Source organism: Mesorhizobium sp. M7A.F.Ca.MR.176.00.0.0, from assembly GCF_004023165.1.
Taxonomy (GTDB): domain Bacteria; phylum Pseudomonadota; class Alphaproteobacteria; order Rhizobiales; family Rhizobiaceae; genus Mesorhizobium.
Genome location: NZ_RZTC01000013.1, coordinates 15800 through 57556 on the forward strand (window position 1 = coordinate 15800; position 41757 = coordinate 57556).

Here is a 41757-nt window from a genome sequence, read left to right on the forward strand (position 1 = left end):
CTTGGAATCCGGGAATATGCCGACGGCTTGAATTTCGTTGCGGTGGCGGTCGGCGTCTTTGGCGTCGCCGAGATCCTGCGCAACCTCGAAAACGAGGATGAGCGCTCCGTGATGATCCGCAAGGTCACGGGCCTTATGCCGACCCGCGAGGACTTTCGGCGCATGGCAGCGCCCATCGTGCGCGGAACGATCATCGGTTCGGCGCTCGGCATCCTGCCGGGAGGCGGCGCGATCCTGGCAGCTTTTGCGTCCTACACGGTCGAAAAACGCGTCTCGAAAAACCCGCAGGAGTTCGGCAAGGGCGCCATCGAAGGCGTCGCCGGACCGGAATCGGCCAACAATGCCGGTGCGCAGACCTCCTTCATCCCGATGCTGACGCTCGGCATTCCAGCCAACCCGGTCATGGCGCTGATGATCGGCGCCATGATCATCCAGGGCATCGTGCCCGGCCCCAATGTCGCTACCGAACAGCCGGCGCTGTTCTGGGGTATAATCGCCTCGATGTGGATCGGCAATCTGATGCTGATCGTCCTCAACCTGCCGCTGATCGGGCTTTGGGTGAAGCTGCTGACGATCCCCTATTACGTGCTTTTCCCGATCATCATGGCGTTCTGCTCGATCGGCGTCTACAGCGTCAACAGCAACGTCTACGACCTCTATGCCGTCGCCTTCTTCGGCTTCCTCGGCTATCTCCTGACCAAGCTGCGCTGCGAACCGGCGCCGCTGCTGCTCGGCTTCGTGCTCGGCCCGCTGCTCGAGGAAAACCTGCGCCGCGCCATGATCCTCTCGCGCGGCGACCCGAGCACCTTCGTGACCAGACCGATCAGCGCCGGCCTGCTGCTCATCGCGCTCGCCGTGCTCGTCATCGTCTTCCTGCCGGCGGTCAAGAAAAAGCGCGAAGAGGTGTTTGTGGAGGAGAGTTGAATTACGCCGTCGCTCCGCTTCGGTCCTGAATCTCTTCGACAGGGTCGAGCGGTGCGATCGGCACCAGCGGTGCCGGCACATCGGTCGTCTTGACCTCGGCCTTGCAGATGTCGGCGATGACGCAGGCCGGGCAATCCGGCTTGCGCGCCTTGCAGACGTAGCGGCCATGCAGGATCAGCCAGTGATGTGCATGGCGCATATATTCGTCCGGAATGATCTTCAACAATCCTTGCTCGACCTGTTCCGGCGTCTTGCCGGGCGCCAGCCCGAGCCGGTTGCCGATGCGGAAAATATGCGTGTCGACAGCCATCGTGTGCTGGCCGAAGGCCATGTTGAGCACGACATTGGCAGTCTTGCGCCCGACCCCGGGCAGCTTGACCAATTCATCGCGACTGTCGGGTACCTCGCCGCCATGGTCGCGGATCAGCGCCTGCGACAGAGCAATCACATTCTTCGCCTTGTTGCGCCACAGCCCGATGGTGCGGATATATTCGCCGACCCTTGCCTCCCCCAGCGGCAGCATCTTGTGAGGCGTATCGGCGGCCTTGAACAGCGCCCGCGTCGCCTTGTTGACGCCGGCATCCGTCGCTTGCGCCGACAGCACCACCGCCACCAGCAGCGTGAAGGCGTTGACATGTTCGAGTTCGCCCTTCGGCTCGGGCCTCTGGACGGAAAAGCGCCGGAATATCTCGTGCACTTCGGCCGGGCTGTAGCGCGAGGTGCGCCGCACCGGCCGCGGGCGTGGCTTGGCGTTCGACCCATCGCGCCGTGCGGGCAACAGCTCTTTTTTGGACATGGAAGAATCTTTGGACTTGGGGCTCGCCATTTCCCTCCTATAATATCCCGCCATGAGCGACACAAACGCCTCGTTTCAGGCCGACGAGCCATTCTTTCAGGCGCTACTGACCCCGCACCGGTCGCTGGGCCGGACGGGCTTCTTCATCCTGATGGGCGCGCTGCTGTTCGGCTGGCTGGTGACAGGCGCGTTTTTCCTGTCGCGCGGCGCCTGGCCGGTGTTCGGCTTCTTCGGCCTCGACGTGGTCGCCGTCTACATCGCCTTTCGCATCAACTATCGTGCCGCTCGCGCACGCGAGGAAGTCTCGGTCTCGCGCACCAGCCTCGACATCCGCAAGACCGCCCCCTCGGGGAAATCGGAAGCGCATCGCTTCAATCCGTTCTGGGCGCGGTTTTCGGTGGCCCGTCACGCCGAGATCGGCATCACAGGGATGACGGTGGAAGGCCAAGGGCAGAACGTGCCGATCGGATCGTTCCTGGACCCCGATTCCCGCGAGAGCTTTGCCACCGCCTTTTCGCGGGCGCTGGCGACCGCCAAGGCACGCTGAGCCTGCACGAGCGGTTCCTGGGCTCGAATTCCGTGTCCATCTGGGTATGCGCCGCAGGAAGGCAAGTTTCGGGTGGCGATCGACGCCCCGAGGGGCGATATTCCGGCTCAAGGAGACAGTTCCATGAGCACACACACCGCGGTCCTCAAAAAGGATATCACGCCTGAAGGCAGCGACTACGAGATCGTGCGCCGTGCCATCGAGAAGATCAGTCTCGACTATCGTGACCAGCCTTCCCTTGAAGAGCTGGCCGAGGAGGTCGGCGAGACGCCGACCGGCTTGCAAAAACTCTTCACCCGCTGGGCCGGCCTGTCGCCCAAAGCCTTCCTGCAGGCGGTGACGCTGGACCATGCGCGCAGGTTGCTCGATTCCGGCATGCCGCTGCTCGAGACCTCGTTCGAACTGGGCATGTCCGGCCCGGGCAGGCTGCATGACCTGTTCGTCACGCATGAGGCGATGTCGCCGGGCGACTACAAGACACGCGGCGCCGGGCTCGCCATCCGCTACGGCTTCCATTCCTCGCCGTTCGGCACCGCCCTGATCATGGCCACCGAGCGCGGGCTTGCAGGCCTGGCCTTCAGCGACCCCGGCGAGGAACGCGCCGCCTTCGCCGACATGTCCAGCCGCTGGCCGAACGCCGTCTACGTCGAGGACATGACTGCTACCGGTCCCTATGCCGCCCGTATCTTCGACCCAACGTTGTGGCGCCCCGACCAGCCGCTGCATGTCGTCATGATCGGCACCGACTTCCAGGTTCGCGTCTGGGAGGCGCTGCTCAAGATCCCGATGGGTAAGGCCCGCACCTATTCCTCGATCGCGGCCAGCATCGGCGCACCGTCCGCCAGCCGTGCGGTCGGTGCGGCCAACGGCGCCAATCCGCTCTCTTTCGTGGTGCCTTGTCACCGCGCCATCGGTAAATCAGGCGACCTCACCGGCTATCACTGGGGCCTGACCCGCAAGCGCGCCATTCTGGGCTGGGAAGCCGGGCAGGTATCGTAATATCGATTTTTCTCGAAATTTTGAAGAAAAACATAGGTATATCGGCGTTATTAAGTATAAGCGCAATTTCCACTGTGGTTTCCGCCTTTGCAACCGAGAGCAACCTCCGGTTCCTGTAATTGTTATTTTAAGCCGTTATTTTAGGTAACTCTAAATTAACCACGATAAAGTGATGATGCCCTCATATTAATCCGGACGATCCGGCTTGATAGGAGGTCCCGATGACATTGTTTCGCGCCGCCTGCGGCGCAGCTCTGCTGGTTGCCAGCATCGACGAGGCCGCGTTGGCCGCGACGCAGAATGTCATCTTCAATGGCACGATCGCGCCCACCTGCACGCTTGTCGTTGCCACCAACGGCACGATGACGGCCAGTCCCGATCTCCAGTCCCTCAGTTCCCACAACAGCGGCGGCTCGGCTGGGACCGTGACGCTGACGACGACCGGAGGTGTGTCGCTCAGCGTCGATCCGGTCACCACCATGACGGTGCCATCGGCAGACAGCACGTCGACGACCTGGACGCCGACCTACTCCGCCACCGGCGCGCATGCCATCGTCGAGACCGGCTCGGCAACCAGCATCACCACACCCGGCGCCGATCTCGTCTCGGTTCACCTCGCCGGAATCAAAGGCGGCAGCAATCGCTTCGCCAACGGCAATTATCAGGCAACGGTAACGCTGCGCTGCGAATGACGCGCAGCGAAGGAGGGGTCGTTGAAACATGTTCGAATCCTGGCGACGGCACTGGCCATCGGATTGGCGCCCATTGCCGTCAAGGCACAATCGATGTCGCCGATGCGTGGCGAGATCAACAGCTTCACCGACGTCTTCGCGGTCCGCATCTTCCCTGCCAATCCCTACGACAGGAAGATCCGGGTCGAAATCCACGTCTACGATCAGGATTTTCAGCCGGTAGATGCCAGAATCTCTCCAAATGTCTTCCAGCTGGCTTCCCAGGCTTCCCGTTCTGTCCTTGTGGTCGTGCCCTTTGATGGCGCCGGCGAGCGTAAAGTGCGTATCTGTACCGAAAGCATTCCCTTTCCCAATCAACAAACGCAGATAAGGGCACAGATATGCGGAAAGTTCTTCGGGCGCCGCAAGTCCTGACACTGGCGCTCGCGGCTGCTTGGGCGGGTGCCTCGCCGGCCGGGGCCGAGGACGTCTATAACCTCAACCAGAATGAGAGCGGCTTCAACCTGCCCGGTGTCACCTTGCCTCAGGGCCAGGACGAGGTCCGTGCCGCGGACGGCACCACATGCCGTTCCGCCGTCTCCGGCTCCGGGGCCTATGTCGATCTCGGCGTTATCAGAGGCAACAGCCAGTCCGACAATGATGTCGCCACTTACGGCCGGGTGGTGATCCCGATCGGGCGTACGCCGAAGCGCGTCGATTGCAGCCGCCTCTACGAGCTTGAGGTCGAGCGCCTGCATCTGGAACTGAAACTTCTCAAAATGGGCCTCGGCGCCGACGGCCAGACGGCCAGCGTAGCCGCCACCGCTCCCGCAGCCGCATCACCGGGGTGGGCCAACGAAGGCTGGAGCATCAGGACCGGAAATGGCGATGGCAAGAAAAAGAAGAAGCAGTAGCCGCGCGCTGTTTGCGATGGCTGCACTTGCCGGTTCCTGCCTTCCGGTGCAGGCAGCGATCATCGGCACCTGCACCATCATGGTCGGGGCGTCCGGAACGATGAAGGCCAATCCCGCCATCAACATACTGGGCTCTAAACAGGCAGGCGGATCGAGCGCCAGCGCCACCGTGGTGGCAAGTTCCCTGTTGTGCTCGATACTTAACTTGCTTGACTGCTATTCGGTTTCGGCGCCGGCGCCTGCCGCATTCTCCTCCGCACCGAGCGGCGGCGGTACCAACGTGACCTTCGCTTCAGTCTTCCGCCTCGATGGCTCGGGGGTCGATGTCAACGGAAGTGTGCCGCAGAGGGTTGCCAACGGCACCCACGCGATGCAGGTCGACCTCACCGCCACCAAGTCGAGCGGCATCTTTCCCGCCGGCAACTATCAGGGCACGGTCACCGTGCGCTGCGAATAGGCCACAACGCCTCAAATCGGACTGGACCATGCGCGTGGTCTGGCAAGCCGCGGCCATACAGGTTAGCTTCCACGCAATCGGAACGATCTGCGTCCGCCCGGACGCACGAAGACGCTCCGACATTTTGAATCTGCGTTGCCAGGAGGCCCTGCTTGATTATCGTCATCGGCTCGATCAACCTCGACCTTATCGCCAAGGTCGACCGCTTGCCGAGCCCCGGCGAGACGGTGGGCGGCTCGGCTTTCACCACCGCACCCGGGGGCAAGGGCGCCAACCAGGCACTGGCCGCCGCACGCGCCGGCGCCTCGGTGCGCATGGTCGGCGCCGTCGGCAGGGACAGCTTCGCAGCCGAGGCACTGGCATTGCTGCGCGACGGCAAGGTCGACCTGTCCGGCGTTGCCGAGACTCACGCCTCGACCGGCACGGCACTGATCATGGTCGCCGACGACGGCGAGAACATCATCGCCGTGGTGCCGGGCGCCAACGCTTCCGTGGTACCAGGCGATCTCTCCAAGGCCTTTCTGAAAAAAGGCGACGTCGTGCTGCTGCAAAACGAGATTCCGCTGGCCACCGTCGATGCCGCCCTCGACCAGGCAAGGGCGGCCGGCGCCATCACCGTGCTCAACACGGCGCCTTTCCAGGGGCAGGCAGCCGGCTTTCTCGGCAAGGCGGACTATGTCGTCGCGAACGAAACCGAGTTCGACCTCTATGGCGAAGCGCTGTCGCTGCAAGGCCGCGACCGGGCGGCCCGTATGCGCGACTTTGCCGGAAAGACCGGCCGCACCGTCGTCGTCACGCTCGGCGGCGACGGCGTGATGGCGGCAACGCCGAGCGAATTCCTCACCGTTCCGGCACGCAAGATCACCCCTGTCGACACGGTCGGCGCCGGTGATACGTTCTGCGGCTATTTCGCCGCCAGCCTGTCGTCGGGCCTCACGCTCGAACAGGCGCTGGCGCGCGCTGGCGCGGCCGGTTCGCTGGCCTGCCTGAAGCCTGGCGCCCAACCGGCGATCCCGCTCGCCAAAGACGTCGATCAGGCGCTGCAGGAAACCCATTAAAATGCTGCGTCCTCAAACGAAACATGCCGTGCAGCCGGCAAGCGACATCTGCCGCCTGTCCGCGGTCGAACTCGCCGGCGCGATCCGGGAGAGAGAGCTTTCCGTGCGCGAGGTGGTGGCGGCATTCCTCGATCGCATCGAGGCGGTCAATCCGCTGGTCAACGCCATCGTCTCCTTGCGCGATCGCGCCGATATCCTGCGCGACGCCGATGCGGCCGATGCCAGCCTGTCGCGGGCCGAAGCGGCAGGTCCGCTCTTCGGCATGCCGATCGCCATCAAGGATCTCGCCTCGACGACGGGCCTTCGGACCTCCTTCGGCTCGCCGATCTTCGCCGATTTCGTGCCGCAGGAAGACGATTTCTTCGTCGAGCGCATTCGCAATGCCGGCGCCATCATCATCGGAAAGACCAACGTCCCCGAATTCGGGCTCGGCTCCAACACCTACAACGCCGTGTTCGGGCCGACGCTGAACGCCTTCGATCCGGCCCTGACCGCCGGCGGCTCGAGCGGCGGCGCGGCGGTGGCCCTGGCGCTCGACATGGTGCCCGTCGCCGATGGCAGCGACTTCGGCGGCTCGCTGCGCAACCCGGCCGCCTGGAACAATGTTTTTGGCTTCCGCCCGTCGCAAGGACTTGTTCCCGGCGGACATGATTTAGAGATCTTTCATGCGCAGATGGGCGTCGACGGGCCGATGGGCCGCAACGTCCGTGACATGGCACTGCTGCTCGATGTGCAGGCCGGTTACCACCCGCACGCGCCATTGTCCTACGAGAAACCCGGCTCGTTCCTCGAAGGGCTTGGAATACCGGCAACTGCTGGCCGCATCGCCTGGCTCGGTGACCTCGGCGGTCATCTGCCGGTCGAACCCGGCATCCTCGGACTGTGCGAGGCAGCACTTGGCCGCTTTGCGGATGCATCCTTCCCTAGCGAACCCCTGCTGCCGGATTTCGATTTCGAAGCGCTGTGGCAGGCCTTCGTGACGCTGCGCCAGGCCAGCAGCGGCTGTGCGCTCAAGACCCACTATGACGATCCCGCGAAGCGCCGCCTGCTCAAGCCGGAAGCCATCTGGGAAGTGGAGAACGCCATGCGGCTGACGGCGCCGCAGATCCGCGCCGCCTCCGTGACCCGTACATCCTGGCATCGCACGCTGCTGTCGATCTTCGACCGCTATGATCTCGTCGCGCTGCCGACCGCGCAGGTCTTCCCCTTCGATGTCGATACGCATTGGCCGCGTGAGGTCGCCGGACGCGCAATGGACAGCTATCACCGCTGGATGCAGGTTTCCGCCTTCGCGACCTTGGGCGGCTGCCCGGCGGCCAACGTGCCGGTCGGCTTCGACGATAGAGGGCGGCCGATGGGCATGCAGCTGATCGGCCGGCCACGCGGCGATCTTGCCGTGCTGAAGGCGGCGGCCGCTTATGAGGCGACGCTGCCGTGGCAAGCCGGCGCCTGAGCCGGATCCACTGGCCTGGTCCCCACGCTTCGCGCACCGGCTTGCAACGCTATCGCTGCTATGCATGATTATCATCGGTTGCGCCGCATCGGCGGCATTCCTGGGGAAAAGTCATGTCGCTCGAACTCTACGCCGCCTATGTCCTGGCTTGCATCGTCATCATCCTGGTGCCCGGCCCAACGGTCACGCTGATCATCGCCAACAGCATTCGCCATGGCTCCCGCGCCGGCCTCGCCAATGTCGCCGGCACGCAGGCCGGGCTTGCCGTGATGATCGCCATCGTCGGCATCGGCCTCAACACGCTGATCGCAGGCATGGGCCACTGGTTCGAGTGGGTCAGGCTGATCGGCGCCGCCTATCTGATCTGGATGGGTGTGCAGATGTTCCGTTCCAAGGGCACGTTGAATCCCGATGGAACAGCGAGAAAGCCACGCGGCGGCTTCTTCCTGCAGGGCTTGCTGGTGGCGCTCAGCAATCCCAAGACGCTGATTTTCTTCGGCGCCTTCTTTCCGCAGTTCATTTCGCCGCAAGGCAATTATTCGCTGCAGATCGCCATCATGGGCCTGACCGCGATGATCTTCGCCGCTTTTTCTGATTCGACCTACGCGCTGGCCGCCGGCCGCGCCGGGCGCCTGCTGTCGGCCGGCCGCATCAAACTCCTGTCGAGGATCAGCGGCAGCTTCATGGTCGGCGGCGGTCTGTGGCTGGCGTTTTCTAAGGCGAAGTAACAGCTCGCCGAGAGCCGGGACGAAAAGAGTTGCAGCGCCTTGGAATGGCAACAGATTGAAAGTGTGCTCTCTCACCACCACATGAATATGTGTTGAGGGACTCATGTCTGTCTTTTGGACTTGGAATGGTTTGAAGAGGAACGCGCCTGGCGTGATACTCTTTATCGGTGCTTTGCGATTATGATCATGTCGGCGGCAAATAAATGGGCCAACGACGCCAGCCCGATCCGATCGGTCGACACATTCGAAGCAAACGTCGAAAGTGTCCAGTTGGACCATGGCCGCGGCATATATCTGGTTTCTATCGAGAACGGTTCGTCTGTCCTTATCGATGACGGTCGCCCGCATCTGATCGGCTCGCGCACAAGCATTGAACGCGTCACGCGCGACAATGGCTTCGTTTTCTACCGATTCGTGAATTGAACCATGGCGACAGCATTTTCTCTCAAAAACCGCCTGCTTCTGTTTCAGGCAGAATACCGCGATGCGGTTATTGGTGTCACTTTCTTCTGCACACTGCCTCTGGCGGCGCTGATCCCAATTGCGATGAAACAGGACAATCCGGTTGTGGCAACTCAGCGTGTGATGGGCACCGTCGAGTATGTCAGGTTAATGCCCATCAATCCGAAGATGGCCGCCGGGCGTGGGCTGTATTACACATACGACGTCCGCCTTGATGGCAGCAACGCGGTGACATCCATCGACGATGAAGTGGGGATGCCGCACCTCGTCGGTTCGGTCATCCCCATCGAGCGGCAACATCATAAGCGCGGCGGAGACACCTTTCGGTTTCTCAATCGGTGAAGACGCGTGCTCACAAGTTCAGTTCTGTTCTGACGATCAGTTAAGCCGCCCCAGCCTCTCCAGCAGCAATGCGAAAAATCCGTCATGGTCGATGTCGCGCATCACCATGGCGTTCTTTGGCCGCTTGGTGACGCCCCACCAGTCGATCACTGTCATGCCCATGGTCAGTTCCGAGGCGGTTTCCACGCTGACGTTGCAGTTGCGGCCCTTGAACAGGTCAGGCTTCAACAGATAGGCGATGACGCAGGGGTCGTGCAGCGGGCCGCCGTCGGTGCCGTATTTCTCCTCGTCGAAGCGCTCGAAGAATTCCAGCATCTCGGCGGTGGCGGTGCCGACCTTGGTGCCGAGCGCGCGGAAGGTTTGCGTGCGCTTGGCGGTGGTCAGCGCCTTATGGGTGACGTCGAGGGGCATCATCACGATCGGAATACCGGATTTGAACACGACATCGGCGGCCTGCGGATCGACATAGATGTTGAATTCGGCGGTCGGGGTGACATTGCCGCCCTCGAAGAAGCCGCCGCCCATCAGCACGATCTCCTTGATGCGCGGTGCGATGCGCGGCTCGCGGATCAGCGCCAGCGCAATGTTGGTGAGCGGGCCGAGCGCACAAAGCGTGATCGTGCCGCTTTCTTCGCTCATCAGCGTCTCGACGATGAAATCGACCGCGTACTGGTCCTGCAGTTTCATCGTCGGTTCTGGCAATTGCGGTCCGTTGAGACCGGTCTTGCCATGCACTTCCTCCGCGGTGACCAGTTCGCGCATCAGGGGCCGGATGGCGCCGGCATAGACCTTGATGTCCGGACGGCCAGCCAACTCGCAGATCTTGCGGGCATTCTTTTCGGTAAGCTTCAGCGGCACGTTTCCGGCAACGGCTGATATGCCGACGATCTCCAGTTCGGAGCTGCCGAGCGCCAGCAATATGGCGACGGCATCATCCTGACCGGGATCCGTGTCGATGATGATCTTGCGTGATTGGGGCATTTCAATTCCTTGTTTGGCGAGGTCGTGGGCTTGAACCGATCCGATCGAAACATCCAAATGACGCCGAAGCGGTCGCGAGCTGCCATGTCGAACCGCTCGACCGGGGAAGACAATCCCCGACCTGCGCGCTTCTCCTTGCATCTGCTCGCCGTTTCAAGCGCCATGTCGGTCATTCCTGTGAGTCCACGCCTGGTCTTTTTGGGCGGGTCTGTTGACGGCTTGAACTTGGTCGCGGGGCGGACCATATCAAGGCCATCGGGAAAAATGCCATCTGGGTTTTTCCACTTTATGTCGCTCTTGAGAGGACAGTGTAACATGAGCCGAATGACGCCCTTTTCCAGCCCGCTTCTCCTTGGTTTCGACGCCATGGAAAAGACCCTGGAACGCCTGGCGAAATCCGGCGACAGCTACCCTCCCTACAACATCGAACGCCTCAGCGGCGCCGACGGCAAGACCGAAAGGTTGCGCATTACATTGGCGGTCGCCGGTTTCGCCGAAAGCGATCTCGATGTCACCACGGAGGAAAACCAGTTGGTCGTGCGCGGCCGTCAGACCGACGACACCGAGCGCGAATTTCTTCATCGCGGCATCGCCGCGCGCCAGTTCCAGCGCTGTTTCGTGCTGGCCGACGGCATGCGGGTGATCGCGGCGGAGTTGAAGAACGGTCTTTTGTCGATCGACCTCGATCGGCCGGAGTCCGAACGGCTGGTACGGAAAATAAACATATCGGTGAAAGACTGATCTTTACCACTGCATCGGCCGGAAATCGGCTCCGACTTTCCGAAAGCACGATGCAGCAAATTGAAATGGCTCTCATGCGGGATGGCCTTGAGCGGCGTCCTCGCGCCAAGGAGGCTTTGAAATGACCAGAACTGAAAACATCACCATGACCAATGGCGAATTCGCTCATCTCGGCGAAGGCTCGGTCGCTTATCTCAGAAAGGTCTCGAGCGACGAATTGCTCGGCCGTTTCCCCAATCTCGGCGAAATCGCCCCCGGCATGGAACTGTGGGCCTTGTTTGCCGCCAATGGCCAGCCGATCCTGCTTTCCGATGCGCGTGACCGCGCTCTGGCCGGCGCCATGGAAAACGACCTGACCACCGTCGCCATTCATTGACAGCGATTCCGGCTGAAACGGAAAGGGCCGCCCATGGCGGCCCTTTAGCGATATCATTCTCGAAATTCAGGCCGCGTGCGAAGCCTGGGTGTCCGACAAAAGCGCGTGGATAGCGGCGGCGTCGCGCGTACCCCTGATCTTGGCCACCGTGTCGGCATCGCGCAGGACCCGCGCGATGCGCGACAGTGCCTTGAGGTGGTCGGCGCCCGCCCCTTCCGGCGCCAGCAGCAGAAACACCAGATCGACGGGCTGATCGTCCAGCGATTCGAAATCGACAGGCGTCTCCAGCCGGGCGAAAACACCTGCGATGCGCTTCACGCCGGCCAGCTTGCCGTGCGGAATGGCGATGCCGTTGCCGACGCCGGTCGAACCCAGGCGCTCACGCTGCAGGATGGTGTCGAACACCTCCCGCTCCGGAATGCCGGAAATCGCCGCTGCCCGTTCGGACAGCAGTTGCAGCAGCTGCTTCTTGGAGTTCGCCTTCAACGCCGGCAGTATCGCCGGAACGTTGATAAGATCGCTCAGATCCATGCTAGAAAATCCCTTGTTCGCCTGCCGTCACCAGTCCCCACCCCTCGTGCGGCCGGCTCTTATTGCCGTGCGACCCTTGTCGTCACCGTGCGACCTTTGTCGTCACGCTTGCGCGACCTTGGTCGTCGACGGGTCGATCCAGCCGATATTTCCATCGGGTCGGCGATAGACGATGTTGAGATGGTCGGTTCCCGCATTGCGGAAGACAAAGACCGGGCTGTCCTTGGTGTCGAGCTCTATGACCGCCGATGCCACCGACATGGTCTTCAGCGTCATGGTTGATTCGGCGACGATGGCGGGCGCGAAATTCTCCGGAATGTCCTCGTCGTCATCGGCAAGCGGCGCCATCACCGTGTAGGCGATGTCGGTCGGCAGGCCGTTGGCGGCGCCCGAATTGTGCGATTTCAGCCTGCGCTTGTAGCGCCTCAGGCGGGTTTCCAGACGGTCCGCCGCCGCCTCGAAGGCAAGCGTCGGATCCTGGGCATCGCCGGTGGCCTGCAGCGAAGCGCCGGAATCCAGCCGGATCATGCAGTCCGCCGAATAGCGCGAGCCCGATTTGATGACCGTGACATGTCCGGCAAAGCCGCGATCGAAATATTTGCCGATCGCTTCGCCGACGCGATCATTGATGCGTGTCCGAAACGCATCGCCGATGTCCATGTGTTTTCCCGATATGCGCAGATTCATCTGAAAACTGACCTTCCTTGCTCAGGCTTCAAACTGGCCCGAGTTTATACTCGTGATCCGTGCGCACAAGCTTTGCGGCGTCACTTGCGCCGATTTTAAATCCAAACTTTCCGGTTGATCACAAGCCGCCCTTTGACCGTCCCGAGGCCAACGTCGTGACGGACCATCCGCATGCAGGCTTCTAGCCCTTCTCATGCGGGCGGGCTTCTAGCCACTTCACCGCGGCTTGTCAATGAAGTGCCGGCCTGTGGAAATCGACCCGCCTCAGCGCCCGGCGCTGGCCATCGCCCGTTTCTCGCGTCGGCGCTGCACCGAAGAGGGGATATTCATGCCTTCCCGGTACTTGGCGACCGTACGCCTTGCAATGTCGACGCCATTTTCACGCAACATGTCGACGATTGCGTCGTCGGAAAGCACGTCGACGGGTTTTTCCTCGTCGATCAACTGCCTGATGCGGTCACGCACCGCTTCCGAGGAATGCGCATCGCCGCCGCCCGACGCGGCGATCGAGGCGGTGAAGAAGTAGCGAAGCTCGAACACGCCGCGCGGCGTCAGCATGTACTTGTTGGCTGTGACCCGGCTGACCGTCGATTCGTGCATGCCGATGGCGTCGGCCACCGTGCGCAGATTGAGCGGCTTCAGCTGCCGCACGCCATGGACGAGGAAGGCATCCTGCTGGCGAACGATTTCCGAGGCGACCTTGAGGATGGTCTTTGCCCGCTGGTCGAGGCTGCGCGTCAGCCAGTTTGCATTCTGCAGGCATTCGGCCAGAAAATCCTTTTCCGCCTGGTTCTTGGCCTGCGGTGAGACCTGGGCGAAATAGATATGGTCGACCAAGACCCGCGGCAGCGTTTCGGCATTGAGTTCGACCGTCCAGCTGCCGTCATTGGCCGCGCGCACCTCGACATCGGCGACGATCGCGTCGCTGGCGCCGCCCGAAAACGCCATGCCCGGCCGGGGATCGAGCGCCCGGATCTCCGCCAGCATGTCGAGCAGATCCTCCTCGTCGACACCGCATATCCGTTTCAATGCATGAAAATCACGTCGTGCCAGGAGTTCGAGATTGGCGACCAGCGCCTTCATCGCCGGATCGAGCCGGTTGCGCACCGCAAGTTGCAGCGACAGGCATTCGGCCAGGTCGCGGGCAAACAGGCCAGCCGGCTCGAAGGTCTGACACACCGCCAGCACCTTCGCCACGGCAGCGGCATCCGCACCGAGACGAGCGGCGATCTCGGCCAGGTCGGCACGCAGATAGCCGGTCTCGTCAAGGCCGTCGGCGAGTTCGGCGGCGATCAGCCGTGCAGCCGGGTCAGTGAAGGCTAGTGCCACCTGTTCACCGACATGGTCGCGCAGCGTGATCGCAGCAGTCGCCATATCGCCCGCATCAAACCACTCGGATGAGGAACCCGCGCCATTGCCCGAAGCCGATTTCCATTGTGCCGTCAGGTCGGGACCGAGCCGCTCGCTGGTGCCCGGGTCGTCGGGGAACAGGTTTTCCAGCGACGTGTCGAGCTTGTCCGAGATCGCCTCGGCGCTCCACTGCGTCTCGTTTTCGAACCAGTCGCCTTCGGCGGTGGCTTGCGGCTCCGCCTCGATCTTCTGCGCCTGGTCGCTGGCGGCATCGTCCTGCGGCTCGGCGCGCTCCAGCAGCGGATTGCGCTCGATTTCATCGTCGATGAAATGCTCAAGCTCGACATGGGTGAACTGCAGCAGCCGAATCGACTGCATCAGCTGCGGCGTCATCACCAGCGACTGCGATTGTCGTAGCTGTAGTTTGGCCGCCAACGCCATGGTTCGGTTTCAAACGCCTCGTCTACGCATCCCGACTTCCGGGCAAGAATTTTGCAGCCGGCCATAAAACTGGCCCGGCTTTTGCTTGTCAAGGCAATTGGTAGCAAAACGCGCTTACCGGAGCGTTATCCCGGAGCAAAATCGAGAAAAAAGCGCCGCGCGAACCGTAAAAATCGTGTCAGGAAACAAATTTCACGCTCAGAGCAATTCCAGGAAAAGTGAGAGACGGCTTTCCCGGGAAAAGCGCATGGCGCTTTCCCTTGGGAATTGCGTCAAGACGAAAAGACGGAGTGGATTGGCGTTTTCCGTGAAACGACGAACCGTTCAGAGCGTAAAACCCTCGCCGAGGTAAAGTCGCCGCACATCGGGGTTTGCCACCACCTCGTCGGCCCTTCCATGGGTCAGCACTTGGCCGGCATGGATGATGTAGGCGCGGTCGATGAGGCCGAGCGTTTCGCGCACATTGTGATCGGTGATGAGGACGCCGATGCCGCGCGCCGTCAGGTGGCGCACCAGTTGCTGGATATCGGCGACGGCGATCGGATCGATGCCTGCGAAAGGCTCGTCGAGCAGCATGTAAGCCGGACGCGTCGCCAGCGCTCGCGCGATTTCCAGGCGTCGCCGCTCGCCGCCCGAAAGCGACATGGATGGCGCCTTGCGCAGATGGCTGATGTGGAATTCCTCGAGCAGTTCGTCGAGATTGCGATCGCGCACCTTGCGGTCCTTTTCGACCACTTCCAGCACCGCGCGGATATTCTGCTCGACATTGAGGCCGCGGAAGATCGACGCTTCCTGCGGCAGATAGCCGATGCCGAGGCGTGCGCGACGGTACATCGGCATCGACGTGACATCGAAGCCGTCGATCTCGATCGTGCCTTCATCCACCGGCACGAGGCCGGTAACCATGTAGAAACAGGTCGTCTTGCCGGCGCCGTTGGGGCCGAGCAGCCCAACGGCCTCGCCAGCGCGCACGCCGATGGTGACGCCGCTGACGACCTTGCGGCCCTTGTAGCTCTTGGTCAGCCCCTTGGCGATCAGGGTTCCCTTGAACTTTCCCGCATCGACGGTCACCGTGGCCGGCGCCGAAAGCTTGCCGGCGGCCCGTCCCGGAAGACGCGCCGTCAGCGACGACAGGCTGGCCATCAGGGGTTCGTCGCTCCCGATTTCGGCGGCGGGGTGATCGACATCTGGACGCGTTGCCCAGCGCATGGATCCACCTGAGCCAGCCCGCTTTTCATCTGCACGGTAAGCTTGCAGCCCACCAGAACGTTGTCGTTTTGCGACAGAACGACCTTTTTGCCCGAAAGCACCAGCACCTGGCTCTTCATATCGAAGCTGCCTTGATCGCCTGTCGCGACCTGCGCATCCGACTTGATGTAAACCTTGTCGGAGATCTCCAGGTGATCGATGTTGGCCGAGCCCGTCATCGCCGCACCCGCGGCCTCCGTGCCCTTGGCAGCGGCGTTGGGGTCCTTGACGTAATAGACCGTCATCTTGCCGGCCTTCATCAATGTCGGCCCCTGGACGACGCTGACATTGCCCGTGAAGATGGCGACACTGTCGGCCTGGCGGACTTCCAGCTTGTCGCTCTCGATCTGAATCGGCTTGTCGCCGGACAGTTTGAGGCCTGATTGACTGGTCGTCTGCGCCCATGACGGCACGAGTCCGAGCAGCAGCAACGCTGAAGTTGCAGCCGCGAGCCGCGTCGAACTACTGAGCCGCATTGGTCTCTCCGCTGTTTCCCTGTGCCGCCTTCAAGGCGGAGGAATCGATGTTGACGCGCACTTTGTTCTCGAAAACCAGAACCTTGCCATTGTCCTGGACCGACATCGTATCCGCTGTGATCCGCGACCCGCCACGGCTGACATCGACGGGATCTCCCGTCTTCATAGTGCCTTTGCCCATGTCGAGGAAGACCGATTTGAACTTGGCCTGCATGCCGTCGGTCGTGGTGATCGTCACGTCGCTGGTCAAGTTCATCGTATTGCCGTCGCGATCGTAGGTGCCGTGCGAGGCCTTGACCGCCGCCACATTGTCGGGCGCGATCGGCACCTTGGCGTCGATGCCTTCCAGCTCGATGATACCTTGCGTGCTGACATCCTGAATGGCACGCAGCGCCGTCATCGAATAAGGCTGCTTCTGCTTGGTGAAACCGTTGAGCTTGGGATTGGCCATCACCAGCTTGCCGTTGGAAAAGGCGGTGCCTTCCGCCTGAACCTTCACGGCGACGGGTGCGGCGAGATAGGAATAGACCGGGAAAGCGACCGCTATCAGGGCCGCGGCCACCGGCACGGCAAATTTGAGAACGCGCACGCGGCGCGAATGACGCTGTGCACGGTCGAAAGCGTCGCCGCGCGTCCGGCCGTCCGCCGGGGGAGCCAACACCGCCTCGGCGTTGGTCGGTTCAATCGGTCGCGCTAACATTCACTGCTTTCTTCTAACCCTGCCCACCCTTGAGCACCGCCTATAGGTGGGACGCCGGCGCTTTCAAGCAAGCACAAGCCCACGAAAACTGCAAAAATGTGACAGCCGCCTTTGTACAGACGAAAACGAGGTCCGCACAACTGCGTGTTCTCCATAGCAGAAACAGACACGCGGCGTAAAATTTATCCGCCGTCGGTCTCGTCGCCGACCTGGGGCGATTGCACAAACATGTGAGCAGACCAATACTTGTAGAGCGCCTAGCCGAGGCTGACCGACTGTCGACGGGGATGGCTACCTCACGTCCAGGTGCTGACTTGTCTCGCCATACGCAAAAGAGAACTGCTTCCAGATGGGAGGATCATGGTCTAAAAGCGTCTCTTCCCGCCGACTGAAAGGCTGACCATGGCACTGAGAGCCGACGACCTGATCGACCGCCGCCGTTTGCGGCGCAAGCTGACATTCTGGCGCGTCGTCGCCATAGGCATCGTAGCCCTTGGGGTGATTGCGCTTTCAACCTGGTTCTATGGCGACGATTTCGGCGGCTCGACGGTCGACCATATTGCCAAGGTCAAGATCGAAGGCACGATCACCGAGGACGAGGAACTGATCAAGCGGCTGGAAACCATCCGTCTTTCATCGAAGGTGAAAGGCGTGATCCTGTCGATCGATTCGCCTGGCGGCACCACCGTCGGTGGTGAATCGATCTATGAAGAAGTGCGCAAGCTGGCCGCCGACAAGCCGGTGGTGGCGGAAGTCGGCACGCTCGCCGCATCGGCGGGCTATATGATCGCCAGTGCCGCCGATCACATCGTTGCCCGCAAGACCTCTATCGTCGGCTCGATCGGCGTGCTGATCCAGTATCCCGACGTCAGCGGCCTGATGGACAAACTCGGCGTCAAGCTGGAGGAGGTGAAATCCTCGCCGCTGAAGGCCGCACCCTCTCCCTTCAAGCCGACCAATGACGACGAACGCGCCATGGTCCGCAAGCTCATCCTCGACAGTTATAACTGGTTCGTCGACATCGTCGCCGAACGCCGCAAGATGACCCGCGAACAAGCGCTGGCGCTTGCCGACGGCTCGATATTCACCGGGCGCCAGGGCGTTGCCAACGGGCTGATCGACGCCGTCGGCGGCGAGGCCGTAGCGGTCGACTGGCTGGCCACCAAGGGCGTCGATGCCAAGCTCAAGGTCATCGAGTGGGAGGATACCGAACGGCGCGGCGGCTTCCTGTTCTCAAAAGCGATGGCGCAAACCATCGGCAGTGCGCTCGGCCTGCCCGCCTACAGTGGCGACGTCATCCATGAACTCGGAGCCGACCGCTTGTTTCTTGACGGTCTCGTTTCCGTCTGGCACCCTTGAGATGCCGTTTGGGGCAAGTGAAAAAAGCAAATAAAATCATCCTCATAAATTTGACCGCACTGCTTTCACGGGGACCCGTCTCATGATCAAGTCCGAACTTGTGCAGATTATTGCCACGCGCAATCCGCATCTTTTCCTGCGCGACGTCGAAAACATCGTCGGCGCCATCTTCGATGAAATCACCGACGCCCTTGCCGAAGGCAACCGGGTCGAGTTGCGTGGCTTCGGCGCTTTTTCGGTGAAAAATCGTCCCGCCCGCACCGGCCGCAATCCGCGCACCGGCGAATCCGTCGAGGTCGAGGAGAAATGGGTGCCGTTCTTCAAGACCGGCAAGGAACTGCGTGAAAGGCTGAACGGCGGCAAGTAGGCGCGACGTCAGCGCCTGACGGCCTTTCGGACAGGCCAGCTTCCGACGGAAAACATCATGTTCAATCGCTTCATCCTCATCGCGATCTTCGTGCCCCTGGCGGTCATCCTGATCGCACTCGCCGTTGCCAACCGCGAACTGGTCGCCTTCACGCTGGATCCGTTCAACCCCGGCAATCCGAAGCTGACCCTGACCTTGCCGCTGTTCATCTTCCTGTTCCTGGCACTCGCCATCGGCATGATCGTCGGCAGCCTGGCAACCTGGGTCAAGCAGGGCCGCTATCGCAAGCTGGCGCGCCAGCGCGGCGTCGAAGCCGAGAACCTGCGCCAGGCGGTCAGTCGTGCGCCGGCGGTACCGCAAAGCCCGGTCCAGGGATCGGCCCAGGGGGTGGCCCAAGGGTCCGCGTTGCCGAAGCCGACCGCTTGAGCCGCCCGTCGGCGGTTTTGTCCCCACGGAGTTTTACATGCTGACCATTTCGGCCGCAGAGGTCGACCATGCCCTGAGCTTTCCCGGATTGGTCGAGACGCTGCGCACGGCGTTCCGCGACGGTGCGGTGCAGCCGGTCAGGCATCATCATACGATCGAGCGGCCAGATGGTGCCGCCTCCACACTGCTTTTGATGCCGGCCTGGACCGATCTCAACGCGGCGGGCACATCGGCCGGCGGTCACATAGGCGTCAAGATCGTCACCGTGTCCCCCGACAACAATGCCATCGGCAAGCCGGCGGTGATGGGGCTCTATCTCCTGCTCAATGGCGCCACCGGCGAACCTGAGGCCTTGATCGACGGCCAGCGGCTGACACAGTGGCGCACCGCCTGTGCTTCGGCGCTTGCGGCCTCCTATCTCGCCCGCGACGATGCCTCGCGGCTGCTGGTGGTCGGCGCCGGCGCGCTGTCGCCCTTCCTCGCCAAGGCGCACTCGGCCGTACGGCCGATCAAGACCATCCGCATCTGGAACCGCACCCCGGCCAATGCCGAGAAGGTCGCGGCCGATCTGCGCGCCGAGGGTTTTGCAGCCAGCGCGGCGAGCGATCTCGATGCCGAGCTTGGGCAGGCCGACATCGTCTCCTCGGCGACGATCACGCCGACGCCGCTGATCAAGGGTGCGCTGTTGCAGCCGGGAACCCATGTCGACCTGGTCGGAGGCTTTACGCCGACGATGCGCGAGAGCGACGACGACGCGATCAGGCTCGCCCGCGTCTATGTCGACACCCGCGCCGGCGCCACCAAGGAAGCCGGCGACATCGTCCAGCCGCTGGCCTCCGGCGTGCTGAAGCCGGAAACCATCGTCGCCGATCTGCACGAATTGGCGCGCGGCCAGAAGAAGGGTCGCGAGAGCGCCGGTGAGATCACGCTGTTCAAGTCGGTCGGCGCAGCGCTCGAGGATCTTGCCGCCGGCATTGCCGTCTACAAGGCGCTCACGGCCTAGTTCGCCGGTACAGCCATTTTGGCGCTCATCGCGTCGGCGATCACACGAAAATCGTGATCCCCGATTTCGAAAAGGCCAAAGCGAAGCTGATAACCCCAGTTCGACTTGGCCATGGTGAAGTCCAGCCTGTCGAGCAGCGGCTTGATCGGCGCTTCCTCGGCCTTGGCCCACGCCACATCGCGGCGGAAGGGTGTGAAGCCGGCGCCCATATCGCCCTGATAGGGCTCGCCTTCCCGCACGATGCCGATCGCGGTGAAGGCCCGCAGGCCATCTTTCTCGCCCAAAAGAGTGTTCGGCGAGTAGTAGACGATGCCATCGCCTGGCTTGACGCGACGCAGCGGTGCCGCCTTGCCGTGGTTGACCTGCATGAAGCCGGCTGCGCGACCCCGCCGGACATGTTCGGCCGACGCCACGGCGATCCAGTACGCGCTCATTTCTGGTTACCATTGGCCTGTTCGCCATCGGACAGCCAATAGACGCGCAGGCGATGATTGTCGGGATCGAGCGCGACAAAAGTACGGCCGAAATCCATGTCGGTCGGGGTCTGCAGAATTGTCAGCCCGCGCCCGGACCAGTCGGCATGGGCGGCATCGACCGCGTCGGGCGTATCCATCGCAAACACGATTTCGGCGCCACCGCCTGACGTGGCAGCTGCCGGCTCCACCGTATGGCGCGACCACAGGCCGAACTTGAAGCCGGCATCGAGCACGAACAGCACGAAGGTCGGCGAACTTTCGACCGGCTCACGGCCGAGCAGCGCGCTGTAGAAGGCGCCGCTCTCAAGCGGCTGGTCGACATAGAGGATGATGAAATTCGGGGTGGCCATATCTGCTCTCCAAGGTTCGGTGCTTCGACTTGGCGACCATAAGATGAGCTACTGTCAGATCATGGCAGCAGTCATCTCGAACCACGCGGCTTGTCGAGCGTTGCCCGCCACTCCTTGAGCAGCGCCTGGCGACGGCGCGGATAGCGCGTGTTTGTCGCTTGGAGCTCGGCGATGCGATCGGCGCGAAAATGCCGGAAATCGTGCCGCATCTCGCACCACGCCACCACCACCCGCACCTTGTCGAAGAAGCCCAGCGCAAATGGCCACACGACACACTCGGACGCAGCGCCGCCGGCGTCGCGGTAGAGAAAGCCAAGCTTGCGCTCGTTGCGGATGGCCTGCCGCACCAGACCAAGATCGATGCTTTCGATGACTGCGGCGGGAGGGCCGACCAGCAGTGTGCTCGAGTCGAGATCCTCGCGCAGATCGTCCGGCAGGACAGCCGCGATCTTGGCCAACGCGTTGGCAGCGGCGGCCGAGAGACGCTGGTCCGGCTGCTTGGCGACCCAGCGCGAGCCGAGCACGATGGCTTCGATCTCCTCGTCGCTGAACATCAGCGGCGGCAGCATGAAGCCGGGCTTGAGCACATAACCGACACCCGCCTCGCCCTCGATCGGCGCGCCCTGGCCCTGCAGCGTGGCGATGTCGCGGTAGAGTGTGGCGAATCGAAATCCCGAGTTCATCGGCCAGCGCCTGTCCGCTCACGGGCCGGCGATGCCGGCGCAGGCACTGGATCAGGTCGAGCAGGCGTTCGGAGCGGGACATCCGGTAGATTTGCCTGTTTCTTTGACATTGGTCCATCGCGGCCAACCTGAACCGGAGAGGCCGACCTGTCGGACTTGGTTGCGAAGCCGGTTGCCCTATGTCAAAAGCGGCCACGCCGTTCGGAGTTGCCCCCGCTTGAAGTCTTTTCGCGACAAACGCCGCGACAACCGTCCACATCCATCCGCGAAGGGTGCGGCGGACGTGTCACGTCCGCGTCCCGGCCAGGCTCCCGCCAGACCGGAAGCGCCACCGCGCGAGCGCCATGAGGCGAAGACGGAAAGTCGTTCCGAACCGAACTCGGCGCCGCGCATCCTGGCCCGCCGCGAAGGCGCTCTGCCCGCCGAACATCTTCCCGTGATCCTGGAAGTGGCGCCCAATGCCGATTATGCGCTGCTCGACAGCGGCACCGGCCAAAAGCTCGAACAATATGGCCCCTACCGTATCGTGCGGCCCGAGGGCCAGGCGATCTGGCAAAAGGCCTTGCCGACAAAGGAATGGGAGCGCGCCGACGCCGTCTTCACCGGCGACACCGACGAGGAGGGTATCGGCCGCTGGCGTTTTCCCAAGCTGCCGCTCGGCGAGACCTGGCCGATGAAGCATGACGGCATCGACTATCTCGGCCGTTTCACCTCGTTTCGTCATGTCGGCGTCTTTCCCGAGCAGGCCTCCCATTGGGATCACATGGCCGGGCTGATCGCGGCGGCGAAGCGGCCGGTCAAGGTGCTGAACCTGTTCGGCTATACCGGTCTCGCCTCATTGGTGGCGGCTCGCGCCGGCGCCGAGGTCACCCATGTCGATGCCTCGAAGAAAGCGATCGGCTGGGCCCGTGAAAACCAGGAGATGGCCGGCCTCGGCAGCAAGCCGATCCGCTGGATCGTCGACGACGCGGTCAAATTCGCCGAGCGCGAGGAGCGCCGCGGCAGCCGCTACGACATCATCCTGTTCGACCCGCCGGCCTATGGCCGTGGCCCCAAGGGCGAGGTCTGGCAATTGTTCGAGGACCTGCCCGATTTGACCGATCTCTGCCGGGCGATCCTGACGCCGAAGCCGCTTGCCGTGGTGCTGACCGCCTATTCGATCCGCGCCTCCTTCTTCGCCATCCACGCCCTGATGCGCGATACCTTTGCCGGCATGGGCGGCAAGATTGAATCGGGTGAGCTGATCATCCGTGAAAAGTCCGCCGGCCGGGCGCTCTCGACTTCATTGTTTTCGCGTTGGGTGGCTGAATGAACGAGCGGCATGCAGGCGCACCTGGCCAGGTGAAGGAGGTCACCAGCCTCGCCAATCCGCTGGTCAAGGACATCAAGGCGCTCGCTCAGAAGAAATTCCGCGACCAGCAGAACGCCTTCATGGCCGAAGGGTTGAAGCTGGTTATCGATGCGCTCGATCTCGGCTGGCAGATCAGGACATTGGTTTTCGCCAAGGCCGGGCGTGGCAACGCGGCGGTGGAGAAGGTGGCCGCACGCACGGTTGCCGCCGGCGGCATGGTGCTCGAAGTGTCGGAAAAGGTGCTGGTGGCCATCACCCGTCGCGACAATCCCCAAATGGTGGTGGGCGTCTTTTCCCAAAAATTCCTCGCCTTGAAGGATGTCCGCGCCGACAATGGCGACGTCTGGGTGGCGCTCGACCGGGTGCGCGACCCCGGCAATCTCGGCACCGTCATCCGCACCGTCGATGCCGTCGGCGCCAAAGGCGTCATCCTGGTCGGCGATACCACTGATCCGTTCTCCGTGGAAACGGTGCGCGCCACCATGGGTTCGATCTTTGCCGTGCCGGTGGCCAAGGCGACAACCGAGGCTTTCCTTGCCTGGCGAGGCGGCTTCTCAGGGCTCGTCGCTGGCACCCACCTGAAAGGCGCCGTCGACTACCGCTCGGTCGATTTTTCACGCGGGCCCGTGCTGCTGATGATGGGCAACGAGCAGCAGGGACTGCCCGAAAGCCTGGCTGCGAGCTGCGACAGGCTGCTCAGGATTCCGCAAGCCGGTCGTGCCGATTCGCTCAATCTGGCCGTTGCCACCGGCATCATGCTGTTCGAGATTCGGCGCGGCGCGCTCAAGCTCGAGCCAATCCTGGACCAGCAATGAAGGTTGCCCGCCCGTGAGATCATGGTCTCCCTACGCACTGCTCGTCGTCGCGGCCATCGCGCTCGACCAGTGGATAAAATACCTGGTCGAGGCCGATCTGCCTTTTCAGGAGAAGGTTGATCTGCTGCCCTTCCTGGCGCTGTTCCGCACCTACAACACCGGCATCGCCTTCTCGATGTTCTCGTCCTTCGGCGACACCGGGTTGATCGTCATCTCGCTTGTCGTCGTTGCCTTCGTGCTGTTTCTGGCGACGCGGATCGCGCCGTCCCAGATCCTTGCCCGCACCGGCTTTGCGCTGATCGTCGGTGGCGCTCTGGGCAATCTGATCGACCGCGCCGTCTACGGCCACGTCATCGACTACATCCTGTTCCACACGCCGGTGTGGTCCTTCGCCGTCTTCAACCTTGCCGACGCCTTCATTTCGGTGGGCGCGGCACTGGTCGTCTTCGACGAGCTGTTCGGCTGGGGACGCGAACCCAAAGCCAGGCCTTCCAAGGATTGACCCCGTGCGGCCATCGCCGCACAGTTCATGTCGCCAAACAAGATCTCGGAGAAAGACATGTCCGAAACCTTCAAAGCCATCCTCGTTTCGCGTGACGCCGAGAAAAAGCAGTCGGTCAACGTAACCGATCTCACCGAGGCCGACCTGATGGAAGGCGATGTCACCGTCGCGATCGAGGCAACGACGGTGAACTACAAGGATGGCCTGGCGATCACGGGCAAGGCGCCGGTGATCCGCCACTGGCCGCTGGTGCCGGGCATCGATTTCGCCGGCACCGTCGTCTCGTCCTCGCATCCCGACTGGCGCACCGGAGACAAGGTCATTCTGAACGGCTGGGGCGTCGGCGAAACCCATTTCGGCGCCTATGCAGGCCGTGCCCGCGTCAAGGGCGACTGGCTGGTGCCGCTGCCGCAAGGCATCAGCCCGCATGACGCGATGGCCGTCGGCACCGCAGGCTACACCGCCATGCTCTGCGTCATGGCCCTGGAACGGCACGGCATCCTGCCCGATCGCGGCCCGGTGGTGGTGACGGGGGCGGCCGGCGGCGTCGGCTCGGTAGCGGTCTCGATCCTGTCCAGCCTCGGCTACCATGTCATTGCTTCCACCGGCCGCAATGCCGAAAGCCCCTTTCTGATCGACCTTGGCGCCGCCGAAGTGATATCGCGCGACGAGCTTGCCCAGCCGGCCAAGCCGCTGGCCAAGGAGCGCTGGGCCGGCGGCATCGACGCAGTCGGTAGCCACACGCTGGCCAATGTGCTGTCGATGACCTCCTATGGCGGTGCGGTCGCCGCCTGCGGCCTAGCCGGCGGCATGGACCTGCCGACCAGCGTCGCGCCCTTCATCCTGCGCGGCGTCTCATTGCTCGGCATCGATTCAGTGATGGCGCCGAAAGCAGTCCGCCTCGAGGCATGGCGCCGCATCGGCACCGACCTCGATCTGCGGAAGCTCACCAGCCTGTCCAGCACCATCGGATTCGACGGCATCGTCGATGCCGCGCGCGACATCGTCGACGGCAAGATCCGCGGCCGCGTCGTCGTGGATATGTGACTCCGCCCAACTGCCGGAAGGGATGGAATCGCCAGATCTGGTGGCAAACCCGCCGCGCCTCGGCAAAAAGCGCTCATCCGCTAAAATTCGAACGATCCGCCGCAATTTTCCATAATCTCTGTCTGGCAAGGATTTCGCATGATCGCGGAATCCGGCAGCCAACAGGCGGACACTGGCGACGACGTCGATGCGGTGCTCCCGCCGGCGTCGACGCGGCGCTTTGTCGCCGCGCCGCCGCTGGTGCCCGAGCCGGAATTCTCCAGGCGCGAAAGCCTGCCCTTTCTGACATTCGTCGCCATCGTGTTGGTGGCCGGGCTGGCGCATCTGACCGGGGCACCGATCTTCATCAGCGTCGCATTGCTGGCAACCGGCCTTGCCGGCCTTGCCTTGCATCTGCGCGCCAGGCGGAGCGAACATCGCACCTCCGCCCTTCTTGACGAAACCACTGCCCGCAGCCGCGCCGAGATCGAGACGCTGGCCGACCGCATGTGGGAGATGCAGGAGAGCGACGAGCGCTTTCGCGGCCTGATCGACGCGCTTGGCGATCTCGTCATCCATCGCGACCGCGACGGCTACATCGTCTATGCCAACAAGGTCTTCGCCGATCTCGTCGAGGTCGACCAGCGCGACCTTGCCGGCAAGACCCTGGCAGAACTGGGCATCGAGGTCGGCATGGTTCCCGATGCCGCCTTTTCCGACCATGAGTGTCTGAGTTCCACCGATGTCTCCATCAGCACGCCGAGCGGGCAGCGCTGGTTCTCTTGGATCGAACTGTCGGTGCGCGACAAGGACAGCGGCGCCGTTTCACACCGCGCCATCGCCCGCGACATCACCGCCCGCAAACGCGCCGAATCGTCGCTGATCACCGCACGCGAACGGGCCGAATATGCCAGCCAGGCCAAATCGCGCTTCCTCGCCACCGTCAGCCATGAAATCCGCACCCCGATGAACGGCATCATGGGCATGGCCAGGTTGCTCGCCGACACCAGCCTGTCGCCGGAGCAGCAGACCTATGTCGGCGCCGTCTCGACCTCGGCCAGCGCATTGCTTGCCTTGATCGAGGATCTTCTCGACTATTCCAAGATCGAAGCCGGGCGTTTCGACCCCGAGCCGCAGCCGATGTCGGTGCGCGAGATCGCCGACAACATCATCGAATTGCTGGCAGCGCGCGCCTTCGCCAAGGATATCGGACTGGGTTGCCATGTCGAACCCGACGTGCCGCAATTGATCACCGCCGATCCGGGCAAGGTCAGGCAGGTGCTTCTCAACCTCATCGGCAACGCCATCAAGTTCACCGACAGCGGCGGCGTGCTGGTGAGCATAGCACGCGCACGCACCGAAACCAGCGACCGCATATGCTTCACCATCGCCGATACCGGTCCGGGCCTGCGTGACGCCGACCTGGAGCGCATTTTCGAGGAATTCGAGCAGGCCGACGGCACGTCGACACGCACCCATGGCGGGGCCGGCCTCGGCCTTGCCATCTCCAGGCGCCTGGTGGCCGCCATGGGCGGCACGATCTCGGTATCCAGCCGGCTCGGCCAGGGATCCGAATTCGTCTTCGAAATCCCTGCGACAGCTGCCACCGAAGCGCCGCAGGGCCACCAGAATGCTCTCTCGGGCAGACGCGCGGTGATCCTGTCGAAGAACGCCGTCGAGGCCGACGCCATCGCCCGCACCATCCGCGCCAATGGCGGAGCGGTCGACATCGCCACCACTGCAGCACAGGCCGCGCCTTTCGCCGCCGGCTGCGATGCGATCCTGGTCGATGCAGCGATGGAAGAAGGCGACGGAAGGCTGCTCAAGCGCCTGCGCCAGAGCGGTTTCTCCGACTGTGAGGCGATCACGCTGATCGCGCCGACCGATCGCGGCATGCTTGGCGAGTTCCGTGCCAGCGGCTACGCAACCTTCCTGGCCAGGCCGGTGCGTGGCGGAACACTTCTGCGTGTTCTGCTGAGCAGCCATGCTCCGAGCCTCGGCCCGCCGCCGCCGGAAAAGCGCGGCGCACCGTCGCTGCGGGCCGTCGGCAACCGCCAGCGCGGCCTGTCAGTGCTGATCGCCGAGGACAATGACATCAACGCCATGCTGGCCCGCGCCACGCTGCTGAAGGCCGGGCATCGCGTCAAGGTGGTCGGCAACGGCAAGGCCGCCGTCGAGGCTGTCACCGGCGCCGCGCACAAGGACCGCTTCGACGTGGTCTTGATGGATCTGCACATGCCGGTCATGGACGGGCTGGACGCGATCGCCGCCATCCGCCGCCATGAGGAAGAAAGTGCCGTGCGGCCGGTGCCGATCATGGTGCTGTCGGCCGACAGCCAGGAAAAGACCCGTCATGCGGTGTTGGCCCATGGCGCCAGCGGCTTTGTCACCAAACCGCTCGACCCCGAAGCGCTGGTCAATGCCGTCGAGGGGCAGGTCGTCGCGGCCTGAGCTTTCCACCGCCATTCGGCACAGGCGATCACTTAAACGTAGCCGGTTGATCGTATTCGCCAGCCGACGAAGTATTGCCCATGACGTCGTATCACGGTACTGTCACAATCCTGTTGCACCTACACCGTATCCCCGTGCCAAGAGGGATGGCTCGAAGGAGAATCACTCGTGCATACAGTTATGCCGGAATGTGACACTCGGCCGAACGCCAGCAGCGCCTTGCTTGCCGGACGTAACGTCGATTCCGTCATAAAGGGCGCTGCGCTGGGCCGTATAGGCAATCTTGAAGTGCGGCTCGCTCGCAACGAGGCCGAGATCGCGGCCGCGCAGGAAGTGCGCTACCGGGTGTTCTACGACGAACTTGGCGCCAGGAAGGACCTGTTCCAGGCCCATGACCGCCGGGACGCCGATCGGTTCGATCCGCTCTGCGACCATCTGCTGGTTTTGGACACCACGCTTTCCGGTCCCGAACATCGCCGCATCGTCGGCACATATCGGCTGCTGCGGCAAGAAATCGCGGCCACGGCCGGTGGCTTCTATTCCGAAGGTGAATTCGAGCTGACCAAGCTCATCGCCCGCCACCCCGGCCAGCGTTTCCTTGAACTCGGCCGCTCCTGCGTTTTGCCGGAATACCGCTCGAAGCGCACCATCGAGGCGTTGTGGCAAGGCATCTGGGCTTACATCAATCATTACGAAATCGGTGTGATGACCGGCTGCGCGTCCTTTCACGGCACCGTGCCGGCGGCGCATGCCGAAGCGCTCACCTATCTCGCCCACCACTGCCGGACGAATTCGGCCTGGGACGTGCGCGCGGTGTCCGGGCGCTATTGCTCGATGGATCTGATGCCGATCGAGGCCGTCAATGCCAAGGCGGCGATCGCCGCGATGCCGCCTTTGGTCAAGGGCTATCTGCGCGTCGGTGCCCGCATCGGCGATGGTTGCGTCATCGATCGCGAATTCTCGACGGTCGATGTATTCGTCGTGATGCCGGTCAAGGAGATCGGCGCACGCTACGTCAACTATTATGGCGGCGAAGCCCAGCGCTTCGCTGCGTGACGCTGGCGAATAGCGAATAGCGAATAGCGGGAGCTATCTCGCTCAACCCCTATTCGCTACTCGCTATTCGCTATTCGCTTCCTTTCACAAAATATCCTCCGGCCGCCTGCCGGGTCGGCTCTTGTAGGACGGAAACGACCAGCCGAATTTGAGCGCACCACCGCGCACGAGGAACGCCGCCGCAAAGCCGGCAAGGTTTGAGGCGAGCGGCGGCAGTCCGGCAAGATCGCCAAGCGTGTAAAGCCCGGCACCTGCAAGGGCCGCCGTGACGTAGATTTCGGGCCTGAGCAGCACCGATGGCTCGCCGGCCAGGAGATCGCGCAAAATGCCGCCGAAAGTGGCGGTGAGCACGCCGGTGATGACGGACACGACCGGCGAGCCGGTAATCGCAAGCCCCTTGGCCGCGCCCATCACCGAAAAGGCGGCGAGCCCGATGGCGTCGAGCCAGAGCAGCCACTTCCAGCGCGATTCGACACGATGCGCGCTGAAGAAGACCAGCACCGCAACCGCGGCGCAGACCAGCACATAGCCGGAGTTGGCGACCCAGAAAACCGGCAGGTTGAGGATAACGTCGCGAAGCGTGCCACCGCCTATCCCGGTGACGCTGGCCAGGAACAGGAAGCCGATGATGTCGAGCTGCTTACGCGAAGCCGCCAGCGCCCCGGTCGCCGCGAAGACGGCGACACCGGCATAGTCGAGAAGCGCGATGGCATTCATGCAGACCAGGGGAGTAAGGGAAGAGGAGAATAGGAGAGTATGTTTATCACAAAGCCGCACCGTTGGTACGCTCCCTTACTCCCTTACTCCCTTACTGCCCTAACTACGCATCCTTCTCAGCCTGCTCGTTCACCGGCCCCGGCTCAACCGGTGCTTCAGCGGCGGCGAACTTCGGACCACCCTTGGCGACGCCGACCATGGCCGGGCGCAGCACGCGGTCGCCGATCGAATACCCCGGCTGCACGACCTGGACCACGGTGTTGGCCGGGACATCCGGATTGGGCACTTCGAACATCGCCTGGTGGAAATTGGGATCGAACTTCTCGCCTTCAGGCGCGAGCTTCTTGACCCCATGCCGTTCCAGCGCCGACAGCATGGCGCGCTCGGTGAGGTCGACGCCTTCGATCAGCGCCTTGAAGCCGGCGTCACCCGATGCCTTGGCCTCGGCGGGAATCGCATCCAGCGCGCGGCGCAGATTGTCCGACACCGACAACATGTCGCGGGCGAAATTCGCGACCGCGTAGGTGCGCGCATCGTGCACATCGCGCGCCGTGCGGCGACGCAGGTTTTCCATCTCCGCCGCCACGCGCAGCGCGCGGTCCTTCAGCTCTTCATTTTCCTTCAGCAGCCGCACAAGGGCTTCATAGTCGCCGTCGGTGCTGCCTTCCGTGCGCTCGGCTGCGGGCTCGGTCGCCTCGACTTCATCGGGCGCGCGTTCGTCTTTTGCCTGGTCGCTCATCGCCGTTTCCCGTCAATCTCGAATGATGTGGATTTTGTGCCCGATATCGATGTTTGGCGGCCAAAAATCAAGGGGTAAGCGACTATGGAAGCCGCCGGCCAAGGCCGGGCAATGACAGGCAAGACATTTCGACTTTAATTCAAATTTTACCTTAACCGCGGGCTTTGCTTGCCATACAGGCATGATGGGGGAACCATTCTCTTGCTGCAGGAGTTTCGAAGCCGACACAGGATTTTGAGATGATGACCCGCAACATGGGCGAAAAGGCAGAGGGGCTGGCCATCGAGATCAGGCGCCAGTTCGGCGCCGAGGCGGTGACCCGCTTTCTGCGCACCTTGCCGGCCTTCCGCACCGAGGCCGACATCCCCGATCGGTTCAGAGAACTGCTCGACCGCCTCGATGGGGCGGAGCGCGGTGACATCGGCTGGCGCCGGCCGTAACGCAACAATCGATCTTGGCAGCAAACCTCCTATCGGCAATAGCCGGGGAGAGCCGAACCATCTAAGGATAGATGTGTTGTGGTTCAATGGAGGACGTAAATGCGCAAGGTTTCGATCACCTCATCGCTGATAGCGTTTGTCGGCCTCGGCGCCATCACCTTGGCGGCCTTTCCGGCACAAGCAGACAATCTTCAGCTGCAATTGGGCAAACATGGCCCGCGGCTGAAGCTCATGGAAGATTGCGACCCCGCCTACGACGATTGCGAAGGCCCCCGTCGCGACGATCGGCGCGACCGCCGTCAACGAGGCTGCACGGAAGACCGGGCTCTCGACAAGGCAGACCGAATGGGCATCCGCCGCGCAAGGATAGAGTCCGTCGGCCGCCGGGAGATCACGGTCCGCGGCAGACAGGGCGGCGACCGCGTGCGCGTGACTTTTGGCACCGAGCGCGGCTGCCCTATCCTCGATCGCGAATAGCGATCGACCTCAGCGGAAAACCGACGCTCAGAGCCATCAGCAGGTCGATCTGGCGGGTCGGCAGGCTCGATCGCCAAGCTACGCGACAATTACGCACAGTAATTTTGCGTGATGTTGCCTTGCGGCGGCGAGGCGCCCCGCCTATGCTTCCTGATGAACATGATTTCCCCTGAGGCGGTCGCCAACAGCAAGCGCGCCTGGTTGAAGATTCTCGCCCGCTACAAGAAGCCTGACAGGCGGCGCAGCGCCGTCGAGCTCGCCATCACCCTCATTCCATTCGCCATACTCTGGGGGCTGTCTTCGGCGGCTTATGCCTATGGCCATTGGTGGGGACTGGTCCTCATCCTCCCCGCGGCCGGGTTTCTGGTGCGCATCTTCATGATCCAGCACGATTGCGGCCACGGCTCCTTCTTCGCCAATCGTTACGCGGACGACTGGATTGGCCGCGCGCTCGGCATCCTGACGCTGACGCCCTACGATTGCTGGCGGCGCGCCCACGCGACGCACCACGCCAGCGCCGGCAATCTTGACGAACGCGGCATGGGCGACATCCGGACGCTGACCGTTGCAGAATACCGGCAGATGTCGTGGCGGGGCCGCCTCGCCTATCGTCTCTATCGCCATCCGCTGGTGATGTTCGGGCTCGGTCCGATCTGGCTTTTCATCTTCGAGCAGAGGCTACCCGTCGGCATGATGCGCGGCGGCCTGACCCCTTGGGTGTCGTCGATGACCACCAACCTTGGCATCGCGGTCGCAGCAGCCGTCCTTATCTGGTTCGTCGGCCCGGGCGCTTTCCTGGTGGTTCACCTGCCGATCGTCATCCTCGCCGGTTCGGCCGGCATCTGGCTGTTCTACGTCCAGCACCAGTTCGAGGAAACGGAATGGGCGAAGGATGCCGACTGGGAATTCCAGCACGCCGCCTTGCACGGATCGTCGTATTACGACCTTCCGCCGGTGCTGAACTGGCTCACCGGCAACATCGGTGTCCATCACGTCCATCACCTCTCGGCCAAGGTGCCGTGCTACCGGTTGCAGGAAGTGCTGCGGGATTATCCCGAGTTGCGCGACATAGGCCGGGTTACGCTGCTCGAAAGCCTGCGCTGCGTCAAACTGGCATTGTGGGACGAAAACCGCCGCAAGCTGGTGTCGTTCCGTGAGGCACGGGCGGCGGCTTAAGCAATTCCAGGAGAAGTGTGAACGGTTTTCCAGGGAAAACGCGTAGCGTTTTCCCTGGGCAATTGCGTCACAACAAAAAGACCGCCGCGCCATGGGCGCCGCGGCCTGGAGCTCCGATCAGGCAGCCCTGATCATGTCGGCGGCCTTTTCGGCGATCATGATGGTTGGGGCATTGGTGTTGCCACCAATCAGTGTCGGCATCACCGAGGCGTCGACGACACGCAAAGCTTCAAGCCCGCGCACCTTGAGTTGCGGATCGACCACCGCCATCTCGTCGACCCCCATCCGACAGGAGCCGACCGGGTGATAGACCGTGTCGGCGCGGGTACGGATATGGGTCATCAGATCGGCATCGCTCGGCTCGCCGGCGATGTGCATTTCCTTGTGCCGGTAGCGCGTCAGCGCCGGCGAAGCCAGCACCTGCCGGGTGATCCTCACGCCTTTCAGCAGCAGTTCCGCATCGCGCTGGTCGCCGAGAAAGCGCGGATCGATGCGTGGCGCGGCAAGTGGATCGGCGCTGGCCAGCCCAACCTCGCCACGCGAGTGCGGTCGCAATATGCAGACATGACAGGAAAAGCCGAAGCCGTAGTGCAGCGTGCGCGCATGGTTTTCGACGAGCCCGATGACGAATTGCAGCTGCAGGTCAGGGCGCTCAAGCGCCGGGTCGGATTTGACGAAAGCGCCGCTCTCGGCCGACGGCGAGGCGATCAGCCCGGTTCCATCCCGCCGCCACTGCGCGATGTGCCTGAGGAAACCCCACGCGCCGCGCGGGCTCATACCGAGCATATCGGTGTCCTTCGATCTCCAGCCGACGATAAAATCGAGGTGGTCCTGCAGGTTCTTGCCGACGCCCGGCAATTCGTGGACGACGGGAACGCCATGCACGGCAAGTTCGGCCGCCGGGCCGATACCCGACAGCAACAGAAGCTGCGGCGAACCGAAGGCACCGCCACAGAGGATCACCTCGCGCGACGCCTGTGCCACGGCCTCGCCTTTGCGTGTCCGGTAGCGGATACCGGTGGCGCGCTTGCCGTCAAGGACGATGCCTGTGGCGTGCGCCCGCGTGATCACAGTCAGATTGGTCCGCTGCATCACCGGATGGAGATAGGCGGCGGCAGTCGAACAGCGCTCGCCATTACGGGCGCCACCGGCAAACTGGGTCACCTGGAAATAGCCGGCGCCCTCTTGTTCCGGTCCGTTGAAATCATCCGAGGCGCGAATCTGGTTTTCGGCACAAGCCTCTATGAAGGCCTTGGCGATCGGCCTCGGCGAGCGCTGGTTCGACACTTTCAGCGGGCCGTCCCCGCCATGCAAGGCATCGGTGCCGCGCTCATTGCACTCGGCGCGCCGGAAATAGGGCAGAACCTCATCCCACGACCAGCCCTCGCAGCCCAGATTTGCCCATTCGTCATAGTCGCTGCGATGGCCCCTGACATAGAGCATTGCATTGATGGCGCTGGAGCCGCCCAGCGCCTTGCCGCGCGGCTGGTAGCCCTTGCGGCCGCCAAGACCTTGCTGCGGCACGGTTTCGAAGGCCCAGTTGTTTATCCTGGGCCGGCCGGAAAGCATGCCGATAATGCCAGCCGGAGCACGGATCAGCATATCCCTGCCCCCGCCGCCAGCTTCGATCAGGCAGACCGTTTTCGAGGGATCTTCCGAAAGCCGTGCGGCAAGCGCACAGCCGGCGGACCCACCGCCGGCTATGACATAGTCGTAACGCATGAAGACCCCTCCCCGATCGTCCACGGATTTTCCATCCGGATGATCAAGAGAAGGCCTGAACACGGCTGATGTAAAGACGCGCGGAATTACCGCAACGTCAGCTGCTGCGAACGCGCCGCCAGGAGTATTTCGGGCCTTTTGGTTCCGGCACGGCGGCTGGCTGGTAGTAGAGCCCCAATCCGCCGGTGCGGCCCTCCTCCAGGCGCTTCAACAGCACCGCATTGGAAATCTCGAACTCGTCGAAGCCTAGCCGCAGCATATGCGGCAGTTGGTCCACCAGCACCTGGCCCGTGGCGCGAACGGCACCTTCGAAATGGTAGCGGCCGCGCAGCAGTTCTCCCTTGGAGAAGGAGCGGCCGTCGCTGAAGGCCGGGAAGGCCAATGCCACCAGCGACAGCTGGTCGAGCAGCTCGGCAATCTTCTCGAGCTGATCACCCGGCTGCAGCAGGACGCCGAGCCGTTCCTTGGCCGAGCGGCGCACCTCCGGATCCAGATCGAGGAAGACTTGCAACGGCAGGATGAAGCGGCCGTTGCCGGACAGCGCATCGGCGCTTTCGCCATGCGTCCACTCATCCTCGTGAAAACCCGCAGGGGTCCAGAGTCGGGTCTCCGGTGTCGTCGGTCCAGTCATCAAAAAGTTCCTAAATAGTCAAACGAACCAAGGATGTGTTGAGATTCAGGTCAGGCTGAGTCGAAAATGGCGGCTTCCGAGAACCGGAGCGGAGCGTACTTGAAGTACGTGAGCACCGGAAGCGCAGGAAGCTGCCGTTTGCAAGCCAGCCTCACCTGAATATCAGCATATCCTAAAGGGATGCGTCGGTCAGCGACTTCTCCAGCCCCGACAGGTGAATGCCGCACTCGGTCTTGGCATGACCGGCCCAGCGGCCGCTGCGCGCGTCCTCGCCCGGCTGCACCGGCTGCGTGCACGGGAAGCAGCCGATCGACAGATAGCCATAGGCGACCAGCGGATTTTCGCGCAGCGCATGCGCGCGCATGTAGTCCGCCTGGTCCGATGTCGTCCAATGCGCCAGCGGATTGATGCGGATGCGCGGCCCGACCGCCTCGAACACCGGCAGCGCTGCCCGCGTCGCGGCCTGGAAACGCTTGCGGCCGGTGAGCCAGGCTCGAAATGGCGCGACACCGCGCGCCAGCGGCTCCACCTTGCGCACGTCGCAGCAGGCGTCGGTGTTGCTCTGATGCAGATTGCCCGTCGGATCGATCCGTTCGAGTGCTGCTTCCTCGGGTTTGATCACCCTTATGTTGGTCAGCCCGAAATCGGCGGCGAGCGCGTCGCGATAGCCGAGCGTCTCCTCGAAATGCTTGCCGGTGTCGAGGAAAATGACCGGCAGCGTCCGGTCGATCTTGGCGATCATGTGCAGCAGCACAGCCGAATCCGCGCCGAACGACGACACCGCCGCGATCTCGTCGAGGAACAGTTCGCGGGCCGAGCGTTCGATGATCTCGATCGGCTTCAGATGACCATAGAGCGCATCGAGCCCCGCCGCTTTGGCGGCGATACCGTCATCGACGTCTCCAATAGGGTCAAGCGGCCTTGGCTTCGCCAGCATAGAGCGCCTCCTTGAACGGCGCGGGACCGACTCGGCGGTAGGCGTCGATGAATTTCTCTTGTGGGCCGAGCCGGAGGCCGAGATAGGTCTCGACGATCTGCTCGATGGCGTCGGTGATCTCTTCCGACGAGAAGCCGCGGCCGATGATCTCGCCGACCGAGGTGTTTTCGTCGGCCGAGCCGCCCAGCGTCACCTGATAGAGCTCAGAGCCCTTCTTCTCGACCCCGAGGATGCCGATATGGCCGACATGGTGATGACCGCAGGCGTTGATGCAGCCGGAGATCTTCAGCTTCAGTTCGCCGATCTCGCGCTGCCGCTCAAGCGAGGCGAAGCGGCGCGAGATTTCCTGCGCGATCGGGATCGAGCGCGCCGTGGCCAGCGCACAGTAGTCGAGGCCCGGGCAAGCGATGATGTCCGATATCAAATTGGAATTGGCTGTCGCCAGACCGATGCCGACCAGCGCATCATAGACTGCCTTGAGGTCGGCGCGGGCCACATGCGGCAGGATCAGGTTCTGCTCATGGCTGACACGCAGTTCATCAAAGCCATATTTCTCGGCGATGTCGGCGATCGCTTCCATCTGGCTGTCCGAGGCGTCCCCGGGCACCTCGCCGATGCCCTTCAGCGAGATCGTCACCGCTGCATAGTCGGGATGGCGGTGCGTCACGACATTCTGGTCGAGCCACTCCGAGAACCCTTTGGAATCGAGCCGCGCCAGCTTGACCGCTTGGTCGCCTTCCGGCCGTCCGGCGAGCACCGGTGGCGCGAAATAGGCCTCGATGGCGCGGATGTCGGCTTGCGGCAGCTTCAGCTCGGCGTCCTTCAACTCCAGCCACTCGGCCTCGACCTGGCGGGTGATCTCCTCGACGCCGGTCTCATGGACGAGGATCTTGATGCGCGCCTTGTACTTGTTGTCGCGGCGGCCATAGAGGTTGTAAACGCGCAGGATCGCCGTGCAGTAGGACAGAAGGTCGGCTTCCGGCAGGAAATCGCGGATCTTGCGGGCAACCATCGGCGTGCGGCCCTGGCCGCCGCCGATATAGACGGCGAAACCGAGTTCGCCGGCGGCGTTCTTCTTCAGGTGCAGGCCGATGTCGTGGGTCTGAATGGCGGCGCGGTCGCGCTCGGCACCCGTCACCGCGATCTTGAACTTGCGCGGCAGGAACGAGAATTCCGGATGCACCGACGACCATTGGCGCAGGATTTCCGCGTAGGGACGCGGATCGGCGACTTCGTCGGCGGCAGCGCCGGCGAAGTGGTCTGCGGTGACGTTGCGGATGCAATTGCCGCTGGTCTGGATGGCATGCATCTCAACGCTCGCGAGATCCGCCAGGATCGCCGGAATGTCCGACAGCGCCGGCCAGTTGAACTGGATGTTCTGGCGGGTGGTAAAATGGCCATAGCCCTTGTCGTATTTGCGGGCGATGTGACCAAGCATGCGCAACTGCTTGCCGTTCAGCGTGCCGTAAGGCACCGCGATGCGCAGCATGTAGGCATGCAGTTGAAGATAGACGCCGTTCATCAGCCTCAATGGCCGGAACTGGTCCTCGGTGATCTCGCCGGCAAGACGACGCTGCACCTGGTCGCTGAACTCGGCGACGCAGGCCTGGACAAAATCGTGGTCGAACTCATCGTAACGGTACATGCTTGGTCTTTCAGGGCGCGTCCGCCCATGCCTGGTGTCTTGGTTATGCTGCCCGCGCAGCCTGCTTGCCGAGATCGTTGCGGATGGTCGGGCCGGCGGCGCGGATCTTCTCGCGCAGCCGCACCGGTTGGACGACGCCGTCGACGACCTCAGCGTCGATCAAATTGACGTCGACCACTTCGTTGGCGGCATAGGCCTTGGCGCCGATCGCCTCGAGCCTGTCCTCGGCTGCCTTGTCATGGGCGAGGTCGGCATGGTCCACCGTCTCGGCCCAGCCGCCATCGGCGTACCAGACGGCAATGCCGTCGGTGAGGCGGTTGGCGGTCAGTATCTTCATGGCTGAACTCCTTCGGCGACCGAACTGGAAGCACCTTCATGCCTGTGTGCCGCCAGCGGCTCGGATCGCTCAAAGTTGGCGCCTGCGACCGCATCGCCGATGATGGTCATGACCGGGCCGGAAAGATCGGCGCGCGCTTCCAGCGACGGCAGGTCGGCAAGCGTGCCGTGGAAGCGACGCCGGTTGGCGAGGCTGGCATTCTCGACCACGGCCACCGCGGTGTCCGGCGACAGACCGGCCTCGATCAGCCGTCCGGCAACCTCGGCGGCCACCGAGCGGCCCATATAAACGGCAACGGTGGCGCCGGAAATGGCGAGCTTGGCCCAGTCGGGCAGCGAATTGCCCTTGAGGTCGTGGCCGGTGGTGAACACCATCGACGAGGAGACACCGCGCAAGGTCAGCGGCAGTTCGAAATCGGCGGCGGCAGCAAAGGCCGCGGTGACACCCGGAACCACCTCATAGCCGATTCCGGCATCGCGCAGTGCCGCCATCTCTTCACCGGCCCGGCCGAACACCAGCGGATCGCCCGACTTCAGCCGCACGACGCGCTTGCCTTCACGGCCAAGCTCGACCAGCAGCGCATTGATCTCGGCCTGGCTCTTGGTGTGGCAGCCCTTGCGTTTTCCGACCGGCAGGCGCTCGGCATCGCGGCGACCCATGGCAACGACCGCCTCGGGCACCAGCGCATCATGGACGATGACATCGGCTTCCATCAGCAAGCGATGGGCACGCAAGGTCAAAAGATCCTCGGCGCCTGGGCCGGCGCCGACCAGGGCGATGTGGCCCGTAGCAGGCGCATTCGACAGCAACAGATCGACGGCGGCGTCATGCGCCTGCGAAAGCTGGCCGGCTTCGGCCGCGCGGGCAGGAGCGCCAGCGAAGAAATCATTCCAGAAGCGGCGGCGGGCATTGCCTCTCGGCAGCAGCTTCTCGGCAGCCCCGCGAAACGAAGCGGCAAGAACTGCCAGCGGGCCGAGCGAGGGCGACAGCATGCGGTCGATGCGGCCGCGCAGCATCTGGGCAAGCACCGGGCCTGCGCCTTCCGTGCCGATAGCGATGGCGACCGGGGCGCGGTTGACCAGCGCCGGGGTGAAGAAATCGCAAAGCTCAGGTCGATCGACGGCATTGACCGGAATGCTTAAGCGGCGCGCATCGGTGGCCACGCGGCGGTCGAGTTCCTCGTCGCCGCTGGCGGCAAACACCATGACCGCGCCCTCGAGCTGCGATGCGTCGTAAGCGGCGGCAAAATGGTTCGTGCCGGTCTGGGCGATGAAGGCCAGCAGGTCCGGCTCGGTGTGTTCCGCGATGATCCGCAGGACCGCGCTTGACTGTCCGAGCAGCCGCGCCTTGGCCAGCGCCTCTTCGCCGCCGCCGACGATGGCCACGGTCTGCCCCTCGACCCGCATGAAGACGGGGAAGGCATGGAGTTTGGGAGCAGTGTGCGACATGGGCGCGAGTGGAATCCTGAACAGGCTTGCAGTTCTACGCGCGAGCGCGAGAAACCAGAAGGAACGCACTCGCGCATCCCTCATCGGGATGCAATCGCTTTTCTGAAAGCGTCTCGGCCAAGAGAAAAATATTCCTCGTTGGCGGACGGAGTGGATTCAAGCTGCTGTCGCAGACCTTGATTTGTGGGTCTTTTAGCGCCCGACGAGAAATGCCGCAAAACAGTTTTTTCTAAATTCTACCAATTTAGTAGATTAAAGCCGCAGGCCTTGGACAACCCGAATGGCCGACACCTGCGAGGGCCTGGTTGGAACATTACCGGTTCGGGGCGCGTTCCCTAAAAAGCCCATCGCGTCAGATCGAAACCCGGCCGCGGCATGTCACAAGATGCCCGAGCGGCCCAAAAAAGGAGCCTGTCATCATGAGCACAATCAACCTGAAGCACGGTATCTGGGTCATGGTGGCCGATGGTGAGAAGGCGCTATTCCTCAGGAATTCCGGCGACACCAAATTCCCCAATCTCGAGGTCGTGCAGGAAATGCAGCAGGACAACCCGCCCACCCGCGAGCAAGGCAGTGACAGCCCGGGCCGATATAATGATGGTCCCTCCATGCACCGCAGCGCGGTCGAAGACACGGACTGGCACCGCATCGGCAAGGAGCGTTTCGCCGATGAAATCGCCGCCCGGCTCTACAAGCTCGCGCATGCAGGCAAATTCAACGAGATCGTGCTCATCGCGCCGCCGCTGGTGCTCGGAGCCATGCGCAAGAAGCTGCACAAGGAAGTCGAGGACAAGGTGACAGCTGAGATTCCCAAGACACTGACCAACCACGCTATGCCAGACATCGAGGCCCTGCTGCAGGCAGCCTGATCGCTGTCGATCGATCGCGCCGGATCGAAACGAAATATCATTGCGCGAACCTCACATCCGACCGGCGGCTTCTTCGACCGTCGGTCAGGTTTTTGCGCCCGCACCGGCGATTTCATGGCTTTGCGGGTTGCATCCCCGACACCCCATCCACCATATTGCAAACAGGCGGCGGCTTCGGGCGGCGCACATCCGACATCACCGACTTGAAAGGCGCTCCATAGACAATGCCGCATGACACGCCCCTTATCGCCACCATCGTCGCCGGTCTGGGGCTGGCTTTCGTCTTCGGCGCTCTCGCCAACCGCTTCCGTATTCCGCCGCTGGTCGGCTATCTCGTAGCCGGCGTGTTGGTCGGGCCGAACACGCCCGGCTTCGTCGCCGATGCCGGCCTTGCCAACGAACTCGCCGAAATCGGCGTCATCCTGCTTATGTTCGGCGTCGGTCTGCACTTCTCGCTGAAGGATTTGCTGTCGGTGCGCGCCATCGCTGTGCCCGGCGCCATCGTCCAGATCGGCTTTGCCACCGCGCTCGGCGCCGGGCTGTCGTGGATGCTCGGCTGGTCGATGGGTGCGGGGCTGGTTTTCGGCCTGGCGCTGTCGGTCGCCTCGACCGTGGTGCTGCTGCGCGCGCTGCAGGAGCGGCGGATGATCGAGACCGAGCGCGGCCGCATCGCCGTCGGCTGGCTGATCGTCGAGGACCTGGCCATGGTGCTGGCGCTGGTGCTGCTGCCGGCGCTGGCCGGCGTGCTCGGCGGCCAGGAGCAGGCGGACGCCCATGCGAGCGGCCTGCTGTCGCTGCCGGCCAGCTACGGCATCTGGGGCGTCGTCGGCATCACGCTGGCCAAGGTCGCCGCCTTCGTCGTCGTCATGCTGGTGGTCGGCCGCCGGGTCATCCCCTGGATCCTGCACTATGTCGCCCACACCGGCTCGCGCGAGCTCTTCCGGCTGGCGGTGCTTGCCATAGCGCTCGGCGTCGCCTTTGGCGCGGCCAAACTGTTTGGGGTCTCACTGGCGCTGGGTGCCTTCTTCGCCGGCATGATCATGAGCGAGTCCGAGCTCAGCCACCGCGCGGCGGAAGAATCGTTGCCGCTGCGCGATGCCTTTTCCGTGCTGTTCTTCGTCTCGGTCGGCATGCTGTTCGACCCGTTCAGCCTGATCAGCAATGGCTGGCCGATCCTGGCGACGCTGGCCATCATCGTCATCGGCAAATCGTTGGCGGCCTTCGTCATCGTTGTTGCCTTCGGCTATCCCTTGGCCACCGCACTGATGATCTCGGCGAGCCTTGCCCAGATCGGCGAATTCTCCTTCATCCTGGCCGAGCTCGGCGTCGGGCTGAAACTGTTGCCCGAACAAGGTCGCGACCTCATCCTGGCCGGCGCCATCCTGTCGATCGTGCTGAACCCGCTGATGTTCCTGGCCATCGACTGGATGAAGCCATGGCTGGAGCGGCGCGCCGCCAGGACGGCAGCGCCGGTCGAGGCAAAGCCGGTTGGTCCGGCGACGGAACCGGGCCAGGTGGCCTCTGTTGCGGCAACGGCGAAAAGGGAGGACGGGCCGCCGCCCAAGACGGCACTCACCGGCCATGCCATCCTCATCGGCTACGGCCGTGTCGGTGGCCTGGTCGGCTCGGCGTTGAAAGACGCGGCACTGCCCTTCCTGGTCATCGAGGACGCCGACAAGACGCTGGCGAGGCTGAAAGCGGACAGCATCGAGGCCGTCGCCGGCAATGCGGCCAATGCCGAAGTGTTCGCCGCCGCCAATCCCGAAGGCGCCAGCCGGCTGATCCTTGCCATCCCCAATGCCTTCGAAGCCGGTCAGATCGTTCTCCGAGCCCGCGCCGCCAACCCTGGCATCAACGTCATCGCCCGTGCCC

General features: G+C 63.1%; 47 protein-coding genes and 1 pseudogene. 29 read left to right on the forward strand and 19 right to left on the reverse strand.

What is annotated here, in order from left to right:
- A partial coding sequence (locus EOB59_RS36035) for a tripartite tricarboxylate transporter permease (protein WP_245486554.1) occupies positions 1-924 on the forward strand: 924 nt, incomplete at its 5' end.
- Position 925: 1 nt separating this feature from the next.
- Here EOB59_RS36035 and nth read toward each other — a convergent pair.
- On the reverse strand, positions 926-1750 hold the full coding sequence (gene nth / locus EOB59_RS06825) for an endonuclease III (protein ID WP_127397028.1): 825 nt from the start codon (positions 1748-1750) through the stop codon (positions 926-928).
- A gap of 22 nt (positions 1751-1772) precedes the next feature.
- Between nth and EOB59_RS06830 the strand changes: the two genes are divergently transcribed.
- The 11 genes from EOB59_RS06830 (at position 1773) to EOB59_RS06880 (ending at position 9351) form a co-directional block, all read left to right on the forward strand.
- The gene (locus tag EOB59_RS06830; protein WP_127397029.1) at positions 1773-2267 is read left to right on the forward strand and encodes a DUF2244 domain-containing protein; all 495 of its coding nucleotides are present in this window, start codon (positions 1773-1775) and stop codon (positions 2265-2267) included.
- 123 nt (positions 2268-2390) lie between these two features.
- Positions 2391-3266, forward strand: a complete 876-nt coding sequence (locus EOB59_RS06835) for a bifunctional helix-turn-helix domain-containing protein/methylated-DNA--[protein]-cysteine S-methyltransferase (protein WP_127809324.1) — start codon at positions 2391-2393, stop codon at positions 3264-3266.
- Positions 3267-3487: 221 nt separating this feature from the next.
- Positions 3488-3958, forward strand: coding sequence for a hypothetical protein (locus tag EOB59_RS06840; protein WP_127809323.1), 471 nt, complete (start codon positions 3488-3490; stop codon positions 3956-3958).
- Between the two features lie 21 nt (positions 3959-3979).
- The gene (locus EOB59_RS06845; RefSeq protein WP_127322477.1) at positions 3980-4372 is read left to right on the forward strand and encodes a hypothetical protein; all 393 of its coding nucleotides are present in this window, start codon (positions 3980-3982) and stop codon (positions 4370-4372) included.
- Positions 4339-4851, forward strand: coding sequence for a hypothetical protein (locus tag EOB59_RS06850; RefSeq protein ID WP_127809322.1), 513 nt, complete (start codon positions 4339-4341; stop codon positions 4849-4851). Before EOB59_RS06845 ends, EOB59_RS06850 begins: the two co-directional genes overlap by 34 nt.
- Positions 4826-5308: a hypothetical protein gene (locus EOB59_RS06855; RefSeq protein WP_164895597.1), complete on the forward strand. Its 483-nt coding sequence runs from the start codon at positions 4826-4828 to the stop codon at positions 5306-5308. The genes EOB59_RS06850 and EOB59_RS06855 overlap by 26 nt, the downstream gene beginning before the upstream one ends.
- 152 nt (positions 5309-5460) lie before the next feature.
- Positions 5461-6366: a ribokinase gene (locus EOB59_RS06860; protein ID WP_128288019.1), complete on the forward strand. Its 906-nt coding sequence runs from the start codon at positions 5461-5463 to the stop codon at positions 6364-6366.
- A 1-nt stretch (position 6367) separates the two neighbouring features.
- Positions 6368-7819 (forward strand): amidase, encoded by a 1452-nt coding sequence (locus tag EOB59_RS06865; RefSeq protein WP_128288020.1) that lies wholly within the window; start codon positions 6368-6370, stop codon positions 7817-7819.
- A gap of 113 nt (positions 7820-7932) precedes the next feature.
- Positions 7933-8547 (forward strand): LysE family translocator, encoded by a 615-nt coding sequence (locus EOB59_RS06870; RefSeq protein ID WP_128288021.1) that lies wholly within the window; start codon positions 7933-7935, stop codon positions 8545-8547.
- Positions 8548-8667: 120 nt separating this feature from the next.
- Positions 8668-8970, forward strand: a complete 303-nt coding sequence (locus EOB59_RS06875; RefSeq protein WP_245486555.1) for a hypothetical protein — start codon at positions 8668-8670, stop codon at positions 8968-8970.
- A 3-nt stretch (positions 8971-8973) separates the two neighbouring features.
- A complete protein-coding gene (locus EOB59_RS06880) occupies positions 8974-9351 on the forward strand; it encodes a hypothetical protein (protein ID WP_128288022.1) in 378 nt (125 codons plus the stop codon).
- A 36-nt stretch (positions 9352-9387) separates the two neighbouring features.
- Here the strand turns inward: EOB59_RS06880 and EOB59_RS06885 are convergent, their stop codons facing one another.
- Entirely contained in the window at positions 9388-10332 is a 945-nt protein-coding gene (locus tag EOB59_RS06885) for a nucleoside hydrolase (protein WP_128288023.1), read from the reverse strand.
- 315 nt (positions 10333-10647) lie between these two features.
- On the opposite strand from EOB59_RS06885, the gene EOB59_RS06890 reads away from it, so the two are divergent.
- Positions 10648-11073, forward strand: a complete 426-nt coding sequence (locus EOB59_RS06890) for an Hsp20 family protein (protein ID WP_023760739.1) — start codon at positions 10648-10650, stop codon at positions 11071-11073.
- A gap of 121 nt (positions 11074-11194) precedes the next feature.
- On the forward strand, positions 11195-11449 hold the full coding sequence (locus EOB59_RS06895; protein WP_023760740.1) for a DUF1150 family protein: 255 nt from the start codon (positions 11195-11197) through the stop codon (positions 11447-11449).
- 66 nt (positions 11450-11515) lie between these two features.
- On the opposite strand, the gene ptsN is transcribed toward EOB59_RS06895, so the two are convergent.
- The 6 genes from ptsN to lptC all read right to left on the reverse strand — a co-directional run bounded on the left by ptsN (position 11516) and on the right by lptC (position 16882).
- Positions 11516-11980: a PTS IIA-like nitrogen regulatory protein PtsN gene (gene ptsN, locus EOB59_RS06900; RefSeq protein ID WP_013529589.1), complete on the reverse strand. Its 465-nt coding sequence runs from the start codon at positions 11978-11980 to the stop codon at positions 11516-11518.
- 102 nt (positions 11981-12082) lie between these two features.
- Positions 12083-12667, reverse strand: a complete 585-nt coding sequence (gene raiA / locus EOB59_RS06905; RefSeq protein WP_128288024.1) for a ribosome-associated translation inhibitor RaiA — start codon at positions 12665-12667, stop codon at positions 12083-12085.
- A 264-nt stretch (positions 12668-12931) separates the two neighbouring features.
- Positions 12932-14458: an RNA polymerase factor sigma-54 gene (gene rpoN, locus EOB59_RS06910; RefSeq protein WP_128288025.1), complete on the reverse strand. Its 1527-nt coding sequence runs from the start codon at positions 14456-14458 to the stop codon at positions 12932-12934.
- Between the two features lie 324 nt (positions 14459-14782).
- Positions 14783-15601, reverse strand: coding sequence for an LPS export ABC transporter ATP-binding protein (gene lptB / locus EOB59_RS06920; RefSeq protein ID WP_128288026.1), 819 nt, complete (start codon positions 15599-15601; stop codon positions 14783-14785).
- Entirely contained in the window at positions 15601-16182 is a 582-nt protein-coding gene (locus EOB59_RS06925) for an LptA/OstA family protein (protein ID WP_023812537.1), read from the reverse strand. Before EOB59_RS06925 ends, lptB begins: the two co-directional genes overlap by 1 nt.
- Entirely contained in the window at positions 16169-16882 is a 714-nt protein-coding gene (gene lptC, locus EOB59_RS06930; protein WP_127809316.1) for an LPS export ABC transporter periplasmic protein LptC, read from the reverse strand. Before lptC ends, EOB59_RS06925 begins: the two co-directional genes overlap by 14 nt.
- 402 nt (positions 16883-17284) lie before the next feature.
- Here lptC and sppA point away from each other — a divergent pair, with 402 nt between their 5' ends.
- From sppA to EOB59_RS06950, 4 genes are all read left to right on the forward strand, one after another.
- Positions 17285-18241: a signal peptide peptidase SppA gene (gene sppA / locus EOB59_RS06935; protein WP_128288027.1), complete on the forward strand. Its 957-nt coding sequence runs from the start codon at positions 17285-17287 to the stop codon at positions 18239-18241.
- Between the two features lie 82 nt (positions 18242-18323).
- Positions 18324-18608, forward strand: a complete 285-nt coding sequence (locus EOB59_RS06940; RefSeq protein ID WP_006200394.1) for an integration host factor subunit beta — start codon at positions 18324-18326, stop codon at positions 18606-18608.
- A 57-nt stretch (positions 18609-18665) separates the two neighbouring features.
- Entirely contained in the window at positions 18666-19034 is a 369-nt protein-coding gene (locus EOB59_RS06945) for a LapA family protein (RefSeq protein ID WP_128288028.1), read from the forward strand.
- Between the two features lie 37 nt (positions 19035-19071).
- Positions 19072-20037: an ornithine cyclodeaminase family protein gene (locus tag EOB59_RS06950; protein ID WP_128288029.1), complete on the forward strand. Its 966-nt coding sequence runs from the start codon at positions 19072-19074 to the stop codon at positions 20035-20037.
- Here the strand turns inward: EOB59_RS06950 and EOB59_RS06955 are convergent.
- From EOB59_RS06955 to EOB59_RS06965, 3 genes and pseudogenes are all read right to left on the reverse strand, one after another.
- Complete coding sequence (locus tag EOB59_RS06955; RefSeq protein ID WP_128288030.1) at positions 20034-20471, reverse strand: EVE domain-containing protein; 438 nt, start codon at positions 20469-20471, stop codon at positions 20034-20036. The genes EOB59_RS06950 and EOB59_RS06955 overlap by 4 nt on opposite strands.
- Positions 20468-20863, reverse strand: a complete 396-nt coding sequence (locus EOB59_RS06960) for a VOC family protein (protein ID WP_128288031.1) — start codon at positions 20861-20863, stop codon at positions 20468-20470. The genes EOB59_RS06955 and EOB59_RS06960 overlap by 4 nt, the downstream gene beginning before the upstream one ends.
- 71 nt (positions 20864-20934) lie before the next feature.
- A pseudogene (locus EOB59_RS06965) lies at positions 20935-21628 on the reverse strand (YafY family protein).
- 135 nt (positions 21629-21763) lie between these two features.
- On the opposite strand from EOB59_RS06965, the gene EOB59_RS06970 reads away from it, so the two are divergent.
- The 6 genes from EOB59_RS06970 (at position 21764) to EOB59_RS06995 (ending at position 28747) form a co-directional block, all read left to right on the forward strand.
- Entirely contained in the window at positions 21764-22858 is a 1095-nt protein-coding gene (locus EOB59_RS06970) for a class I SAM-dependent rRNA methyltransferase (protein WP_128288032.1), read from the forward strand.
- Positions 22855-23712, forward strand: a complete 858-nt coding sequence (locus tag EOB59_RS06975; protein ID WP_013529576.1) for an RNA methyltransferase — start codon at positions 22855-22857, stop codon at positions 23710-23712. Before EOB59_RS06970 ends, EOB59_RS06975 begins: the two co-directional genes overlap by 4 nt.
- Positions 23713-23725: 13 nt before the next feature.
- Positions 23726-24214, forward strand: a complete 489-nt coding sequence (gene lspA, locus EOB59_RS06980) for a signal peptidase II (protein WP_127269341.1) — start codon at positions 23726-23728, stop codon at positions 24212-24214.
- 57 nt (positions 24215-24271) lie between these two features.
- A complete protein-coding gene (locus EOB59_RS06985) occupies positions 24272-25261 on the forward strand; it encodes an MDR family oxidoreductase (protein ID WP_128288033.1) in 990 nt (329 codons plus the stop codon).
- A 138-nt stretch (positions 25262-25399) separates the two neighbouring features.
- Entirely contained in the window at positions 25400-27691 is a 2292-nt protein-coding gene (locus tag EOB59_RS06990) for a PAS domain-containing hybrid sensor histidine kinase/response regulator (protein WP_128288034.1), read from the forward strand.
- A gap of 180 nt (positions 27692-27871) precedes the next feature.
- The gene (locus tag EOB59_RS06995) at positions 27872-28747 is read left to right on the forward strand and encodes a GNAT family N-acetyltransferase (RefSeq protein ID WP_023812526.1); all 876 of its coding nucleotides are present in this window, start codon (positions 27872-27874) and stop codon (positions 28745-28747) included.
- A gap of 84 nt (positions 28748-28831) precedes the next feature.
- Here EOB59_RS06995 and EOB59_RS07000 read toward each other — a convergent pair whose 3' ends face one another.
- A complete protein-coding gene (locus EOB59_RS07000; protein WP_127319279.1) occupies positions 28832-29464 on the reverse strand; it encodes a trimeric intracellular cation channel family protein in 633 nt (210 codons plus the stop codon).
- A 103-nt stretch (positions 29465-29567) separates the two neighbouring features.
- The gene (gene grpE, locus EOB59_RS07005) at positions 29568-30203 is read right to left on the reverse strand and encodes a nucleotide exchange factor GrpE (protein WP_027161324.1); all 636 of its coding nucleotides are present in this window, start codon (positions 30201-30203) and stop codon (positions 29568-29570) included.
- A 239-nt stretch (positions 30204-30442) separates the two neighbouring features.
- Here grpE and EOB59_RS07010 point away from each other — a divergent pair, with 239 nt between their 5' ends.
- The 3 genes from EOB59_RS07010 to EOB59_RS07020 all read left to right on the forward strand — a co-directional run bounded on the left by EOB59_RS07010 (position 30443) and on the right by EOB59_RS07020 (position 32296).
- Positions 30443-30643: a hypothetical protein gene (locus tag EOB59_RS07010; protein WP_127319283.1), complete on the forward strand. Its 201-nt coding sequence runs from the start codon at positions 30443-30445 to the stop codon at positions 30641-30643.
- A 99-nt stretch (positions 30644-30742) separates the two neighbouring features.
- Complete coding sequence (locus tag EOB59_RS07015; RefSeq protein ID WP_127269664.1) at positions 30743-31120, forward strand: hypothetical protein; 378 nt, start codon at positions 30743-30745, stop codon at positions 31118-31120.
- Between the two features lie 153 nt (positions 31121-31273).
- Positions 31274-32296, forward strand: a complete 1023-nt coding sequence (locus tag EOB59_RS07020; RefSeq protein ID WP_127273297.1) for a fatty acid desaturase — start codon at positions 31274-31276, stop codon at positions 32294-32296.
- A 117-nt stretch (positions 32297-32413) separates the two neighbouring features.
- On the opposite strand, the gene EOB59_RS07025 is transcribed toward EOB59_RS07020, so the two are convergent.
- The 6 genes from EOB59_RS07025 to cysG all read right to left on the reverse strand — a co-directional run bounded on the left by EOB59_RS07025 (position 32414) and on the right by cysG (position 39016).
- The gene (locus tag EOB59_RS07025) at positions 32414-34018 is read right to left on the reverse strand and encodes a GMC family oxidoreductase N-terminal domain-containing protein (protein ID WP_128288035.1); all 1605 of its coding nucleotides are present in this window, start codon (positions 34016-34018) and stop codon (positions 32414-32416) included.
- 97 nt (positions 34019-34115) lie between these two features.
- On the reverse strand, positions 34116-34649 hold the full coding sequence (locus EOB59_RS07030) for a DUF934 domain-containing protein (RefSeq protein WP_128288036.1): 534 nt from the start codon (positions 34647-34649) through the stop codon (positions 34116-34118).
- A gap of 172 nt (positions 34650-34821) precedes the next feature.
- A complete protein-coding gene (locus EOB59_RS07035) occupies positions 34822-35586 on the reverse strand; it encodes a phosphoadenylyl-sulfate reductase (RefSeq protein WP_127397818.1) in 765 nt (254 codons plus the stop codon).
- Positions 35561-37231, reverse strand: coding sequence for a nitrite/sulfite reductase (locus EOB59_RS07040; RefSeq protein ID WP_128288037.1), 1671 nt, complete (start codon positions 37229-37231; stop codon positions 35561-35563). The genes EOB59_RS07035 and EOB59_RS07040 overlap by 26 nt, the downstream gene beginning before the upstream one ends.
- Before the next feature lie 43 nt (positions 37232-37274).
- Positions 37275-37568 (reverse strand): DUF2849 domain-containing protein, encoded by a 294-nt coding sequence (locus EOB59_RS07045; protein WP_127397820.1) that lies wholly within the window; start codon positions 37566-37568, stop codon positions 37275-37277.
- Positions 37565-39016 (reverse strand): siroheme synthase CysG, encoded by a 1452-nt coding sequence (cysG, locus tag EOB59_RS07050; RefSeq protein WP_128288038.1) that lies wholly within the window; start codon positions 39014-39016, stop codon positions 37565-37567. Before cysG ends, EOB59_RS07045 begins: the two co-directional genes overlap by 4 nt.
- A 419-nt stretch (positions 39017-39435) precedes the next feature.
- Between cysG and EOB59_RS07055 the strand changes: the two genes are divergently transcribed.
- Positions 39436-39885, forward strand: a complete 450-nt coding sequence (locus tag EOB59_RS07055) for a host attachment family protein (protein ID WP_128288039.1) — start codon at positions 39436-39438, stop codon at positions 39883-39885.
- A gap of 224 nt (positions 39886-40109) precedes the next feature.
- Positions 40110-41757 (forward strand): YbaL family putative K(+) efflux transporter (gene ybaL, locus EOB59_RS07060; protein WP_245486556.1); only part of this gene is annotated, 1648 nt, incomplete at its 3' end.

What these genes read in the sequence shown, in the direction of transcription:
- EOB59_RS07025 (WP_128288035.1), bottom strand. Translation starts at nt 34,018, where the DNA reads ATGCGTTACGACTATGTCATAGCCGGCGGTGGGTCCGCCGGCTGTGCG.
- EOB59_RS06880 (WP_128288022.1), top strand. Translation starts at nt 8,974, where the DNA reads ATGGCGACAGCATTTTCTCTCAAAAACCGCCTGCTTCTGTTTCAGGCA.
- ptsN (WP_013529589.1), bottom strand. Translation starts at nt 11,980, where the DNA reads ATGGATCTGAGCGATCTTATCAACGTTCCGGCGATACTGCCGGCGTTG.
- EOB59_RS07045 (WP_127397820.1), bottom strand. Translation starts at nt 37,568, where the DNA reads ATGAAGATACTGACCGCCAACCGCCTCACCGACGGCATTGCCGTCTGG.
- cysG (WP_128288038.1), bottom strand. Translation starts at nt 39,016, where the DNA reads ATGTCGCACACTGCTCCCAAACTCCATGCCTTCCCCGTCTTCATGCGG.
- EOB59_RS06835 (WP_127809324.1), top strand. Translation starts at nt 2,391, where the DNA reads ATGAGCACACACACCGCGGTCCTCAAAAAGGATATCACGCCTGAAGGC.
- EOB59_RS07030 (WP_128288036.1), bottom strand. Translation starts at nt 34,649, where the DNA reads ATGACTGGACCGACGACACCGGAGACCCGACTCTGGACCCCTGCGGGT.
- EOB59_RS06885 (WP_128288023.1), bottom strand. Translation starts at nt 10,332, where the DNA reads ATGCCCCAATCACGCAAGATCATCATCGACACGGATCCCGGTCAGGAT.
- grpE (WP_027161324.1), bottom strand. Translation starts at nt 30,203, where the DNA reads ATGAGCGACCAGGCAAAAGACGAACGCGCGCCCGATGAAGTCGAGGCG.
- EOB59_RS06985 (WP_128288033.1), top strand. Translation starts at nt 24,272, where the DNA reads ATGTCCGAAACCTTCAAAGCCATCCTCGTTTCGCGTGACGCCGAGAAA.
- lptC (WP_127809316.1), bottom strand. Translation starts at nt 16,882, where the DNA reads ATGTTAGCGCGACCGATTGAACCGACCAACGCCGAGGCGGTGTTGGCT.
- EOB59_RS06925 (WP_023812537.1), bottom strand. Translation starts at nt 16,182, where the DNA reads ATGCGGCTCAGTAGTTCGACGCGGCTCGCGGCTGCAACTTCAGCGTTG.
- EOB59_RS07000 (WP_127319279.1), bottom strand. Translation starts at nt 29,464, where the DNA reads ATGAATGCCATCGCGCTTCTCGACTATGCCGGTGTCGCCGTCTTCGCG.
- EOB59_RS06945 (WP_128288028.1), top strand. Translation starts at nt 18,666, where the DNA reads ATGTTCAATCGCTTCATCCTCATCGCGATCTTCGTGCCCCTGGCGGTC.
- EOB59_RS07040 (WP_128288037.1), bottom strand. Translation starts at nt 37,231, where the DNA reads ATGTACCGTTACGATGAGTTCGACCACGATTTTGTCCAGGCCTGCGTC.
- EOB59_RS07020 (WP_127273297.1), top strand. Translation starts at nt 31,274, where the DNA reads ATGAACATGATTTCCCCTGAGGCGGTCGCCAACAGCAAGCGCGCCTGG.
- EOB59_RS06940 (WP_006200394.1), top strand. Translation starts at nt 18,324, where the DNA reads ATGATCAAGTCCGAACTTGTGCAGATTATTGCCACGCGCAATCCGCAT.
- EOB59_RS06850 (WP_127809322.1), top strand. Translation starts at nt 4,339, where the DNA reads ATGCGGAAAGTTCTTCGGGCGCCGCAAGTCCTGACACTGGCGCTCGCG.
- EOB59_RS06865 (WP_128288020.1), top strand. Translation starts at nt 6,368, where the DNA reads ATGCTGCGTCCTCAAACGAAACATGCCGTGCAGCCGGCAAGCGACATC.
- rpoN (WP_128288025.1), bottom strand. Translation starts at nt 14,458, where the DNA reads ATGGCGTTGGCGGCCAAACTACAGCTACGACAATCGCAGTCGCTGGTG.
- EOB59_RS06990 (WP_128288034.1), top strand. Translation starts at nt 25,400, where the DNA reads ATGATCGCGGAATCCGGCAGCCAACAGGCGGACACTGGCGACGACGTC.
- EOB59_RS06890 (WP_023760739.1), top strand. Translation starts at nt 10,648, where the DNA reads ATGAGCCGAATGACGCCCTTTTCCAGCCCGCTTCTCCTTGGTTTCGAC.
- nth (WP_127397028.1), bottom strand. Translation starts at nt 1,750, where the DNA reads ATGGCGAGCCCCAAGTCCAAAGATTCTTCCATGTCCAAAAAAGAGCTG.
- EOB59_RS06995 (WP_023812526.1), top strand. Translation starts at nt 27,872, where the DNA reads ATGCCGGAATGTGACACTCGGCCGAACGCCAGCAGCGCCTTGCTTGCC.
- EOB59_RS06870 (WP_128288021.1), top strand. Translation starts at nt 7,933, where the DNA reads ATGTCGCTCGAACTCTACGCCGCCTATGTCCTGGCTTGCATCGTCATC.
- EOB59_RS06955 (WP_128288030.1), bottom strand. Translation starts at nt 20,471, where the DNA reads ATGAGCGCGTACTGGATCGCCGTGGCGTCGGCCGAACATGTCCGGCGG.
- EOB59_RS06895 (WP_023760740.1), top strand. Translation starts at nt 11,195, where the DNA reads ATGACCAGAACTGAAAACATCACCATGACCAATGGCGAATTCGCTCAT.
- EOB59_RS06960 (WP_128288031.1), bottom strand. Translation starts at nt 20,863, where the DNA reads ATGGCCACCCCGAATTTCATCATCCTCTATGTCGACCAGCCGCTTGAG.
- sppA (WP_128288027.1), top strand. Translation starts at nt 17,285, where the DNA reads ATGGCACTGAGAGCCGACGACCTGATCGACCGCCGCCGTTTGCGGCGC.
- lptB (WP_128288026.1), bottom strand. Translation starts at nt 15,601, where the DNA reads ATGGCCAGCCTGTCGTCGCTGACGGCGCGTCTTCCGGGACGGGCCGCC.
- EOB59_RS06855 (WP_164895597.1), top strand. Translation starts at nt 4,826, where the DNA reads ATGGCAAGAAAAAGAAGAAGCAGTAGCCGCGCGCTGTTTGCGATGGCT.
- raiA (WP_128288024.1), bottom strand. Translation starts at nt 12,667, where the DNA reads ATGAATCTGCGCATATCGGGAAAACACATGGACATCGGCGATGCGTTT.
- EOB59_RS07055 (WP_128288039.1), top strand. Translation starts at nt 39,436, where the DNA reads ATGAGCACAATCAACCTGAAGCACGGTATCTGGGTCATGGTGGCCGAT.
- EOB59_RS06975 (WP_013529576.1), top strand. Translation starts at nt 22,855, where the DNA reads ATGAACGAGCGGCATGCAGGCGCACCTGGCCAGGTGAAGGAGGTCACC.
- EOB59_RS06950 (WP_128288029.1), top strand. Translation starts at nt 19,072, where the DNA reads ATGCTGACCATTTCGGCCGCAGAGGTCGACCATGCCCTGAGCTTTCCC.
- EOB59_RS07010 (WP_127319283.1), top strand. Translation starts at nt 30,443, where the DNA reads ATGATGACCCGCAACATGGGCGAAAAGGCAGAGGGGCTGGCCATCGAG.
- EOB59_RS06840 (WP_127809323.1), top strand. Translation starts at nt 3,488, where the DNA reads ATGACATTGTTTCGCGCCGCCTGCGGCGCAGCTCTGCTGGTTGCCAGC.
- EOB59_RS06830 (WP_127397029.1), top strand. Translation starts at nt 1,773, where the DNA reads ATGAGCGACACAAACGCCTCGTTTCAGGCCGACGAGCCATTCTTTCAG.
- EOB59_RS07035 (WP_127397818.1), bottom strand. Translation starts at nt 35,586, where the DNA reads ATGCTGGCGAAGCCAAGGCCGCTTGACCCTATTGGAGACGTCGATGAC.
- EOB59_RS07015 (WP_127269664.1), top strand. Translation starts at nt 30,743, where the DNA reads ATGCGCAAGGTTTCGATCACCTCATCGCTGATAGCGTTTGTCGGCCTC.